The organism is Streptomyces sp. NPDC057939 (genome assembly GCF_042887545.1).
In the GTDB taxonomy this organism is placed as follows: Bacteria; Actinomycetota; Actinomycetes; order Streptomycetales; family Streptomycetaceae; genus Streptomyces.
The window spans coordinates 1-55,831 of record NZ_JBHVPG010000034.1 but is presented as its reverse complement, the minus strand read 5'-3'; the positions used below and the strand labels follow the sequence as shown (position 1 = coordinate 55,831).

Sequence of the window (55,831 nt, the reverse complement as noted above, 5' to 3'; positions counted from 1 at the left end):
CCCAGCACGACCACCGAGTTGGCGGCCCACAGGACCGAGGCGGCGGCGGTCAGGCCGACGTAGCCCAGGATCAGGCGGCGGCGCGGGCCGATCTTCCAGGCGATGGCGCCCATCGCGATGCCGGCGATCATGTTGCCCGCGGCGAAGACGCCGTAGAGCATGCCGTTCGCGCCGGGGTTGCCGATCTCGTTGGAGAAGGCGGCGAGGGAGACCTGCATGCCGCCGAAGACGGCGCCGATGCCGATGAACGCGACGATCAGGACGCGCAGACCCGGGAAGGACAGGGCGGAGGCGTGCTTCTCGCCGTCCGCGAGCCGGGGGGCCGGCTTCGGCTCGGTGGAGCGCTGCGCGGCGAAGAACAGACCGCCGAGCAGGGTCAGCGCCGCCTCGGTGGCCAGACCGGCCGCCGGGTGGACGCCGGTGCACAGCGCGGTGGCGAGCACCGGGCCGACGACGAAGGTGAACTCGTCGGTGACGGACTCGAACGCGGCCGCGGTCGGCAGCAGCGGGGAGCCCTCCAGCTTGGCCGCCCAGCGGGACCGGACCATGGGTCCGACCTGCGGGACGGAGGCGCCGGCCGGGACGGCGGCCAGCGCGAGCACCCACAGCGGGGTGCCGATCAGGGCGAGCGCGGTCAGCGCGCCCACGGCGGCGGCGTGCACGAGCACGGCCGGGACCAGGACGGCGCTCTGGCCGCGACGGTCGGTGAGCTTGCCCATGACCGGGGCGAACAGGGCCATGGAGACGCCGGTGACGGCGGCGACGATGCCGGCGTCGCCGTAGGAGCCGGTGGAGTGCTGGACGAGCAGCAGGATGCTGATGGTCAGCATGCCGAACGGCAGGCGGGCGGCGAAGCCGGGGAGGACGAAGGAGAGGGCTCCGGGCGTGCGCAGGAGCTGCCCGTAGCCGGGGCGGGCGGACTTGTCGGTCGTGACCGCGGATGTCACGGCCTGGCCTTTCCGCTGCCTGGTAGAACTCCCCGTCTGCGGACGATGCGCCGCTTTGTGAGCGGCCGCACCCGTACATGTGGGAGCCCCGAGAGCTGTCCTCTTGCGCAGAACCGAGTGATACCTGGGCGCCCACTGCGGGAGGGTGCCACGGCCGCTTTGCGGTCGCGCCAGCTCTGCGTCAGGCAGAGTTGGTTCGATCTGGTGTGCCTTCATCATACAGGGGAATGCGCTAGCACGCCCTGTGATTGCGCTGACAAGGCATGACTTCACCTGCGATTAACCGGAACTTCGCATTCCTTGACCACCGATATAGGGGCAAGGGTGGTCACACACCACTGAAATTGGCCGAATTAGAACGTCGCTCTAAAGAAAAACGTTCATACGGGCCCCCGATCCGGACACCCTCCGCCACCTAGAGTGACGCCGCGCCACCGGTCCCCAGCCATCCCGCGAGCTTGCCGCCGCGGGCCACCGCGCGCAGCCGCGCCTCCGCCGCGTCCCGCACCGGGTCCGTGGCCACGACCAACAGCTCGTCCCCGCGCCGCAGCACGGTCGACGGGGCCGGTACGAAGCTCTTCGCGTCCCGCACCACCAGCGTGACGGAGGCCCCGGCGGGCAACCGCAGCTCGCTGACCTCGACCCCGTGCATCCGCGAGGCGGGCGGGATGGAGAAGGACAGCAGGTGCCCGCGCAGCTTCTCCAGCGGCGCCGACTCGATGCCGAGGTCCGAGGCGGCCTCGTCGGTGTCGCCGAGCTCCAGCTTCCGCGCCAGCCACGGCAGCGTCGGCCCCTGCACCAGGGTGTAGACCACGACCAGCACGAAGACGATGTTGAAGACCCGCTCGCTGCCCTCGATCCCCGACACCATCGGAATGGTGGCCAGGATGATGGGCACCGCGCCGCGCAGGCCGGCCCACGACATCAGGGCCTGCTCCTGCCAGGGCACCCGGAAGGGCAGCAGGCTCACGAAGACCTCCAGCGGCCGCGCCACCATCGTCAGCACCAGCCCGATGATCACCGCGGGCCAGAAGTCGTGGACCAGCTCGTGCGGGGTGACCAGCAGGCCGAGCAGCACGAACATGCCGATCTGGGCGATCCAGCCGAGCCCGTCCGCGAACCCCCGGGTGGCCGGCCAGTGCGGCAGCTTGGCGTTGCCGAGCACCATCGCGGCCAGGTACACCGCGAGGAAGCCGGAGCCGTGCGCCATCGCGCCGGCGGCGTACGCGGTGATCGCGATGGCCATCACGGCGATGGGGTAGAGGCCCGAGGCGGGCAGGGCCACGTGCCGCAGCCCGTACGAACCGAGGAAGCCGACCGTCAGGCCGATGGCGGCGCCGATCGCCAGCTCCAGCGCGATCTTGCCGAGCAGCAGGTACCAGTCGTCGACCGGTCCGACCGTCGCGAAGGCGACGACCAGGATGACGACGGGGGCGTCGTTGAAGCCCGACTCGGCCTCCAGCACGCCCGTGATCCGGGACGGCAGCGGAACCTTGCGCAGGACCGAGAAGACGGCCGCCGCGTCGGTCGAGGAGACGACCGCGCCGATCAGCAGCGCCTGCCGCCATTCCAGTCCGACCAGGTAGTGCGCCCCGGCCGCCGTCACGCCGACGCTGATCGCGACGCCCACCAGCGACAGCATGATCGCGGCCGGGAGGGCCGGTTTGATCTCTTTCCACTTGGTGCCCAGACCACCCTCGGCGAGGATCACGACGAGCGCGGCGTAGCCGATGACCTGCGTCAGTTCGGCGTTGTCGAAGACGACGTTCCCGATGCCGTCCTGGCCTATCGCGACGCCTATGCCGAGGTAGATGAGCAGGCTGGGAAGTCCGCTGCGCGACGAGACGCGCACCGCCGCCACGGCGACGAGCAGCACGAGCGAGCAGACCAGCAGGAGCTCATTGAGCGTGTGGACAGTCAGTGGGCGGCCCTTCCTGGAGGCGCCGCCCGGCGGATCGTTCCTCCCGAGGGCGCATTCGGCAAGTACTTCGTTACCTTACCTAATCTTTGACGCTTTCTTGACGCGCTCCTCACATTGTGAAACGCCGGATCGGCCTTGTCCTCAGCACCCGCGACCCCTCCCACCCGTCGGGCCGGGCGTCCCCCCGACCCCTGGCGGATCAACGAACCCGGGTCTGCGCCTATGGTTGCTCCCAGACTCAGGACCACCCTGCCCCTCTAAGGACAGCGATGCCCGCCAACGAATCCGGACCTTCCGTCAAGAAGAAGGGACGACGCGCACGCCTGCTCGTGCTCGTCATGGTCCTGGCGCTCTTGGCGGGCCTCGGCTACGGCGCGTACTGGAGCGCGGACACCGTACGCGCCTCGTTCCCGCAGACGACCGGCTCCCTGAAGGTCCCCGGCCTGACCGGGACCGTCGACGTGAAGCGCGACGAGCACGGGATTCCCCAGCTCTACGCCGACAACGACGAGGACCTCTTCCGCGCCCAGGGCTTCGTGCACGCCCAGGACCGGTTCTGGGAGATGGACGTACGCCGCCACATGACCTCCGGCCGTCTCTCCGAGATGTTCGGCTCCGGTCAGGTGGAGACCGACGCCTTCCTGCGCACCCTTGGCTGGCGGCAGGTCGCACAGGCCGAGTACGACACGAAGCTTTCGCCCGAGACCAAGAAGTACCTCCAGGCCTACGCCGACGGGGTCAACGCGTACCTGAACGGGAAGTCCGGCAAGGACCTCTCCGTCGAGCACGCCACCCTCAAGCTGAGCGAGGGCTACGCGCCGGAGAAGTGGTCGCCGGTGGACTCGGTGGCCTGGCTCAAGGCGATGGCCTGGGACCTGCGCGGCAACATGCAGGACGAGATCGACCGCTCGCTGATGGCCAACAAGCTCTCGCAGGCGCAGATCGACGAGCTCTACCCGCCGTACCCCTTCGACCGGAACAAGCCGATCGTCGAGGGCGGCACGGTCACGGGCGGCAAGTACACACCGCAGGGCACGGGTACCGGTACCGGTACGGGTACCGGCACCGGTACGGGAAACAGCACCGGTAACGGCACCGGCACAGGCACAGGCACAGGCACCGGTAACGGCACCGGCACCGGTAACGGCACCGGAACCGGTTCGCAGGCCCTGCCCCAGGGCGGGAGCAACGCCTCCGGCCTCGCCGGCAACGCCACCGCCCAGGGCGCGAGCGTCGGTCTGCGCACGCAGCTGACCTCGCTCGCCAAGACCCTGGACGAGATCCCGGCCATCCTCGGCCCGAACGGCAGCGGCATCGGATCGAACTCCTGGGTCATCTCGGGCAAGTACACGACCACCGGCAAGCCGCTCCTCGCGAACGACCCGCACCTGTCCCCGCAGCTGCCCTCGGTCTGGTACCAGATGGGTCTGCACTGCCGCGCGACCTCGCCCCAGTGCCAGTACGACGTCGCCGGTTACAGCTTCTCCGGCATGCCCGGCGTGGTCATCGGCCACAACGCCGACATCGCCTGGGGCATGACCAACCTCGGCGCCGACGTCACCGACCTCTACCTGGAGCAGGTCCGTCCGGACGGCTACGTCTACGACAACAAGACGCTCCCCTTCACCGTCCGCGACGAGGTCATCAAGGTCGCGGGCGGCCCCAGCAAGAAGATCACCGTCCGCTCCACCAACAACGGACCGCTGATCTCGGACCGCAGCGACGAACTCGGCACGGTCGGCTCCCGAGCCCCCGTCCCCAGCTCCGCGCCCGACCGCGGCGACGGCTACGCCGTGGCCCTGCGCTGGACGGCCCTGGACCCGGGCAAGTCGATGGACGCGGTCTTCAAGCTGAACCGGGCCAAGGACTTCAACAGCTTCCGGGCCGCCGCCGCGGACTTCGAGGTCCCGTCCCAGAACCTGATCTACGCCGACAACAAGGGCGCCACCGGCAACATCGGCTACCAGGCCCCGGGTCGCATCCCGATCCGCACCCAGGGCGACGGCCGGCTCCCGGCCCCCGGCTGGGACCCCAAGTACGCCTGGAAGAGCGGCAACGCGGGCTACATCCCGCAGAACGAGATGCCGTGGGAGCTCAACCCGGCACGCGGCTACGTCGTCACCGCCAACCAGGCGGTCATCGAGAGCGGCACCGGCGCCGGCAAGTACCCGTACCTGCTGACCAACGACTGGGGCTACGGCGCCCGCAGCCAGCGGATCAACGACCTCATCGAGGCGAAGATCAAGGACAGCGGCAAGATCTCCACCGACGACATGCGCACCATGCAGATGGACAACAGCAGCGAGATCGCCGCGCTGCTGACGCCGATGCTGGCCAAGATCCAGGTCTCGGACCCGGACGTGCGCTCGGCGCAGAAGCTCCTGGAGGGCTGGAACTACACCCAGGAGCCCGACTCGGCGGCCGCCGCGTACTTCAACGCGGTCTGGCGCAACATCCTCAAGCTGTCCTTCGGCGACAAGATGCCCAAGGAGCTGCGCGTCGAGGGCAGTTGCTCGAACGTCCGCGACGAGACCAGCGGACCCGCCGACGACCTCGCCGAGCTGGTCCGCGAATGCGGCACCCGCGACGCCGAATCGGCCCAGCCCGACGGCGGTGACCGCTGGTTCGAGGTGGTCCGTCGCCTGGTCAAGGACGAGAAGTCGGCGTGGTGGAAGAGCCCCGCCGTCCGCGCGGAGAAGGCGACCACCACCCGCGACGAGCTGTTCGCGCGGGCCATGCAGGACGCCCGCTGGGAGCTCACCGCCAAGCTCGGCAAGGACCAGTCCACCTGGAGCTGGGGCCGCCTGCACCAGCTGACGCTCAAGAACCAGACCATCGGCACCGAGGGCCCCGGCTTCATGCAGTGGCTCCTCAACCGCGGCCCGTGGAACCTGGGCGGCGGCGAGGCCACCGTCAACGCGACCGGCTGGAACGCCTCCGGCGGGTACGGGGTCACCTGGGTCCCGTCGATGCGCATGGTCGTGAACCTCAACGACCTGGACAAGTCCCGCTGGATCAACCTGACCGGCGCCTCGGGACACGCGTACCACGACAACTACACGGACCAGACGAACCTCTGGGCCAAGGGCGAGCTGCTGGACTGGCCCTTCGGGAAGGCGGCCGTCGACAAGGCGACGGTCCACACCCTCACGCTGAAGCCGGCCGGCTCGAACTAGCCGAAGCGCACCACCCCCGACGGGGTGGCGACCGCCCGGACGGGGTGGTCGTGCGGTTCCTCCGGGACCCGCGCGACCACCTCTTCGTCGTAGAGGAGCACCACCAGCGCCGGATGCGCCCCGGCCCGCTCCAGCCGCGCCAACACCCGGTCGTAGGAACCGCCCCCGCGGCCCAGCCGCATGCCGCGCCCGTCCACCGCAAGTCCGGGCAACAGGACGGCGTCGGCCCCCGTCACCGCGTCCGGGCCGAGCGGCGGACCGGCGGGCTCCAGCAGCCGCATCCTCCCCGGGTGCGCCGCCTCGGCGAGGCCGTCGGGGCCCTCGTACACCGCCCAGTCGAGGTCGTTGTCGGGCAGCAGCAGGGGCAGCAGCACCCGCTTCCCGGCGGCCCGCAGCGCGTCGAGCAGGTCACGGGTGCCCGGCTCGCCGCCGACGGAGACGTACGCGGCGACCGTGCGGGCGTCGGCCAGTTCGGGCAGCGCGAGGGCGGTGCGGGCGAGCGCGCGGGCCGCCGCCCGCCGTGCTTCGTCGGGCAGGGCGCGACGGGCGGCGAGCAGTTCCCGGCGCAGCGACGCCTTCTCGGGCGGTCGGGGTCCGTTTTCGGGCGGATTTTCTACCACAGTTGAGTCTCAATCCCTTGTTCATTCGGGCATATCGGGACTTATTTACCGTAATCTCGCGGGGTGTTCGATCAGAGCCACTATCGTTCTGCCCATGACTCAGTTGCACCCCGTGATCAAAAAGGCCGTCATTCCGGCTGCGGGCCTCGGCACTCGGTTCCTTCCGGCGACCAAGGCGACCCCCAAGGAAATGCTCCCGGTCGTGGACAAACCGGCCATCCAGTACGTCGTGGAGGAAGCCGTCTCGGCCGGCCTGGACGACGTCCTCATGATCACAGGACGTAACAAGCGGGCGCTTGAGGACCACTTCGACCGGAACTACGAGCTGGAGTCGGCCCTCATCGCCAAGGGCGACGACGACCGGCTGAAGAAGGTCCAGGAGTCCAGCGACCTCGCCACCATGCACTACGTCCGCCAGGGCGACCCCCGCGGTCTCGGTCACGCGGTGCTCTGCGCCGAGCCCCACGTCGGCAACGAGCCGTTCGCCGTCCTCCTCGGCGACGACCTCATCGACCCCCGCGACCCGCTGCTGCGCCAGATGGTCGACGTCCACGCGCGCACCGGCGGCACCGTCATCGCGCTCATGGAGGTCGACCCGGCCAACGTGCACCTCTACGGCTGCGCGGCCATCGAGCCGACCGACGAGGCGGACGTCGTCCGCGTGACCGGCCTCGTCGAGAAGCCGGACGCCTCCGAGGCGCCCAGCAACTACGCGGTCATCGGACGCTACGTCCTGAACCCGGCGATCTTCGGCATACTGCGGGAGACCGAGCCGGGCCGCGGTGGGGAGATCCAGCTCACCGACGCCCTGCAGAAGCTGGCCGCCGACGAGACCGTGGGCGGCCCGGTGCACGGCGTGGTCTTCCGCGGCCGCCGCTACGACACCGGGGACCGGGGGGACTACCTGCGGGCCATCGTCCGACTCGCCTGCGAGCGTGAGGACCTGGGACCGGAGTTCCGCACCTGGCTTCACCGTTACGTCACGGAGGAGATGTAGCACCTTGAGCAGTTCCGCACCGCAGGACACCGGCCACCAGCGTCTGTGGTCCGTGGACGAGCACCTCGCGGACATCCTCGCGACCGTCCGGCCGCTGGAGCCCATCGAGCTCCAACTGCTCGACGCCCAGGGCTGCGTCCTGGTCGAGGACGTCACCGTGCCCGTCGCCCTCCCGCCCTTCGACAACAGCTCCATGGACGGTTACGCCGTCCGCACGGCGGACGTCCAGGGTGCGAGCGAGGAGTTCCCCGCGGTGCTCACGGTGATCGGGGACGTGGCGGCGGGCAGCGGTGAGCTGCCCACCGTCGGCCCCGGTCAGGCCGCCCGCATCATGACGGGGGCTCCGCTGCCCCCCGGCGCGGAAGCCGTCGTACCGGTCGAGTGGACCGACGGCGGCACCGGCGGCGGGGCGGCCTCCGGGATGACCCCCGCCGCCACCGCGCCCGAGGGCGCGGCCGGCGAGGTTCGGGTCCACCGGGCCGCCGAGGCGCGGGCGCACGTCCGGGCCCGCGGCAGCGACGTACAGGCCGGGGACCTGGCGCTGGCCGCCGGCACCGTCCTCGGGCCGCCGCAGATCGCCCTGCTGGCCGCCATCGGGCGCGGCACGGTCCGGGTCCGGCCGCGACCCCGGGTCGTCGTCATGTCCACCGGCAGCGAGTTGGTCCAGCCGGGTGAAGCGCTGGCCGCCGGCACGATCTACGACTCGAACAGCTTCGCGCTGGCCGCGGCCGCGCGGGACGCCGGAGCCATCGCCTACCGGGTCGGCGCCGTCGCGGACGACGCCGACACGTTGCGCTCGACCATCGAGGACCAGCTCATCCGGGCCGACCTCCTGGTCACCACGGGCGGGGTGAGCGTCGGCGCGTACGACGTGGTCAAGGAGGCGCTGACCTCGGTCTCCGCCGGCGACGACGCCGCCGAGGCGGGGAACGTCGACTTCCGCAAGCTCGCCATGCAGCCCGGCAAGCCCCAGGGCTTCGGCACCATCGGCCCCGACCACACCCCGCTCCTGGCGCTGCCCGGCAATCCGGTGTCCTCGTACGTCTCCTTCGAGCTGTTCGTGCGCCCCGCGATCCGGGCCCTGATGGGCCTGCCCGCGTCCGTGGTCGGCCGGCCGAGCGTGCGGGCCGTGCTCACCTGCGACAAGCCCCTCGGCTCCCCGGCCGGCCGCCGGCAGTACCTGCGCGGCAAGTACGACGCCGAGGCCGGCACGGTCTCCCCGGTCGGCGGATCGGGCTCCCACCTGATCGCCGCGCTGGCCCACGCCGACTCCCTGATGGTCGTACCGGAGGACGTCACCTCGGTGGAGTCCGGCACCGAGCTGGAAGTGATCCTGCTCGGCTGACCGGCCGTCGGTGCGGGTAGCGTGTGTCGCACCACACAGGCCCCCTCGGGGCCCAGAGCGGAGCGGCACAGCATGAGTACCGAGAGCAGGCTCACCCACATCGACGAGGCCGGCGCTGCCCGGATGGTCGACGTCTCGGCGAAGGACGTCACCACCCGGACGGCCCGCGCCAGCGGACGCGTCCTCGTCTCCCCCCGGGTGATCGAGCTGCTGCGCGGTGAGGGCGTGCCGAAGGGCGACGCCCTCGCCACCGCGCGGATCGCCGGGATCATGGGGGCCAAGAAGACCCCCGACCTGATCCCGTTGTGCCATCCGCTGGCGGTGTCCGGGGTGAAGGTCGACCTGTCGGTCGCCGACGACGCCGTCGAGATCCTCGCCACGGTGCGGACGACCGACCGCACGGGCGTCGAGATGGAGGCCCTCACCGCCGTCGCGGTCGCCGGCCTCACCGTGATCGACATGGTCAAGGCCGTCGACAAGGGCGCGGTCATCACCGACGTCCGGGTGGAGGAGAAGACCGGCGGCAAGTCCGGCGACTGGAGCCGGGGATGAACGACCCCCGCGGCGGTGAGGTCCACGGCCACGTCCCGCCGGTGACCGGCGAGGCGTGGACGGCGCCCGCGCCCGACGCGGCCGCGGCCCCCGCGCCGCGCGCTCTGGTGGTCACCGCCTCCAACCGCGCCTCGCGCGGCGTCTACGCCGACAAGGGCGGCCCCCTGCTCGCCGAGGCGCTGGAGAAGCTCGGCTTCGCGGTGGACGGCCCGCGCGTGGTCCCCGACGGTGACCCCGTCGAGGCGGCGCTGCGCGACGCCGTGGCCGCCGGGTACGACGTCGTGCTCACCACCGGGGGCACCGGCATCTCGCCGACCGACCGGACCCCGGACGCGACCGCCCGGGTACTGGACTACGAGATCCCCGGCATCCCGCAGGCCATCCGCGCCGAGGGCCTCGCCAAGGTGCCGACGGCGGCCCTGTCCCGGGGCCTGGCGGGCGTCGCGGGCCACACCCTCATCGTGAACCTGCCCGGTTCGACGGGCGGGGTGAAGGACGGCCTCGCCGTCCTGGCCCGGATCCTGCCGCACGCCGTCGACCAGATCCGGGGCGGCGACCACCCCAGACCCCCGGCGGACCCCGGGAGCCAGAGCTGAACGGCCCGTCGTGGCCGGTGGCGCTGACGGACGGCGACGTCACGCTCCGGCCGATAAAGGTGCGGGACCAGCGCGCCTGGCGCGAGGTGAACCGCCGCAACCGCGAATGGCTGCGGCCTTGGGAGGCGACGATTCCGCCGCCCGCGCCCTGGGGCCCCGTCATCCAACGGCCGACGTACCGGCAGATGGTCCGCCACCTGCGGGCGGAGGCGAACGCGGGCCGCATGCTGCCCTTCGTCATCGAGTACCAGGGGCGTCTCGTCGGCCAGTTGACGGTCGCCGGGATCACCTGGGGCTCGATGTGCGCGGCCCACGTGGGCTATTGGGTGGACCGGGACGTCGCGGGCCGCGGTGTGATGCCGACGGCCGTCGCGCTCGCCGTGGACCACTGCTTCGGCAAGGTCGGGCTGCACCGCATCGAGGTGTGCATCCGCCCGGAGAACGGTCCCAGCCGCCGCGTCGTGGAGAAGCTCGGCTTCCGCGAGGAGGGGGTCCGTCCGCGGTACCTGCACATCGACGGCGCCTGGCGGGACCACCTCGTCTTCGCGTTGACGGTGGAGGAGGTCCCGGAGGGACTGCTGCGCCGGTGGCACCGGACGAGGCCGCAGGAAAGGCCGCCGACGACGGCCTGAAAGTCGGTTATCGCAAATGCGTTCGAATTCTTGACCGGGTCGCCCATAACCTGATCCGAAGAATCACAAAAAAAGTCCGTGATATCAGCCTGATCGTGCGACACACCGACTCAATTGGCTGATCCCCCCGCCCGCGCCCCTTTACGGTGTGGGGTGTGAGCAGCAGCGGCCTCATCTACGCAGTCATCGTCGGGGCCTGGGCCGCCTACTTGGTGCCCATGTGGCTCCGGAGGCAGGACGAGCTGAACGAAGCGCGTCCGACGGAACGCTTCTCCACCGCCATCAGGCTGCTTTCCGGCCGGGCGGGAATGGAGCGCCGTTACGCCAAGGGGCTGCGTGAGCGCGGTGACGAACAGGCGGAACCCCAGCCCCACGGGGACCCGGACGCCGCGACGGAGACGGTTGATTCCGTCGACGCCGACGCCCGGGCCTTCGACGTGCCCCCGACCAGGGCCGAGCCGAGGTTCGCCGAGGCCGAGCGGGCCCGCCGCCAGCAGCGCCTCCAGGTGCTCGCGCGCCGCCGGCGCACCACCGCCCTGCTCTTCCTGGTCTTCAGCGCCGGAGCGGTCGTCGCCGCGGTCGGCGGGCTCCACTACCTGTGGGCGCCGGCCGTCCCCGCCCTGCTGCTGAGCGCGTACATCGTGCACCTGCGGGTCCACGAGCGGCGGCGCTACGAGTTCACCATGGACCGCCGGCGCGCCGAGGCGGCCGCCCGCAGCCTGCGGGAGAACCGGCCCCGCCGCCGGGCGGCCGAGGACCCCGCCGCCGGTGGTGCCGAACCGGACCCCGCGCCACCGGTCTCCCCCCAGGAGGCCGGGCGCCGCGCGCTCGTCGAGCAGACCGACCACGCCGAGTGGGTGGACCAGCAGCGCGAGCGCGAGCGCGGTCCGGCGCGCGGCGACAGCTGGGAGCCGGTCCCGGTCCCGCTGCCGACGTACGTGACGGCCCCCGTCGCCCCCCGCGCCACCGGCCCGACCGCGCCCGACGCCTGGAGCTCGACCCGCTCCAGCACCGCCGAGCCGACCGAACCCCGACTGCGGGCGCAGCCCGGGGTGCCGAAGCCGACGTCGGAGCCGAGGCCGGAGGTGAGGGCCGCGTCCGGCTCGGAAGCCGGTCCGGCGTCCCGGTCCGAGTCCCGACCGGAGCCGGCGGCCCAGGCCACCACGCCGCGCCCCCGCGGCCGCGAGCGGGGTCGCACCCCGCTCTTCGACCAGTACGAGGGCGAGGACCGGCCGCGCGCCGCGAACGAGTGACCGGCGATCGGTGACCTGCGCGGACGCTCCGGGGAATCGGTTTTGGAGCACCCGCGAGGGGATGCTAATGTTTCACACGTCGCAAGGGCCTGTGGCGCAGTCTGGTAGCGCACCTCGTTCGCATCGAGGGGGTCTGGGGTTCAAATCCCCACAGGTCCACAAACGACAGTTCACGGGTTGCTCCCGAGAACGTCATGAGATCCCGTCCGGTCGAAAGACCGGGCGGGATCTCGGCGTTTACGGGGCGGCGCCCGATCACGACCCGAAAGGCCGGCCGGTCCGGCCCCGGTCTCATGCCGGTTCCGTGCCCTGTGGATGCGTCCAGGTCCCGGGAACGGCCGTGCGGGCCGCGGTGAGGTGGGCCGGCGTCCGTCCCCTGACGTGCAACCAACTGCCGCCGACCGTCCCGTCCTGCCGCAGCAGGAGCCCGGGAGCGGAGAACCAGCGCACCGGGGACCCGTCGGCACCCGTCCACATCGGATGGTCGGGGAGGGCGACGCGCTCGAAGAGGGCGGGCACCGCGTCCACGACGTCCGCCGGCAGTTCGCACGCGTCGTACAGCGGCTCGTCGGCGAGCAGCGCTTCGGACAGGACCAGTTCCACGCACGCCACCGAGAGCCGGTCCATGAACGGCCGCCACCCGTCGGGCGTCAGGACGACCACGGGCGGGTCGGATTTCCCCAGGTCGCGCAGGCGGACGCCCCAGAAGGCGCACCCCTGGTTCTCCGCACGGTGGACGGGGACCGCCGCGGAGTCCGGGTCCTCGTGGACGAAGAGTTCCGCGGGAGGCAGCATCGGGTCCTGGTGGTCGATCATCCCGCGCCGCCCGCCGAAGAGCAGGTACGCCTCCCGCAGCGCGGTGGGGAGCAGGAGTCCGAGGCGGTCCTCCGCCCGCCGGAGCTCCTCCTCGCCGGCTCCGTCGGCATCGGTGAGGGGCGTGTACCAGGCGGCGGCGAAGGCCCGGATGAAGGCCCATGCCTCCGCCCGGTCGGACGGACCGCCCCGCATGGACGCGGCCGCGTCGAATTCGCTCGCCATGCGGTGGACCGTACCCGCCCGGTCGCAACGGCGGGAAAGGGGCGGGGCGGTGGAGTGGGGCCGGGGCCGCGTACCGCCGCCGGGCCCGCCGCCGGGACGGGCCGGACGGGTCAGCGTGTCAGCGACTTCGTCATGCAGCGGCTGGACTCGTGGAAGCGGTAGTAGCCGAACTTCTCGGACAGGGCGTAGCCCGAGGAGAGGTAGAGGGCGATGGCCTCCGGCTGCTGGTCGCCGGTTTCGAGGACCATGCGGCGGCGGCCCGCCGCGAGGGCGTCGGCCTCCAGCTCGGCCAGGATGCGGCGGGCCAGGCCCAGGCCGCGGGCCTCGGGGATCACGTACATGCGCTTCACCTCGGCGTCGCCGTCGGAGTAGCCCTCCTCGTTCCGGTCCTGGCAGCGCCAGGCCCCGCTGGCCACGGGGGCGTCCGAGGCGTCGTAGGCCAGCAGGTACAGGCCGTTCGGCGGGAGGAACATGCGGGGGTCGAGGAAGGTGGCGTCACCCTCGCCCTGGTAGCGCTGCTGGTATTCCAGCTGGACCTGGGCGTCGAGCTTGACGGCGTCGGGGTGGTCGTAGGCGGCGGTGCGCAGGTGTATCCCGTGAGACATCAGGACATCGTACGGAAGGCTCCGGCTATGGTGCTGGGATGCTCACTGTGACCTCCGTGAATGTGAATGGGATCCGCGCCGCCGCCAAGAAGGGCTTCGGGGAGTGGCTCGCGGGATCCGACGCCGACGTCGTGTGCCTCCAGGAGGTACGGGCCGAGGAAGGGCAGATTCCGGACGAGGTGCGGAAGCCCGAGGGATGGCACACGGTGTTCGCGCCCGCCGCCGCCAAGGGTCGGGCCGGCGTCGCGCTGTACACGCGCCGGGAGCCGGAGCGGGTGCGGGTCGGCTTCGGGAGCGACGAGTTCGACGCCGCCGGCCGGTACCTGGAGATCGACCTGCCGGGCGTGACCGTCGCCAGCCTCTACCTGCCCTCCGGTGAGGCGGGGACCGAGAAGCAGGACGAGAAGTACCGGTTCATGGACGAGTTCCTCACCTACCTGACGGCGCTCCGGGCGCGGGCCGCGGCCGACGGCCGGGAGGTCGTGGTGTGCGGTGACTGGAACATCTGCCACCGGGAAGCCGACCTCAAGAACTGGAAGACCAACCGCAAGAACGCCGGCTTCCTGCCGGAGGAGCGGGAGTGGCTGGGGAAGGTGTACGCGGAGGCCGGTTACGTCGACGTCGTGCGCGAGCTGCACCCCGACGCCGAGGGACCGTACTCCTGGTGGTCCTACCGGGGCCGGGCCTTCGACAACGACGCCGGGTGGCGGATCGACCTCCAGGTGGCGACCCCGGGGCTGGCGGCGAAGGCCGTGAAGGCCTGGGTGGAGCGCGCCGAGACGCACCCGGAGCGTTGGTCGGACCACGCCCCGGTGTCGGTGGCCTACGCGCTCGGTTCCTGACCGGGGTCCCGGGCGACTTCCCCACCGGGGTCCCGACCGGGGTCCTGGTCGGGGTCCTGGTTCGCGGCCAGGAGTCGGTCCATCGCCATGGTGAGCTCCGCCTCGACCACGCTCTTCGCGAGGGGCCGTAGCCGGGGCAGGGACTCCTCGGACAGGTGCGTGGAGATCAGCTCGGTGAACAGGGCCGCCATCGCGTCCGCGTGCTCGCGGACCCGGCGGCCGGTCTCCAGGACGGCGGCGAGCGGTACGCCCTCGCGGACCAGTGCCGAGGAGACGTCCAGCAGGCGGCGGCTGACGTGCACGATGACCTCGCCGTCGACGGCGAGGTAGCCGAGGTCGAGGGAGGCCGCGAGGTTCTCCGGGGTGACCTCGCCCTCGAAGTGGTCGGCGAGGGCCTCCGGCGTCAGCCGGACCGGGGTCTCCTCGGACCAGCCCATGCCGAGGAGCTCGCCGAGCTGCCCGACGTCGCGGCCGTTCTCGAACGCGGCGGTCAGTTCGGCGATGCCGCCCAGGGTGTGGCCGCGTTCCAGGAGCGCGGCGATGGTGCGCAGGCGGGCGAGGTGGTGGTCGTCGTACCAGGCGATCCGGCCCTCGCGGCGGGGCGGCGGGAGCAGCTTGCGCTCGCGGTAGAAGCGCAGGGTGCGCACCGGTATGCCGGCCGCGTCGGCCAGTTCCGAGGTCCGGTATTCGCGTGCCATCGCGGGCCCGTCCTCCGTCGTCACTGCTGTCTCTTCGTGCGCCACACGCGCAGCCTAGGCCGTACCCGCAGTAACTTTCCGGGCGTGACCCCTACCCATGGGTACGGGGCTGCTCTACTCTCCCGATTGTGCCAGTGATTGCTGGCAATGTTGCGGTGTGGTGGCTGGGACTGCGGAAGCGGAAGGCGGCGGGCATGGGCGGCATGGCAGAACGTGGGCGCGAGCACGTACGAGTGGCGGTGATCGGATCCGGATTCGGCGGGCTGGGGGCGGCCGTACGGCTGCGGCGCGAGGGGATCACCGACTTCGTCATCCTGGAGCGGGCCGACTCCGTCGGCGGCACCTGGCGCGACAACAGCTACCCCGGATGCGCGTGCGACGTCCCCTCGCACCTGTACTCCTTCTCCTTCGCGCCCAACCCGGACTGGCCGCGGACCTTCTCCGGGCAGCCCGCCATCCGGGAGTACCTGGAGCACGTCGCCGACGTCTTCGGACTGCGCCGCCACATCCGACTGAACCACGAGGTCGAGATGATGCGCTGGGACACCGAGGAACTGCGCTGGGAGATCGAGACCTCCGGGGGAGCCCTCACCGCCGACGTGGTCGTGTCCGCCACCGGGCCGCTCTCGGAACCGAAGCTGCCGGAGATCCCCGGGCTCGCCGGGTTCCCGGGCAAGGTCTTCCACTCCGCCCGCTGGGACCACGACTACGACCTGCGCGGCAAGCGCGTCGCGATGATCGGGACCGGCGCCTCCGCGATCCAGATCGTCCCGGCCATCGCCCCCGAGGTGGAGCGCCTCACGCTCTTCCAGCGGACCCCGCCGTGGGTCATGCCGCGCACCGACCGGGCCATCAGCTCGGCCGAGCGCTGGCTGCACCGTCAGTTGCCCTTCACCCGCGCCGCGCGCCGCGGGCTGCTGTGGGGGATCCGCGAGCTCCAGGTCAGCGCCTTCACCAAGCGGCCGAACCAGCTCGGGCTGGTCGAGTCGCTGGCGAAGGCCAACATGGCGCGTTCGATCAAGGACCCGGAGCTGCGGGCCAAGCTGACGCCCTCGTACCGGATCGGCTGCAAGCGGATCCTGCTGTCCAGCGAGTACTACCCGGCGCTGGCCCGGCCCGACGTGGACGTGGTGGCCTCCGGGCTGACGGAGGTCCGCGGGTCGGTCCTGGTGGCGGCGGACGGGACCGAGACCGAGGTCGACGCGATCATCTTCGGCACCGGCTTCCACGTCACGGACATGCCGATCGCCGACCGGGTCGTGGGCGTGGAGGGGCGGACCCTCGCCGACACCTGGAAGGACGGGATGCAGTCGCTGCGCGGGGCGACCGCGGCCGGCTTCCCCAACTGGATGACGATCATCGGCCCGAACACGGGCCTGGGGAACAGCTCGATGATCCTGATGATCGAGTCGCAGCTGAACTACATGGCCGACTACATGCGCCAGCTCGGCGTCCTGGGCGGGCGCACCGCGCTGGCCGCCCGCCCCTCCGCGGTCAACAAGTGGAACCGGAACGTGCAGGCCCGCATGGAGCGGACCGTGTGGAACACCGGCGGCTGCACCAGCTGGTACCTGGACGCCCAGGGCCGCAACACGACCGTCTGGCCGGGCACGACCGGCGAGTTCCGCAAGGAGACGCGGACGGTGGACCTCTCCGAGTACGAGGTCATCCGCGTCCGGGACCGCGAGCGGGCCCCGGCCGTCGCCGTGGCCGTCGGCGCGCCCGAGCCGGGCCGGGGCGGCAAGGACCCCGCGAAACCCGCCGCGGGCCGCGCGACGGCACCGGCCCCGGCGACGGAACCGGCTCCGGCCGCGGCCGAGGAGGGAGCGGCGTGAACCGGCCCGCGCACGTCACCACCGGGCGCTGGGCGCCCCCCACCCCGGCCCGGGTGCCGGCCGTCACCTCCGCCGACGGGGCCCGCCTGCACACCGAGGTGCACGGCGCCGAGGGCGCCCCGGCCGTGGTCCTGGCCCACGGCTGGACCTGCTCCACCGCCTTCTGGGCGGCGCAGGTGCGGGACCTGGCGAAGGACCACCGCGTCATCGTCTACGACCAGCGCGGCCACGGCCGCAGCCCCGCGTCCCGCGCCTACGCCACCGACCGCCTCGCCGACGACCTCGTCGCGGTGCTGAAGGCCACCCTCGCCCCCGGCGAGCGGGCCGTCGTCGCCGGGCACTCCATGGGCGGCATGACCGTCATGGCCGCCGCCGGTCGGCCCGAGTTCGCGGAGCACGCCGCGGCCGCCCTGCTGTGCAGCACGGGCAGCTCCGGGCTGGTGGCGGGCTCGACCGTACTGCCGCTGCGCCCCGGGCCGATGAGGACCCGCGCGACCCGGGCGGTGCTCGGCGCGCGGGCCCCCCTCGGGCCCGTCACGCCCGTCGCCCGCGCCCTGCTCAAGTACGCGACCATGGGCCCCGGATCGGCGCCGGACCGGGTGGAGGCCTGCGCCCGCATCGTGCACGGCTGCCCCGCCGGGGTCCGGCACGCCTGGTCGCAGGTGCTGGCCGCCCTCGACCTGGACGCCGAACTGGCCCGGCTGACCGTGCCCACCGCCGTGATCGGCGGGACGGCCGACCGGCTCACCCCGATCGGGCACGCCCGGGCGCTGGCCGCGGCCCTGCCGAACTGCGTCGGCCTGACCGAACTCACCGGAGCGGGCCACATGACGCCCGTCGAGGCGCCGGAGGCCGTCTCGGCCGCCCTGCGCGAACTCACCGCCCGCCACCTGCCCGCACGACAGGCCGACCCGGCCGCGGGAGCCGCCCCGGCCGCAGAGGCCGAGAAGGAGAAGACGCCGTGAGCCGCAGCAGTCTGGAAGGACAGGTCGCCGTCGTCACCGGAGCCGCGCGCGGGGTGGGCGAACTGCTCGCCCGCAAGCTGTCCGCGCGCGGCGCGAGGATCGCCCTGGTGGGCCTGGAACCGGAGGCCCTCGCGGAGGTCTCCGAACGCCTGCACACCGACAGCGCCCACTGGCACGCCGACGTCACCGACCACGAGGCGATGGAGCGGGTCGCTCGGGAGGTCAAGGAACGCTTCGGCAAGGTGGACATCGTCGTCGCCAACGCGGGCGTCGCCGCCGGCGGGCCGTTCGTCGACTCCGACCCGGTGGCATGGCGCCGCGTGATCGAGGTCAACCTCATCGGCGGGGCCGTCACCGCCCGCGCCTTCCTGCCCGTCCTCACCGAGAGCCGCGGCTACTTCCTCCAGATCGCCTCGCTCGCCGCGATCACCCCGGCCCCCATGATGACGGCGTACTGCGCCTCCAAGTCCGGCGTCGAGGCCTTCGCGCACTGCCTGCGCGCCGAGGTCGGACACAAGGGCGTCAAGGTCGGCGTCGGCTACCTGTCCTGGACCGACACCGACATGGTGCGCGGGGCCGACCAGGACGAGGTCATGCGCGATCTGCGGCGCGGCCTGCCGTGGCCCGCGAACCGCACCTACCCGCTCGGACCGGCCGTCGACCGGATCGTGGCGGGCATCGAACGACGCTCGGCGCACGTCTACGCGCAGTGGTGGCTGCGCGGCATGCAGGGCACGCGCGGCTACCTGCCGGGGATCATCGCGACGGTCGGGCAGCGGGAGATGCGGCGGTTCGAGCCGCGCCTGTCCGGCGTCTCCACGGGGCTCGTCGGAGCCGGCGGGGCGGCCGACGAGAAGGAACGCACCCACCACGCATAGACCGTAATGCGAGGAACGTCCCTCCGTGCCAGGCTGGTCGGCATCACGCCCCACCCTTTCCAGGAGGGAACAGCATGGGTCTGAGGGACCAGTTCCAGGACAAGGCGAGACGGCTCGCGGAGCAGGCCGAGGCGAGGGCCGCGGCGCAGGGCACCGAGACCGAGGCCACCCGCGCCCCGGCCCCGGCGCAGGAGGTGGGCTCACGGACCGGCCAGGTCCGTGACGCCCTGGACGACGCGCTCGACAAGTAGCGCGTCCCGATGCCGAGGGGCGCGACCCGCACCACGCGGGCCGCGCCCCTTCCGCATGCGGGCTCCCGCGCGCCTACTCGCGCGGCGGCAGCTTCGGACGGCGTCGGTCCGGGACGTCCGTGTAGCCGGGCGGCACGGCCGCCGGGTCCTGCTCCAGCAGCTCCAGTGCCAGGTGCACGGCGTCGTCGAGCTGGGCGTGCCGGCCCTCCGCCCAGTCCAGCGGGGTGCGCAGGATCGCGAGGTCGGGCTCGACGCCGTGGTTCTCCACCGACCAGCCGTACTCCGGGAACCAGGCGGCGTTCATCGGCACCGTGATCACCGTCCCGTCGCCCAGGGTGTGCCGACCGGTCATGCCGACGACCCCGCCCCAGGTGCGCTGGCCCACCACCGGTCCCAGGCCGAGCAGTTTGAACGCGGCGGTGATCATGTCCCCGTCGGAGGAGGTCGCCTCGTCGGCCAGGGCCACGATCGGGCCGCGGGGCGCGTTGGAGGCGTACGAGACCGGTTGGGCGTCCCGGGTCAGGTCCCAGCCGAGGATCGAGCGGGTCAGCTTCTCCACGACCAGCTCGCTGATGTGGCCGCCCGCGTTGCCGCGCACGTCGACGATCAGGGCGGGCCGGGACATCTCCATCCGCAGGTCGCGGTTGAACTGCGCCCAGCCCGAGCCGCCCATGTCGGGGATGTGCAGGTAGCCGCAGCGGCCGCCGCTGACCTCGCGGACCACGGCCCGCCGCTTGGACACCCAGTCCTGGTAGCGCAGCGGCCGGTCGTCGACGAGCGGTACGACCGCCACCCGCCGGGCCCGCCCGGACCCCTCGGCCGGTTCGAAGGTGAGCTCGACGGTGGTGCCGCCGGCGGCCGCGAGCAGCGGGTAGGGGCCGGTCACCGGGTCGACGGTGCGGCCGTCGACGTGGGTGAGGACGGCGCCCTCGCGGATGCCGGTGCCCGCGAGGGGGGAGCGGGCCTTGGAGTCGGAGGACTCGCCGGGCAGGATCCGGGAGAGCATCCAGGCGCCGTCCCGGGGCACGAAGTTGGCGCCGAGCAGCCCGATGGCCCGCTGGTAGTGCGGCGGTCCCTCGTTGCGGCGGGCGGGGGAGACGTAGGCGTGCGAGGTGCCGAGTTCGCCGAGCACCTCGCGCATCAGGTCGGCGAACTCGTCGGGCGAGGCGACCCGTTCGACCAGTGGACGGTACTGGCGCAGCACCGCGTCCCAGTCGATCCCGCACATGCCGGGCTCCCAGAAGTAGGCGCGGATCAGCCGGCCCGCCTCCTCGAAGGCCTGGCGCCACTCGGCCGCAGGGTCCACCTCGTGCAGGATGCGCCGCAGGTCCAGGTAGACCGTCGAGTCCCCGTCGCCCGGTTCCGTCGAGGGCACCGCGCGCAGGTCCCCGTCGTCGTTGACGACGAGCCGGGTGCCGTCCCCGCTGACCGCGAACCAGTCGAGCCCCGTGGCCAGTTCGGCCTTGCGGGCCTTGGTCATGTCGAAGTGCTCCAGCGTCGGCTTGCCGCTGGTGTCGGCCGGGTTCGCGAAGGTCTCGCCGAGCGCGCCGGAGATGGGCCAGCGCAGCCACACCAGCCCGCCGCCGCTCACCGGGTACAGGGCCGAGTACTTCGACGCGGACACCGGGAAGGGGGTGACCCGGCTCTCCAGCCCCTCGACCTCCACGGTCACCGCGCCGTCGCCGGATTCGGAGTCCCCCTCGGCCGGGTCGAGTCCGCCGGCCGCGGGGCGTCCGTCGGGGGAGAACGCGAAGGGGGAGTTCGTCGCGGAGGAGAGCGGCACCAGGTACGGGCGGCAGCCCAGCGGGAAGGACAGGTCGCCGGTGTGCACGTCGTAGACGGGGTCGAAGCCGCGCCAGGACAGGAAGGCGAGGTAGCGGCCGTCGCGGGTGAAGACCGGGTTCTCGTCCTCGAAGCGGCCGTTGGTGACGTCGACGACGGTGTGCGGGCCGGGTCCGGAGATCTTCGCCATCCTGATCTGCCGCAACGAGCGCCCGATGCCGGGATGCGACCAGGTCAGCCAGCAGCCGTCGGGGGAGAAGGCCAGGTCGGTGACGGGCCCGTTGATCGACCGCACCAGCTCGGTGACCTCGCCGTTGGACTCCTCCGTCGCGTCGAGGAGCAGCAGCCGTCCGTCGTTGGAGGCGATGGCGAGGCGCTCCCCGTCGGGATCGGACAGCAGCTCCAGTACGCGGCCCAGCGCGCCCGAGGCCAGCCGCCGGGGCTCGCGTTCCCCCGAGGCGCGGGGGAGGTGGGCGATCTCGATCGCGTCCTCGCCCTCGGCGTCGGTGACGTAGGCGACCTGCCCGCCGCTGCCGAGCATCTCGGGCAGCCGGACGCGGACGCCCGGGGTGTCGGCGATGGTGCGCGCGGGCCCGTCGCGGTGGGTCAGCCAGTAGAGGCTGCCGCGCACGACGACGGCGCTGGCCCGTCCGGTGGTGTCGACGGAGAGCGAGTCGACGTGGCTGGCGGCCGGCACCTGGTAGGTGCGGCGCCCCGCGCGCGGCCCGCCGAGGCGGACGTGGAGCTTGCGCGGGGAGGCGTCGGGGTCGAGGGAGTCGACGAGCCAGATGTCGCCGCCGCACTGGTAGACGACCCGGGAGCCGTCGCTGGAGGCGTGGCGGGCGTAGAACTCGTCGTGGTCGGTGTGCCGGCGCAGGTCGGTGCCGTCGGGCAGGCAGGAGTAGAGGTTGCCGATGCCCTCGTGGTCGGAGAGGAAGGCGATCCGGCCGCCGACGAACACGGGGGAGTCGAGGTGCCCTTCGATGTCCTCCAGCAGCCGCTTGCCGTGCAGCCACAGCCGGCCGGTGGCCCCGCCCCGGTAGCGCTTCCAGGCGGCGGGCTCGTGCGGCGGCTTGCCGGTCAGCAGCAGGCTGCGCCGTTCGCCGTCCGGCCCCTCCTGGACCTGGAGGTCGGAGACCGGGCCCCAGGGGAGGCGGCCGCCGGGGCTGCCGTCGGTGGGCAGGCTGTAGGCCCAGGCGAAGTAGGAGAAGGGCTGGCCGTGCGAGGACACGGCCAGGATGTCGCTGCGCCCGTCCTCGTCGGGCGGGGTCCATCCGCACACGCGGGTGTCGGTGGCGCCCCAGTAGCTGAGTTGGCGGGCCGGGCCGCCGTCCACGGGGACGAGGTGGATCTCGGGGTCGAGGCTGCGCCAGGTGGTGAAGGCGATCTGTCGGCCGTCGGGGGAGAAGCGGGGGTGGCTGACCCGGGTCCGGTCGACGGTGATCCGCCAGGCCCGGCCGGGCCTGGCTCCTTCGGGAACGAGGGGGGCGACCCAGAGGTCGTCCTCGGAGGCGAAGCACAGCAGGTCGTCGTGCAGGTGCGGGAACCGGAGGTACGCGACGTCGTGACTCACCCCCCAATGCTTTCCGCGGCAGGGGGCCCCGGCAACTCGTACAGGTGATCCCCTTCGGGGGATTCGGGGCGCGCGACGACCGGGTGACCGACGCCACTCCCGATAACGAAACGGAACGGTTTCGTTCCCTTCGGGGGCGGGGTATCGTCTTAACGGTACGGAACAGTTTCGCTCGGCAGGGGGTACGGAGATGACCGAAGAGGCGTCGGAGACGTCGGCGCGGCGCAGCCGGATCACCCCCGAGCGGCAGGCCGAACTCCACGAGGCGGTCCTCGACCTCCTCCGCGAGGTCGGCTACGACGCGCTGACCATGGACGCGGTCGCCGCCCGTACGAAGTCCAGCAAGGCCACCCTCTACCGCCAGTGGGGGAGCAAGCCGGAGCTGGTCGCCAAGGCCCTGCGATGTACCCAGCCGGTCTCCCTGGGGGAGATCGACACGGGGACCCTGCGGGGGGACTTCGCGCTGATGGTGGCGCACTCCGATGACGCGCAGATGGCGAAGGACACCGCGCTGATGCGGGGTCTGGCCCATGCGGTCCACGAGAGCCCGGAGCTCCACAAGGCGCTGCGGGACCTGCTGGTCGATCCGGAGATCAACGGCCTGCAGCAACTGCTGCAACGCTCCGTCGACCGGGGCGAGATCCGGCCGGACTGTCCGGCCCTGGATTTCGTCCCGCACATGCTCATCGGAGCGTTCATCGCGCTCCCGCTGATCGAGGACCGGTCCGTCGACCAGGCCTTCCTCGGCGAGTTCATCGATGCCGTGGTCTTCCCCGCCCTCGGCGTCTGATCCCCTCCCCAGAAGTTCCGCACCGTCCCGCTGCTCCTGACACGCCGCTCTCGTCGTCGGGCCGGCTTTCCACGCCCTGATCCGTCCCGGATCCATCCCACGACCTGAACGGGAGAACCACCCACGTGGCCACCTTCCTCTACCGGCTCGGCCGCGGTGCCTTCCGGCGCCGCCGCTTCGTCGCCCTCGTCTGGGTGGCGCTGTTGTTCGCCGCCGGCTTCGGCGCCGCGACGGCCTCCGCGCCCACCTCCGGCTCGTTCTCGATACCCGGCACCGAGGCCCAGAAGGCCTTCGACCTGCTGGACCAGAAGTTCCCGGGCATGGCCGCCGACGGCGCCACCGCCCGCATCGTCATCAAGGCCCCGGCGGGCGCCAAGGTCACCGACCCGAGCGTCAAGGCCGAGGTCGAGAAGGTCATCTCCGGCCTCAGGAGCGGCCCCGGCGCCGCCGAGGTGGCCACCGTCGACGACCCGTACAAGACGCAGGCGGTGAGCCAGGACGGCTCCACCACCTACGTCAGCGTCAAGTACAAGGTCAGCGGCATGGAGCTGAAGGACGCCACCCGCGACGCGCTCAAGGAGTCCGGCAAGGACGCCCAGGCGCAGGGTCTCGGCGTCGAGATCGGCGGCGACGCCCTGATGGTGGCGCCCGAGACGGGCTCCGGCGAGATCATCGGCATCCTGGTCGCCGCGATCGTCCTCGTGATCACCTTCGGCTCGCTCATCGCCGCCGGCCTGCCGCTGCTGACCGCGCTGATCGGCGTGGGCATCGGAGTCTCCTCCATCACGGCGCTCGCCAACGTCCTGGACCTCGGCTCCACCACCTCCACCCTCGCGATGATGATCGGCCTCGCGGTCGGCATCGACTACGCCCTCTTCATCGTCTCCCGCTACCGCGCGGAGCTCGCCGAGGGCCGCGAGCGGGACGAGGCCGCGGGCCGGGCCGCCGGAACCGCCGGCTCCGCCGTGGTCTTCGCCGGTCTGACCGTGGTCATCGCCCTGGTGGGCCTGGCCGTCGTCAACATCCCGATGCTGACCAAGATGGGTGTCGCGGCCGCGGGCACGGTGGTCATCGCCGTCCTCGTCGCCCTGACGCTGGTCCCGGCGATCCTCGGCTTCGCGGGCAAGAAGGTCCTGCCCGCGGGCGAGAAGAGCAAGCTGTTCGGCAAGGGCAAGGCCAAGAGCTCCGGCGCCGACCTCAAGGCCAAGCCCAACGGCGGCACCCGCTGGGCCCGCTTCGTGCTCCGCCGCCCCGTCATGGTGCTGCTCGCCGGAGTCATCGGCCTCGGCGTCATCGCCATCCCGGCGAGCAAGCTGGAGATGGGTCTGCCGGACGACGGCGCCCAGCCGGTGTCCACCACCCAGCGCAAGGCGTACGACCTGATGTCCGAGGGCTTCGGCCCCGGGTTCAACGGCCCGCTGATGGTGGTCGTCGACGGCGACAAGGCGCTCGCCGACAGCACCGCCGAGCGGATCAAGGGTCTGCCCGGGGTCGCGGCGGTGGCCCCGCCGATGCAGAACGAGGCCAAGGACGCGGCGATCGTCAGCGTCATCCCCAAGGACCGGCCCTCCTCCCACGCCACGGAGGAACTGGTCCGCACGATCCGCGACGGCAGCGGGGACGACGTGCTCGTCAGCGGTCAGACCGCGATGAACATCGACTTCTCGCAGAAGATGAACGACGCGCTGCTGCCCTACCTGGCGCTCGTGGTCGGTCTCGCCTTCCTGCTGCTGATGCTCGTCTTCCGCTCGATCCTGGTTCCGCTGAAGGCCGCCCTCGGCTTCCTGCTGTCGGTCGTCGCGGCCCTCGGCGCGGTCGTCGCGGTGTTCCAGTGGGGCTGGCTCGGCTCGGTCTTCGGGGTGGAGCAGACCGGTCCGATCATGTCGATGATGCCGATCTTCATGGTGGGCGTCGTCTTCGGTCTGGCCATGGACTACGAGGTCTTCCTGGTCACCCGCATGCGGGAGGCGTACGTCCACGGCGAGCGCCCGGGCCAGGCGGTCGTCACCGGCTTCCAGTACAGCGCCCGCGTGGTCGTGGCCGCCGCCGTCATCATGATCGCGGTGTTCGCCGGCTTCCTCGGGGCCAGCGACCAGATGGTCAAGATGATCGGCTTCGGCCTGGCCATCGCCGTCCTCTTCGACGCCTTCGTGGTCCGCATGGCCATCGTCCCGGCGGTGCTCGCGCTCCTCGGGCACAAGGCCTGGTGGCTGCCGAAGTGGCTCGACCGGATCCTGCCGAACGTCGACGTCGAGGGCGAGAGCCTGCGCAAGCACCTCGGCGAGGACTCCGGACCCGCGGAGGGTCCGGGCAAGGACCGCGAGCTCGTCAACGCCTGACCGGAGCACGCACACCGGCCCCGGCCCCGCACCCCTTCGGGGGTGCGGGGCCGGGGCCGTTCCGGTGCCCGGCCGCTGCGCCTAACGGGTGGCGGGGGCGGCCGGCGCGTACGTGCGGCGCAGGAATCGGCGCAGCGCGGCGATGTCGAACTGGACGACCGCGACCCCGTCGGGGGAGTGGAACTCGACGACCGCCTGCACGCGGCCGCACGGCCAGACGCGCACGTCCCCGGTGCCCGTCGGCGACGACAGGCCCGCCTCCAACAGGGCGCGGGGGAAGACCCACTCGTTGTCCGTGCCCTCGGGGGACAGCTCGGCGGGGAAGACGATCCGTACGGCCAGCGGTTCGTCGGGGGCGAAGCGCAGGGCGACCGGGATCGTCCGGTAGAGGGGGTCGTCGGTGATCACGCGGGCGCGCACCCGCTCCTCGACGGCGGTCGTGTCTGCGGTCGCTGCTGGATTCTCCGCGGTGGCTGACATCGACAGGGCTCCTCGAAATCGGAACATTTGCGTCCGTTTGTCCGTCCAGACTCGCACATTCCGACGAAAACGCGCGCCACTATTTGTGATGCGACCGCTCTTGCCAACGGTTTGCAACTGGGCACTATTCTTGAACGGTTAAAGATTTTGTGAGGTAAACAGGAAGCGGAGCCACTCCATGCATGTGCCCGACGGATTCATCAACGCACCCGTCTCGGTGGCCGCCGGAGTGGTGGCCGCGGCCGCCGTCGCCGTCAGCCTCCGCGGCGCCCGCCGCGAGCTCGACGAACGCACCGCGCCCCTCGCGGGCCTCGTCGCCGCCTTCATCTTCGCCGTGCAGATGCTGAACTTCCCGGTCGCCGCCGGCACCAGCGGCCACCTCCTCGGCGGCGCGCTCGCCGCCATACTCGTCGGCCCCTACACCGGCGTGCTGTGCGTGTCCGTCGTCCTGCTGATGCAGGGCATCCTCTTCGCCGACGGCGGCCTGACGGCCCTCGGCGTCAACATCACCGTCATGGGCGGCGTCACCGTCGTCGTCGCCTACGCCGTCTTCCGCGGCCTCCTCAAGGTGCTGCCGGCCACCCGCCGATCGGTCACCGTGGCCGCCTTCACCGGGGCCCTGCTCTCCGTACCGGCCGCCGCGGCCGCCTTCACCCTCCTCTACGCCCTCGGCGGGACCACCGACGTCCCGATCGCCAAGGTGTTCACCGCGATGGTCGGCGTGCACGTCCTCATCGGCATCGGCGAGGCCCTCATCACCGCCGCGACCGTCGGCGCCGTCCTCGCCGTCCGGCCCGACCTCGTCCACGCCGCGAGCGGCCTCGGCACCCCGCTGAAGCTGCGCGTCGGCGGCGAGCTCGTCGACGCTCCGGCGCCCGCGCCGGCCGCGCCCGTCGCCGCCCGCTCCACCCGCGGGGTGTGGCTGACCGGCCTCGTCACCGCCCTCGTCCTCGCCGGCGTCGTCTCCTTCTACGCCTCGGCCAACCCCGACGGTCTGGAGAAGGTCGCCGCCGACAAGGGCATCGACGCCAAGGTCGAGGACCACGCCGCCGCGGACTCCCCGCTCGCCGACTACGGCGTCAAGGACGTCGAGAACGCCCGCCTGTCCGGCGGCCTCGCCGGGGTCATCGGCGTCGGAGTCACCGTCCTCGTCGGCACCGGCATCTTCTGGAGCGTGCGCCGCCGCCGTGCCGAGGACCTGACCGCCACCTCCACGGCCGCCCCCTCGGCCCACTGACATGGGGGCCGGGCACGCGCACAAGCTGTACCGGCACGGGCACTCGCCCGTGCACGCGCTGCCACCGCACTGCAAGATCGCCGCGGTCTTCGCCTTCGTGGTGGTCGTCGTCTCGACGCCGCGGGAGGCCATGTGGGCCTTCGGCGCCTACGCGGTCCTGGTCGCCGCCGTCGCGGCGGCGGCCCGGATCCCGGCCGGGTTCCTGCTGCGACGGCTGCTGATCGAGGTGCCGTTCGTGGCCTTCGCCGTCCTCATGCCGTTCGTGGCCGAGGGCGAGCGCGTGCAGGTGCTCGGCATGTCGCTGAGCGTCTCCGGACTCTGGGGCGCCTGGAACGTCCTCGCCAAGGGCACCCTCGGCGTGGCCGCCTCCGTGATCCTCGCCTCGACCACCGAACTGCGGTCGCTGCTGCTGGGGCTCCAGCGGCTGAAGCTGCCGCCGCTGCTCGTCCAGATCGCCTCCTTCATGATCCGGTACGGCGACGTCATCACCGGCGAGCTCCGGCGCATGTCCATCGCCCGCCGCTCCCGAGGCTTCGAGGCCCGAGGCGTCCGGCACTGGGGCGTCCTCGCCAAAACGGCCGGAGCCCTCTTCATCCGTTCCTACGAACGCGGCGAACGGGTCTACCTCGCGATGGTCAGCCGCGGCTACAACGGCTCCATGCCGGTCATCGACGACGTGTCGGCCACCCGCGCCCAATGGGCGTACGCGGCCGTGCTCCCGGCGGCGGCCCTCGCCGTCTGCCTCATGGGATGGACGCTGTGACCCCGTCCGGCGGGACGGGCGCCGCGACCCCGTCCGGTGCGCCGGGCACCCCGACCGGTCTGATGGGATGGACACCGTGACCGCTGCCCCCGCTTCCCCCGCCCCGTCCTCCCCCGCGGCCGTGCCCTCCCTTGAGGTGTCCGGCGTCGCCTACGCCTACCCCGACGGCCACCAGGCCCTCTTCGGGGTCGACCTCACCGTCGGACACGGCGAACGGGTGGCCCTGCTCGGGCCCAACGGCGCGGGCAAGACCACCCTGGTCCTGCACCTCAACGGCATCCTGGGCGGCGGCGTCGGCACCGTCACCGTCGCCGGTCTGCCCGTCGAGAAGCGGCACCTCGCGGAGATCCGCCGCCGCGTCGGGATCGTCTTCCAGGACCCCGACGACCAGCTGTTCATGCCGACCGTCCGCGAGGACGTCGCCTTCGGCCCGGCCGCCGCCGGAATGCGCGGCGCCGAGCTGGAGACCAGGGTCCGCGAGGCCCTCGACCAGGTCGGCATGGCGGCCTTCGCCGACCGGCCGCCGCACCACCTGTCCTTCGGCCAGCGCCGCCGGGTGGCCGTGGCGACCGTCCTGGCGATGCGCCCGGAGATCCTCGTCCTCGACGAGCCCTCCTCCAACCTCGACCCGGCCTCCCGCCGCGAGCTCGCCGACATCCTGCGTTCGCTGGACGTCACCGTCCTGATGGTGACCCACGACCTGCCCTACGCGCTGGAACTGTGCCCCCGCGCGGTGATCCTCAGCGAGGGCGTCATCGCGGCCGACGGCCCCACCCGCGACCTGCTCTGCGACGAGGAACTCATGGGCGCGCACCGCCTGGAACTCCCCTTCGGCTTCGACCCGCGCGCCACCGCCGCCCCCGGCCGCCGGACCCGCTGAACCCCGGCCCCCGAGCCCCGTACGGGACGGGGAAGCAGGACCGGCCGGGCGGCGTTGCATCCTGATGGACGACCCCGCACGGGGGTCGTCGGAGCGGGCGAGCAGCACACGAGGAGTCGGCAGTGGAGGTCCAGGGGACGGTGGCGGAGGGCTTCGAGGCCGTCCGGGAAGCGTTCGTGCGCAACTTCGAGGTCCTCGGGGACCGCGGCGCCGCCGTCGCCGTGTACCGGGACGGCCGCCGGGTCGTCGACCTGTGGGGCGGTTCCAAGGACGCCGACGCCGCGGACGACGCCGCGGGTTCGGGGGAGTGGCTGGCCGGTACCGCACAGGTGGTCCGGTCCGCCACCAAGGGGGTCGCGGCGGCCGTGCCGCTGCTGCTCCACCAGCGCGGCCTCCTGGACCTGGACGCGCCGGTCGGGGCGTACTGGCCGGAGTTCAAGGCGGGCGGCAAGGAACACGCACGCGTCCGCGACCTGCTCTCCCACCGCGTCGGCGTTCCGGCGCTGGACCGGGGCCTGACCCCGGCGGAAGCGATCGACGGGGTGTCCGGGCCGCGCGCCGTCGCCGCGCAGGCCGCCCTGTGGGAGCCGGGCACCGCGCACGGCTACCACGCCCAGACCTACAGCTGGCTGCTGTCGGAGCTGGTGCTGCGGGTCACCGGCGCCTCCCTCGGCAACTGGCTCGCGGAGCAGGTCACCGGTCCGCTGGGGCTGGACTTCTGGATAGGCCTGCCGGAGGGCGCCGCCGACCGGGTGGGGCGCGTCGCCCCAGTCGACCCGCCCGAACGTGCGGGCGCGCTGAAGGTCCGCCCCCGCAGAAACGTTTCCGAGGCCTACGCCGACCCGCACTCCCTCACCCGCCGCGCCTTCGCCGCGATCGACCCCCTGCCCGACGAGAACGCCCCCGCGTACCGGGCCGCGGAACTTCCCGCCTCCGCGGGCATCGGCACCGCCCGCGCCCTCGCCGGGTTCTGCGCGGGGCTGATCGGCGACACCGAGGACGGCGCCCGCCTCTTCACCCCCGAAACCACCGCGCTCGCCGGCACCGAACTCTCCTCGGGGCCGGACCGGGTCCTGGTCGTCAACACCCGCTTCGGCCCCGGCCACATGCTGCACGGCCCGGCGTCACCGCTGCTGTCCCCGGCGTCCTTCGGCCATCCTGGGCGCGGCGGATCGCTGGCCTTCGCGGACCCCGAGGCGGGCATCGGCTTCGGCTACGTCACCAACGGCCTCGCCAAGTCCGTCACCGCCGACCCCCGCGCGCAGGCCCTCGTACGGGCGGTGGGGGCGAGCCTGTAGGTCCGCCGGGTGACGGAGGCCGGTGACGTTGCCGGCGGGCGTCGAGGGGCGCGTCAGTCGCGTTCGCGCACGTCGGCCACTGCGGCCCCCGCGTGCTCGATGAGCTCCTTCGGGGCCATCGGGAACACCGAGTGCGGGGTGCCGGCGGCCGCCCACACCACCTCGTGGGCCAGCAGGCCGGGGTCCGCCAGCACGCGGGTCCGGGTGCGGTGGCCGAAGGGCGGGACGCCGCCGATGGCGTACCCGGTGGTCTCCCGGACCAGCGCCGCGTCCGCCCGCGTCACCTTGCCCGCGCCCAGCTCCCGTCGTACCGCCTCCAGGTCGACCCGCGAGGAGCCGTCCATCAGCACCAGCACCGGGACCCCGTCGGCGGCGAAGATCAGCGACTTCACGATCTGGCCGAGGGCGCAGCCGATCGCGGCGGCGGCATCGGCCGCGGTCCGCGTCCCCTCGGGGAAGGTCCGGACGGGGAGGTCGAGGCCCAGCCGGGCCAGGGCCTCGGCGAAGAGGGGGTGCGTCGTCGTCATGCGGGGACGTTAGCGGCCATGCCGGCCCGGGGGCGAGCGCATTCCGGGGCGAGCGGGTTCCGGGCCGGCGGACGGACGGACGCGGCGGGCCGGAGGTACCTGGCGGACCGGGCGCCCCCGACCCGGCCCGGGGGCCGGGTCGGGGCCGCGAGGGGCCGGGCGTCAGGAGTTGAGGACCCCGGCGACGATCCGGCCCGCCGCGTTGCCGCCGTGGCCCCCGCCCTCGACCATCGCGGCGGCGGCCAGGTCGCCGCTGAAGCCGGTGAACCAGCTGTCCGGGCTGCTCGCCCCGTCGACCTCCGCCGAGCCGGTCTTCGCGCCCTTGTCGGAGCCCCGGACCGACGCCATCGCCTCGGCGGCGGTGCCGCCGGGGGAGGCCGTCTGCTTCATCATCCGCACCAGCTGCGCCGATACGCCCGGCCGGAGCGGCCGCGAGGCCGTCGCCAGGGTGCGCCCGTCCAGGGAGGCCTTGACGACCACCGGCTGGCGGAACACGCCGGTCCGGGCCGTCGCGGTGATCGAGGCGAGGTTCAGCGGGTTCATCTGGATGGCGCCCTGGCCGATGTACTCCGCGGCCGCCGCCGGACCCGAGGTCACCGGGACGGTGCCGTCCTGGGTGACGACGCCCGCCTTCCAGTCCAGGCCGATGCCGAAGACGTCCTTCGCCTCGCGGGGGAGCGCGCCGTCGTCGCCGACCTGGTCGATCAGGCCGATGAAGGCGGTGTTGCAGGACCGGGCGAAGCTCGTGGAGAACGGCTTGCCCTGAAGGCTGAAGCCGTCCAGGTTGCGGAAGGGCTTCCCCTCCCACGACACGGTCGGCGGACACTCCGCCGGCTTGTCCGCCGCCACCAGGCCCTTCTCCAGCAGCATCGCCGCCGTCACGATCTTCATCGTCGAGCCCGGTGCGCGGCGGCCCTGGAGCGCCGCGTCGAAACCGTCCTTGCGGTGGTTGGCCACGGCCAGGACGTCGCCGGTGCTCGGCTGGACCGCGACCACCGAGGCCTCGGCGTACGAGGTGACCGCCTTCTCCGCGGCGGCCTGCACGTCGGCGTCCAGCACGGTCCGGATCTCCCCGGGCTTGCCCTCCACCAGCGTCAGCAGGCTCCGCTTGGGCGCCTCGGCGGTGGTCGGCTCGATCCACAGCTCGACGCCGGGGGTGCCGCCGGTCTTCTCCCCGTACGTCTTGCGGAGCTGGTCCAGCACCGTCCGCAGCGAGGGGTACAGCTCGGGCGTCAGCTCCTTGCCGTTGCGGTCGATCGCCTTGACCGGCGGGCTCGCCGGGGTGCCGGCGCGCAGCGCCTCGCCCTTCTGGAGCTGCGGGTGGACCACCGATTCCTGCCAGTCGACGAGCGGCTTGCCGGTGCTCACCCCGCGCACGACGGTCAGCCGGGAGTCGTAGACGAGGGGCTTGGTCGAGCCCTCGTACGTCACCTCCGCCTCGACCTTGAAGGGCACGGTGGTGCCGTCCGGGGTGCCGGGGGTGATCACCGTCTTCGAGACGTACGCCTTGGTCCGGTAGTCCGCGACGGCCGTCCGCGCCGCCGGCGCGTTGTTCGTCAGCTCGCCCGCCGCCTGGGCGTCGCCCGCCGCCCACGCGGCGAGGAAGGCCTTCGCGGTGGCGGCCGCGTCCTTCTCCGCGACCGGTCCGGTCCCCTTGGACGCGGGGGCCGCCTTGCCGCCCACCTCGGCGGCGCCCGCGCCGCCGCCCTCGTCGGCCACCAGTGTCCAGGCGCCGTATCCCGCCCCGCCGACCATCGCGAGGAACACCCCGCCGATGATGGCGCCCTTTGCCGCCCCGTTCATCCTTCGTCCTCCCCCGTGTCCACAGTTCTCTGAACATGTTCAAAGAACCCCAGGTGCGGACCTTACTCTGTGCGAGCGAGCGGCATGCGCGTTGTTACCCGACCGGAACATCGCCGCGGGGGGTGGGGCGGGCGCCGACCGCCGGTGCCGACAACCACGAGGGGCCCGGCACCGTGCGGTGCCGGGCCCCTCGTTCGTGCTGCTAGATCCAGGTGTCCAGCCACATCCTGTTGCGCCAGGAGTCCATGGGGAGGGTCTGGCCCGTGTAGATGGGCCAGAAGTAGATGGAGTTCCATCCCTCAAGGCGCCCGAGGCCCCGACCAGCCAGTTCTTGACCCGCCGGGGCCGTCGAGGGCCTACTGGGCCGTCTCAGGGCCGTGATCATGGTCCGGACGAGTCCCGAAGAGGCCGTCCACGGCTTTCCGGGTCCGGCCCTCGCTGCTGGGCATCAGGTGCGTGTAGGTGCGCAGGGTGAAGCCAGGATCGGCGTGGCCCAGGTACTGACTCAGCGCCCGGATATTCTCGCCCGCGTCCAACAGGACCGACGCGTAGAAGTGCCTAAGCGCGTGCATCCCGTGCTGAGGCGCGGACGCGTAGCGCTCGCCTTCGTCCGCCGGGGGGATGATCCCGGCGAGGGCAAGAGCGGGCTTCCACATGAAGTCGTTGAAGTAGCTGACCCGGATGAAGCTGCCACCCGAGCCGCTGAAGATGAGCGACTTCGTCACGAGCGGGCCGTCCGGCGTACGCCACGGCAGGGTGACCTTGACCGGCGGGCACAGCTTCGAATGGGCGCGCAGAGCCGCCGCAACAGAGCGGGGGAGCGGCACGGAACGCGTCTTCCCGCCCTTGGGGAGGGCGAACACGTACTTCCCGCGGATCCGCTTCAGTTGGTGCTGCACGCGGACCCACTCCCCCTCGTAGTCCAGCTCCTCCACGTCGATCCCGAACACCTCGCCCTGCCTGAGGCCGCATCCACTTGCGATGTCCACGGCCGTGCGCAGGCGCCCAGGCAGCGCGGCACGTACAGCGAGTACCTGAGTGGGCGTCCACGGCGCCACACGCGGCTGTGCGGGCTTGGGAACCTGAACGGACCGGGCCCGGCAGGGGTTCTTGGTGATCAGCCCGTCGTCAACAGCGGCGGCGAACGCGGCTGAGACCGTACCGAAGATGATCCGGCGGTGCGACGAGGCGGCACCGCTGCTCTCCAGCGATCCCAACCACGTGCGGATGTGCCCCGGCTGGAACGACGGCACCGGTCGCGTCCCAATGTACGGGTAGGCGTGCAGCCTCAGCCTTCGCTCGGCAGCCTCACGGCTGTTGATCTCCGTGGTGTGGGTGGCCACCCACTTCTCGGCGAACTGCTGGAAGGTAATGCGGCCGGCGCGCGGGTCGACGTACTGGCCGCGTGCCATGTCGGCGGCCGTCTCGTTGAGCCACTGCTCGGCGAGCCTCTTCTGCTTGTCGGGGAAAGACTTGGACTTCTCGGTGCCGTCGGGGCCGATGTACCGGGCGCGGTACCGCATGCCGACGCCGTGCCGGTCGCTCTTGACCCGGGCGGGCTTGCCATCGGCGTCGAACTCGGTCTTGTACCAGCGGTCTTGGATGTGGCCTGCCACGTGGTGTGCCTTTCCGGGCGTATGTAGCAAGGGCGGGCCCGATTGGGCCCGCCCTCGGTGGTCTTGGTCGTGGTGTGGGATCAGGCGGCGTTGCTGATGTCTGCCTGCATCTGTTCGGCGATCCAGCGGTGCACGGCGCTGGGGTCGTAGCGGACGTGCTTGCCGACACGGAATCCGGCCGGGCCGGTGCGCTTCTTGCGCCACTGGTAGACGGTCTCCAGCGGAACGTCGAAGAGTTCGGCGATGTCGTCGGGGGTGAGGTAGCGGTCGGGGAGTCCGCCGCGCAGCGTTGCGCGGGGGTCGGGCTGATTGGCCACCGTGCTCTCCTTGGCTTTCCGGAGGATCCGCAACATCCGCCACGCCGCAACAGAGCTGGTCAGCGGCTCGCGTTTGTGGCGGATCGGGATTCTGTGGCGGATAGTGCCGACACGCGCGTGGCGTGGCGACACCTGGGTGCTGGCGGCCGGTTATCCAGCGACGGGGAAGAGCGGTGTGGCGGCTTCCCCGTGCGTGTGGCGGATGGGCGTGGCGGTATCCGCCACAGACTCACCCCCGCTGACCTGCGGTGTGGCGGATGTTGCGGCTGTTGCGGATGTCAGAAGGGGCAGGGGGCAGTAGCGCTCCCAGGCGTCCGTCAGGTCCTCGGCGTAGTAGCCCTTGGGGGTGCCTGATGCGGTACGGATACCGCGCGGTTTGATGGGCTTGTTGCCGGGGGTGACGTACTGGCCGAGGAGTCGGGCCAAGGTCCGGGAGTTGAGAGGCTTGTCGTCGAGGTCGCCCCAAGGGGCTTCGTCCATGCGGAGGAGGCATTCGAGGATGACGGCGGTCGACATCCGGTCGGCCCCGCAGAAGACGTGGTCGCGGAGATCGGTCAGAAGTCGGACCCCGATCGAGGACTCGTCGTTGTCCTTCGCCGCCGCGACGAGTTCGAGGCAAGCCGCGCGGGCGCGGGCGGGCCAGCTGCCGCCGGCGGCATCGGCGACGGCGAGAAGCGGTTCCCATACGTCCGCCGGGCGGTCGGTCACCCCGTCCGGCATGGCGGGCCAGGCCCCGGCTACCTGGTCGCGGACTGTTTCGGCCCACTTCGCTAGGCGGTCCCGCAGTGCGTGGCCTTGCTGCTCGTGGACGCGCTGGCGATAGGGCTCGACCTTTTCGTTCGGGGCTCGCTTACGCATGCGGACAATGACGGAGCGGGTCAGGACCGTGTCCGGCAGGGATCCGAGTCCGGCCATGGCTACGGCGCAGTACGAGGGGAAGACCTGCGCGGTCTGGTTGGACCCGTCCCCCACGCATCGGAGGGCGCCGCCGCTGCGCCGGTACCCCGCGTTGAGGAAGCCGCGGAGAGCTTCGTCCGGTCCGGCTTTGGGGCCGAAGATCGTGTCGACCTCGTCGAAGAGAACGGTGGGAAGTCCCTCCGGGGCGCCGACGAGCCGGTAGAGCCCGTTGGCTGAGGCGGAGACGGTGGTGACCGGGCGCGGGGTGAGGATCTCGACGATCTCCAGTGCCCGCGACTTCCCCGACCCCGGTTCCGGGGACAGGAACGCGATCCTGGGGGTGGTCTCGAAGCAGTCGATGAGGTGGGCGTGGGCGTCCCACAGGACCACGGCCACGTAGGCGGCCTCCCTGGGGAAGATGTTGAACCGGCGGTGGAAGGCTTCCACCTCGTTGAGCAGGGCGGCTCCGTCGATGGGTGCGGCCTGGGGCTTGTGGTCGCTCATCAGGCGGCCTTCCCTTCCTGGTTGGCGGTGGGGTTAATGCAGACGCAGGTGGTGCGGTGCCGTTCGTGGTCGGCGATCACGGCAAGCGCGCGGGCATGCCCCGCGGCGAATAGGTCGCGTCCGCATGCGCACCAGGAGCGGACGGTCGGGGTGGTGCCACGGCCGGGAGCGGTGATGTGGAGCCAGGCGACCGGGCGACGCCCGTCGTCGGCGCGCGGGTCACGGCGAACGGATGAAAGGACGCCTTCGGCGACGACTTTCGGCGCACCACCCTCGGAGCGGGCGGGGGTCGGTTCGGCGGTGTGGGGGCCGGTGGTCACGATGCCCTCACCGCCACGGCGTTGAAGCCGCGTGTGACCGCGCGTTCGGCGTACGCCTCGGGCACCCCGACGGCCACGGCCGCCTCGATGACATGGCGTCCGAGGACCTCCAGATCGCACGGCCCGGGACAAGCGGTGTGCTGCTTGGCGAGAAAGCGGGCGACGCCGTACGCGGTGCTGCCGGCGCCCTGGTCGCGGCAGGCGGCAACCCTGGCGAGACCACGATTCAGCCCGGTCCGGACGAAGGTGTCGTTGTGCCGGCACCCGGTGGCAAGCGACTCGTTCCAGGTGGAGCGGGTCGTCAGAGAAGAGTCCACCTCCCCGCGAACGGGCGGGGTGGATTCTTCCTTCGCGACGAGAGCCAGGACGGCGTCCGGCAGAGCGGTGATGTTGCCTGTGCCGGGGCCGTACCAGCGGGCGTAGACCATGGAGGACTTGATGTCGATGCCGGGCCGGACGCCGTTGGCGGACTGCATGATGCCCCGGTAGATCCAATGCTCCCCGCGGGTTGTCGCCACGACCTTGGTCGGGGCGAGGTGTTCCCGGGCCCAGGCCATGGCGTCCGGGTTGTCGAGGTCCACGACGGTGAGCCGTGCCCCGCCGGGGTGGTAGGCGACCGCTCCGGCCTGGCGCCAGGCCCGCGACCATGCTGAGGATGTGAGAACGGTTTGGTCGGTGGTGGCAGCGCCCCAGGCGTGGCAGGGGGCCGGGCACTGGCAGGGGCCGGCGGCCTTCATGTGGGGCCGGTCGCCACACGCGGAGTTCGTGCAGGCGCGGCAGTTCCCCACGGGCAGCTTGCCCTCCCGCAGGGGCAGGACGGGCAGGCCCATCTCGGCGAGCCAGAGCGCGGTCCGCAGGTGCCCCTTGGCGTGGAGCGGGATCATCGGTGTCCTGCCTTCCAGCAGGACGGGCAGAGGTCGCGTCCGCTGGGTCGGGTGCGCCATCCGTCCGCGCGGCGGATCCTCCGTACCGCGGTGACGGTGTGGGCGAGGGGATGGTGCGTAGCGTTGTGGCATTCGGGCCCGTCGCAGTTGACGGCGGGGAAGTTGTCGGCGCTCATGCTGCTACCGCCCCGGTCCGGATGTGGGTGAGGAGGGTGCGGCCGATCCATCGGGTGTAGGCGGGCGGGATCGCCTCGGTGAGTTCCTCGCGGACGTCGGTCCAGGTGATGCCCATCGCGGCCTGCATCTCGGGGACGGTGGCCTTGCCCCCGCCGGCTCCGTAGGCGGCGACGTAGGGGCCGTCACGGTAGATGCCGTGGCGCCAGCCCCGGACGTAGCCGCGGTGGCGCAGGTGTGGTGGCTGGTCGGTGGTCCAACCGCCGAGTTCGAAGACGCGGTGGCGGAGGACCCCCAGGCTGAACTGCTCCCCACACAGGCGCAGGTCGGGGCGGACGGGGGCTTTGCCGTTGGGCTGCTCGATCACGTACGGCAGGCCGGACGCGTCGAGGAGGGTGCGGAGTTCGGGGATGAGCTGCACATGCTCACGCCCCCAGCCCATCGCACGGTTGGTGCCGACGGTGAGCGCACATCCGTCCTGGCAAGGCGGGGACGCGTGGATCGTCGAGTAGGCGGCGATCCCACCAGAGGTGATCAGGTCGGCGAGGACGGTGAGGGCGTCACCCTGCTGGAAGGGGAACGGGTACCGGGGGCGGGGGCGGATGTCGACGCCGGTCACGTTGAATCCGGCGCGGTGGTAGCCGACAGCGGCGCCGCCGGAGCAGCAGAACAAGTCCAGCAGTAAGGGCCGATCACGGCCGTCTACTCGCCGGATGTGGGCGGTGTGGGTCATACTGGTCTCTCCAGTTCTTGAGTGTTCTGGACGAGAGCGGCCCCGGTTCATTGGCGTGAGAGGGGGCCGCTCTTGGCATGTCGGGTGAGGGTCAGAAGCCGTTGTGGGCGGCGGGGCCGGGGCACTCGTAGCCGGGGCAGTCACACCCGTGGCATTCCTGGCACTCCTCGGTGTCGCAGTCGTCGCACCAGTGGTGGCCGGGGCAGTGGTCCTGGCAGCACTCGTCGCAGTAGGTGTCGTCCACGGGGTGGCCTTTCAGCGCTGGTTGATGGTTCCGACGGCGCGGCCGAAGAGGCCGGTGGCGGTGATGTTCTGGGTGACGTGCTGGACCGGCGCCCGTCCCCGGCCCGCTCCGCGGGTGGCCCGGAGGATGAGCGGGGCGAGGGTGCCGGCGGCGATGAGGGCGATGGCGGCCCAGAGGGCTTCGGTCATGGCGATCAGTCCCGGGGCGGCGTAGGAGATCCCGAACCCGGCGGCGGCGATCCCGCCGCCGAGGGTCGGGGCGAGGAGCGCGGTCGTCTTCGCCCACGCCGGTACTGGCTGGACGACCGGCGCGGGGGCCGGGGCGGTGGGCTGGGGGTGGGTGTAGGCGAGGGTGCGGTAGCCGCCTGGGAGGGTGACCATCTCGACCCCCGGCGGGAGTTCCGCGGGCAGCATGACGGGGTGCTGGACGGCGGTCGGGTAGAGGACGGGGTCGCCGTAGCGGGCGGGCGGGGTGGTGCTCGCGGTCGTGGGTTCATAGGGCACGGCGGTCTCCATCGGGGTGGTTGGTCAGAGGCCGGATATGGAGCCGGTGAGGGTGGCCACGAAGGTGTGGATGGCGTCGGAGGCGCCGGTGTCGGCGAGGAAGAATCCGAACCCGGCCGCGACGGTGGCGGCGCCGGCGCCGAGGTGGCGGGTGCGGAGCAGGACGGCCAGGACGACGCCGAAGAGGACGACGAGGGAGAGCGTGACGGCCACGGGGGTCCCCGTTTCAGGGCGGGCCGGCGGCGCCGGGAGTGGTGCCGCCGGCGGGCGGGTGGTGGCTGTACGTGTTCGGGGTTACTGCCTACCGCCTACCGCCTACTGCCTAGTGGCTACTGCCTACTGCCCAACCTGCTGATGAAAGCGGCTCTGTGGGCAGTAGGCGGGCGGTAGGAGCGGCTTCTACTGCCCACCGGGGGTTGGGCGGTAGGCGGTAGGCGGTAGCTGTGGGTGAGGGGATTCAGGCGTGGTCGGGGTGGACGTAGACGGAGTGCGGGCCCCGGTCGCGGTAGACGAGTTCGCCGCGTTCGGCGGCTGCCTTGAGGGCCTTGCGGACGGACTCGCGGCCCCGGCTGACCGCGTCCGCGATGGTGGCGGGCTTCATGCCATCGGGGCCGGCCTCGTGGAGGGCTGTCATCGCGGCGGGCAGCCACTCGGGCCCGCTCCCGTCGTCTGTGCGGTGCGCGGAGAGGTTCAGCCCCTCCCGTGCGGGCTTGTCCTCCGGTGCCTCGGTGCCGGGTTCGGGGGTGGTGGCGAACTTGGCGTCGATCTGGCGCCGGAACTGCTCGGCGAGCGCGTCCTCGTCCGGCGCGGGGGCGGTGGTTGTGCCCCGGTGGGCGGAGAGGTTCAGGCCCCCGCCCGCCGGAGCACCCGCGGTGGATGCCGGTGCGGGCCCGGTGTCGGGTTGGGTGCGCTGGTGGTCGGTGATCCACGCGATACGGGTGGAGTCCCAGCGGCGGGCGTAGTCGGGGCCGGCGGCCTTGGCGGAGGTCTCGTCGAGGTAGGGGTGGCGGTCGCTGGTGGCGTGGACGATGTCGCGGATCTGGTGGGGCTTGATCCGCCAGGCCTTGAACAGGGCGGGCGGTGATTCGGGGCTGCCGAGGAATCCGGCTCCCTTGTAGGGGGCCTGGTCGACGCGCAGTCCGCGGGTGCCGGGGAAGAGTTTGGTCAGGTCCATGCCTTCCTTCTCGCCGCCGGTCAGGGCGACGCGGACCTTCGCCTCACGGCGGATCATCAGGTTTCCGAGCACGGATCCGGTGGCGCCCAGCGCGGTGAGGACGGTGCGCAGGCCCATCGCACGGGAGATCCGGATGACCTCCAGGATCTTGGCGGCGAGTGCCTTCATGGCCTTGTCGTTGCTGGCGAGGATCTCGGCGCCCTCGTCCACGACGAGCATGATCTGCGGAATCTCGGCGCTGATCGGCAGGAGGTCGGTGTTCGCGTCGGCCATGAGCTGCTGGTAGGCGACCTTGCGGCGGTGGGCCAGCGCGATCGCGGCGTCCAGCATGCGGTGCGCTTCCTCCGGGGTGGAGGCGAGCCAGTCGATCCCGGGCCGCACCACCTCGCCCTTGCCACCTTCCAGAGCGGGGCGGACCCAGGGCAGGCCCGCGGATCCGGCGTTGAGGTCGATGACCCAGGACAGGACGTCGGTGGCGAGGGCGAACACGGCCAGGACGGTGTGGACCCAGTTCGTCTTGCCCGATCCGGTCGGGCCGGCGGCGAGTGCGCACTGTTCGCGCAGGTAGACGTTCACGGGGGTGCCGTCGGTCCGGACGCCCCAGGGCAGGCCGGTGTGGATGGACAGGGGGCTGTAGTCGGTGGGGAAGGTGATGTCCTCGGACAGGACGTTGACGGTGGTCACGTCGATGAGGACGCGGCCCTGGTCGATGCCCGGGGACGCGGCGGCCGTGCAGCCGTGCGGGAGGCGGGCGTCCGCGGACAGGCGGGCGTTGTCCTTCGCGATCCGCTCGTAGGTCGTCCCACCGGGCGGGAGTTCGGCGTCGATCGTGAACCCGGTGCCGGTGGGCCACGTCTCGACCGCGAGGACGCGGACGGTGATCCCGCAGACCCGCTGGATCCGATCCACCCATTCCGCGGCGATTGCCCGCCGGCCGGCGGAAAGCTCCCGGGCGACGTGCCGTTCGGCGGCGGCGATGGCCTCCAGCTCGCGGGCTTCCTCGTACAGGCCGACGGAGCGTGCGGCGGCCCCCATCCCCACCCCGATCACCGCGAGGGAGCCGAGGGCGGGCCAGTTGAGGGGGCCGGTGGCCAGGGCCCAGGTGGTCCAGCCGGACCCGAGCAGCCATGACGCGGCCCGGGAGCCGATGGTGCGGGCCGCCAGACGCTGGCGGAGACCGGACGCGGTGTGCCCGATCGCGCCGACGGTGCCGATGGCGAGTGCCCAGGTGGGGGGCATGTGGGCGAGGGTGCCGACGGTGGCGACCGCGTACATCCCGGTGGTCGCGGAGAGGGCGCCGGTGACGGGTCCGTGGCCGGCGGCCCAGTCCAGGGCGAGCCCGTTGTGGGTGACGGTCTGGTTCTTGGTGGTGGTCATCAGACGTTCCAGCCCTTCTCGGCCTCGTGGCCGTTGCGGGGGTCCTCGTGGCGGGCGATGTCCGCCTCGTGGGCCTGCCGGAACGTCGGGCCCAGCTCCTCGGAGAAGTCGACGGAGTTCGCGAACACCCCGTAGAGGTCGGAGAGCATGTCGGCGACGACCTTCTCCAGCGGGAACTCGTTGTCGGAGCGTTCGGCGAGGATGCGCAGGATGTTCGCGATGGCCTGCAGGGCCTCGGGGAGGCCTTCGAGCATGGCGAGGATCTCCATGCAGTTCTCCGGCTCGTAGGACTGCGCGGCCTGCTCCATCTCGGCGGCCAGCTCCTCGAACCGGAACCCGGAAACGTTGCTCACAGCTACTCCCTGACTGGTGGGCGGTACGGGAACGTGCGTGGTGGGACGGGAAGCGGTGTCGCCGACCTCGTCGACGCCCTCCTCCTCCGCGAGGACCTCGGCCTCAGCGGCCTCCTCGTCGGCTTCGAGCTGGGCTGCGATGGCCTCGTCTCGGGCCTCGCGGCGGGCCCGGGCCCGCTCGACCAGACGCCGGTAGAGGCGCTGGCCGGGGTTGATCAGCCAGCCCCAACCGAGCTTCCGGCCCAGGGGGGTGGTGATGAGTCCGACCAGCCCGAGCGCGCCGCCGAGCACAGCGGCCATGGCCCGGCGGGCGTGGAAGCGGACGGCGGACCGCAGGAGGGCCTTGCGGGCGGCCTTCTGGGCAGGGGCCCTGGCGGCGGCCAACCGGGCCCGGTGCGCGGCCTGCTGAACCTGATCGCGGTTCCTGCCGACCGTGCGGCCGGTGGCGCGGTCCCTCGCGGTGCGGGCGGCACCGACCGCCTTCTCGCGGACGGCCGCAGCCTTACCGAGGCCCTTGGCGAGGGTCCGGGCCGCGACACCCCGCGGCTTTGCGACCCCACCACCAGCGCCGCCGTGGCCGGCGCGTTCGGCGGCCCTGGCCGCCCGCCGGTTGTCCGCGACCTGCCGGCGAGCGTTGGCGGTCGCGGTACGGGCTGCGGCCCGGGTCGGGGACTCGGTACGGGCCTGGGAACGCAGGGCATGCACTTGGCCCGCCCGGCCGCCGGCGAGACCGGCAGCTGCCCGCCCGGCTCGCTGCCGGGTCGACGGCGAACCCGTCCTTCCTGCGGCCGATCCGGATCGGCGACCGGCGTGGCCAATGGCCCCGTGCCGGGCCTGCCCGCCGGCCGACTTCCGGGAACCAGCCCCGGCCCCGGACCCTGCTCCCTTGCTCGGGGTTCCACCGGTGCTCTTGCCGGTGCGGGACTGCGACGGGATCCGCCCCAAGAGACCACGGCCCCCCGCACCACCTGCGGTTCGAGCGGAAGCCGGGGCTGCGGCGGACTTGGTCGCGGAGGTCTTCTTGATGTTCTTGGCGTTCTTGGAGCGGCGGTGTGCGGCGGCGGCGCCCAGGACCGCGGCCCCGGTCATCGCCAGAGCTGCGGCGATCGGCCCGCCGGTCAGCGCGGCGCTGGCCAGGAGACCTGCGGTCGCGTTCGTCCCCGACAGGGACAGCGGGACCACCGGAAAGCCCCCGGCGGTGTGGTCAACAGCCTTGCCCGCCGCGGGCATGCCCGGATCCGACGCGGGCGGGGTGGTCGGGCTGGGGGTGGATTCTTCGGGTGGAGCCTGCGGTTCGGTGACGGTGTCAGTCATGCTGAACGTGCTCCCTCGGGAGAAGAGGGCCCGGCCGCGAGCCTCCTACAGCAACGGCCGGGCCCTGCCTGTACGTGCAGGTCAGAACTGGTTCGCTTCCAGAGCGAAGAACATCGTGGTCGCGCGCTCCATCTCCGGGTGATCGGCGGTGACGTACTGCCGGATCGCCTGGAAGGCGTCGTAGCGGGTCGTCCCGGTGGGCGGGGTGTACGTGCCGTTCTGCGTCATCGCCGCCCGCCCGGGCAGCTCCAGGGTCAGCACCCAGAAGTGCGAACCCTGGGAAGCCGGGACGGGTGCGGTGGTCTGTGCGTGTGGCGTGGTCACGTGTATCTCCTGATCGGGTCGGGGGTTCAGGCGGCGACGGGCTGTTCGGGGAAGTCGTGGCAGGCCACGCACATGCCGAGCGAGGTCGGGATGACGTAGGGGAGGTGGTCCCGGCAGACGGGGCACCGGCGGCGGGCCGCGTTCGCCTTCTCCAGGGCCGCCCAGCGATCCGGGGTCATCGGTCGGACCGGCTTCGCCAGGTCGATTCGGTAGAGGTAGGCGACGAGCGGGCCCCGCCGCCGGCGAGGGCGTTCGAGTTGGGCGGCGACGTCCTGACCACCCGGGCGGAGCCCCAGGGCGCGGAGTTGGCGGCGGGTGGCCAGTCCGTCCGGGGCGAGGTGCCAGCGGTGGACGGGCAGGGTGCCCATCAGCCGGTGCCGGCGGGAACGGCGGTCAGGTGCGGGCGGTCGGAGTCGTCGCGGGCGGCGAGGATCTGCTTGCGGCCCCAGGACTCGCTCATGCCGTACGCCTCACCGAGTGCCCGTGCGGACAGGGGCCGTGCGGCCTGTGCGGATTCGGCGTACGTACGGCGTGCGTCCTGCCGCAGCCGCTCCAACTCCGCCTCCTCGAACACCTCCTCCCGCGACATCCCCTCATCAAGGTGTGCGGGTTGTACGGGCACGGCGTGCGGGGTGTGCGGATCATCCGTCCGCACACCGTCCGCATAGGCGCTGAGCTGCGGCAACGCCTCCCGCACCAGCACGTGCGGCACTTCCTCGACCGGGGCCGGGTCCCGGTCGATGTCGACGGTGTCCGGGGTGTGCGGGGGGTGTGCGGGTTCTTCCGCACGTTCCCCGCACGGCTCGACCACTGGGGTGTGGGGGCGGTGGTGGAGGACCTTGGCGACGAGGTCGGAACCGAAGTAGATCGACCCGACCGGCAGGGACGTGGCCAGAAGTACGAGGGCCCAGTGTGCGGGGTCCCACTCGGCCAGCCGCATCCACTTCACGGACTCGGAGTGCAGGGCCGGCACCAGACCGTGGACGTAGTTCAGGACCAGGGACGCGGCCGTGTACGCGGCCAGCACCCGCAGCGCGAAGCGGCGGGCCTCGCCGGTCAGTACGAGGGCCGCGACCAGCGCGAGTGCCATCAGTCCGTCCACGACGAACGGGTACAGCGTCGCGGCCATCCCGTCCGCGCCGGTCGCCCGGGCGATGTCCCGCAAAGCGTTCCAGGACACCCGGAACGCCATCGCGACCACACCCACCAGAGCCAGCACGAGAAACGCCTTGCCCCACCGGTTCACGAGACGGCTCCGATCGCAACGACGTCGATCGAGCCGAGGAAGCGGGCCGGGTCACCGTCCTCGGTGTCCAGCTCGTGCCACTCCCACTTCGCGCCGTCCGCGACCCGGTAGCCGAGGGCGGCCAAGGCCGCGGTGCGCTCGGTGCGGGTGGGGACCGGAGAGGTGCGGGCGAAGCCGAGGTCCGGCCAGTCCTTCGGGGAGGGACTTTCGGTGACCACGTAGATCTCCCAGTCACCGTCGTAGCCGTTCGCGACACGGGCGCTGTGCGTCATGCGGCACCGCCCGACAGGCTCACCGCGGCGATGCTCCGGTTGATCAGGTTCCGGCGGGCGGCCAGCATCCGGCGGCGGGCCCGGCGGATCCGCTGGGCGTCCAGGTCGGACGGGGTACGGTCCAGGACTGCGATCTCCGCGTCGAGGAGGTCGACGTCCGCCAGGATCAGCGGCATCTCAACCTCGATCGCGTCCAGCTCCGCGTCCGACGGCTCCAGGCCGTCGGACCACGGCGTAACGAGGTCCTGAAGTGCGGCGATGGACTTCATGAGTCGTGTTCTCCCTAGCAGGTGGACGGCTCGAAGCGGCCCCGGTGTTAGCGCACCGGGGCCGCACTTCGTTGAGGGGAAGGTCAGGCGGGGCGCGGGTAGTGCAGTGCGCTCGGGTTGATGTGGGCCGGGTCGCTCTCGCAGTCCTCGGCCCAGCTCTCGTGGGTCCAGCAGGTCTTGCGGTCGTCGGCGTGCATGCCGGCGTCTTCCAGCTCGTTGTCACGCTGGATCGCCGCGGCGAGCTTCTTGTTCATGCGAACCCCTTCCGGGGCCGGAACGTCCGGCTCCCTGCGACCCCGGCCGTATGACGCCGAAGCGGCGGACGGCCGGAGGAGGCAGCCGGCGCGGCTAGTGCCGCGCGGGTGTCCCGATTCCGCGCATCACCGGCATGTCCGGTGCGCTTGCGCGGCGGATCGGGGAGACGCGAAGGGCGGCATCGGTCTGCGGGTCCAGCAGAGCGACGGCCAAGGGTCTTAACCGGATCACGAAGACTCCTGAATGGCAGGTCAACGCTGGTGAGGGGCTTCGCCGGCAGCCGTTGCCACGGTCTGCCGGTCCCGAGCCCGGGATCGGTGCGTCATCGTCACTGCTCTGACGCCAGCAGGGCGGCACGTACCGGGTGGCACCCCCTGCAAAGCGGGGCGTTCTCCAGAGCCGGCACGTGAAGCAAGGTGTTGCCGCCGAACGACAACCCGTCGTTCAGGGGACGGGATCACGCCCGTCTCGTTTCACTTGGCACGCTGTTGAGTTCTCAAGCGACGAACGCTGCCTTCGTACTCACCCCCTCGGGCTTTCCTCCGGGCTGTAACGCGGTACTTCTGGGCGGTGCGGTTCAGGGCGCACAGGCATTCATGCAGGTCAGAACGGAGTAGCCGCCCTCACTGCATGAGGTACATGCTTGAACATGTATCTCACATTGGCGGTTCTGGTTGGGGCTGTCAAGCTCTGCGCCTCAGCCGGTCCGTCTTGTGGTGTGGCATCAGAGTGCCGTCGAAGGGTGGGACGAAGTCACCACGTCCCTGGACGACTTGGGACGTCCTCGATAGCGTTCTGGGGGGCGATTGTGTCCCTGGACGTCCCTGGGGGTGGGATGGCGAACGAGCGGTTAAGGTCCGCGATGCTGACGCGAGGCGTCGCCGCAGATGCCCTGGCGGAGCACCTTGGGGTCGACCCCAAGACGGTGGAGCGCTGGATCACCAAAGGGCGGGCGCCTTACCGGCGGCACCGTCTTGCCATCTCGGCCTTCCTTCGGGAGGACGAGGGCTATTTGTGGCCGGATGGCCTGCCGGACGGGCAGCGTAAGGACGCTGCGGATGCCGAGGTCTTGAAGGTCTATCCGCACCGTTCCTACGTGCCGGCCGACCTATGGCTCCAGCTGTTCGGGCGGGCGGAACGGGAGATTGGCGTGCTGGTGCACGCGGGCGTTTTCCTCGCCGAGAATCCGCGTTGGCCGCAGCTGCTCAGGCTGAAGGCGGCTGGCGGAGTTCGGGCCCGCATCTTGCTCGGGGACCCGGAAAGCCCAGAGATTCGGCGCCGAGGGGACGAAGAAGAAATCGCCGAGGGCGTGGCCTACAAGGTTCGCGAAGTGATGAAGCTCTACCGCCCCTTGTACTCGGTTCCGGGGATCGAGTTCCGGCTCCATCGGTCGACGCTGCACAACTCGCTCTACCGGTCGGATGACGAGTGGTTGGTGAACACGCAGGTGTATGGGGTGAGCGCACCACTGGCGCCAGTTCTTCATCTGCGCAAGGTCGCTGGTGCTGAGCTGGTCTCCACATACCAACAGAGCTTTGAAAAGGTCTGGTCCGAAGCAGTCCCCATTGAAGGATGAGCATGAGCCGCCGTACTGACTATTTTGACGACCCCAACGCGCCGAAGGCCAACAGCATCGTGCCCGCAGTCACGGCGTTCGTCGTCAACGATGCTGGGGATGTGCTGCTGGAGCGGCGAGCGGACAACGGCCGTTGGGGCATGCCAGGGGGTGTCCAGGAGATCGGCGAGAGCATCGCAGGAACGGTGGTTCGCGAGGTCCTGGAGGAAACCGGGATCGTCGTCGATGTCGTAGGTCTTGTGGGCGTTTTCACCGACCCCGGGCATGTCATCGCATTCTCGGACGGCGAGGTACGGCAGGAATTCTCGCTCTGCTTTCGGGCCCGACCGGTCAGCGGCGAGATTAAGGTGAGTTCGGAATCCTTGGAGGTGCGCTGGATTCCCCGGGGGGAGATCGAGTCCCTCGACGTATCGCCTACCACCCGCCTGCGGCTCACGGAAGGCTTCCGTGACTCGCCAGTTCCCCGAATCAACTGAGCTTGGACTGCTCTGTCTCGAAGCGGCGCTGACGTACTCGGGCGACCCGGGCCAGAAGCTCCGGGCGAGCCGCGGATACGGCCCGGAACACGACGTGATCCGGGCCGTACCGGTCGAGCACCTCAGTCAACCGCTCAGCCGGGTCAACGAGCGCGCCCACGGGGCTGCTGGTCAGGTCGCAGTAGGTGATGGCATCCACCAACGCGGGTTCCGCGGGGCCGAACTCCGACAGCATCTCGCTCAGCCCCAACTCGGAGGCCTCCCAAGGAGATGATGTGTGGAAGGCTACGACACTGCACAGCCGGGGGTCGGCGCCCACCACGTCACGCAGATAGCGCGCTCCGTCGATCATGTGCTGACCCGTGTCCACGGCTGTCTGCGCGTATCCGACGTCGTGCGCGATGGCCGCTGCGGCCAGCAGTTCCGCGTCCTCGCCGAGTGCCGGGGCAAGCGTCAGGGCCTGCGAGTAGACGCGTTGAGAATGAGCCCACCGGGCCGGCAGGCTTTCGGCAAGCAGGGACTCCGCGAGATCGTGAGCCCACTTGGCCAACTGCATGTGAGTGCCTCCAAGCTGTCGAGGATCAGGACGCCGGACCCACGAACCGCCCGACTCCGTGCTGAGCGTGAACGTGTCCTGCGCCTTCAAGTTCGTGCACGGCACGACGGACGGTGCCCCGTGCGACCCCGTAGGACTCGGAGAGCTCTGCCTCACTCGGGAGTCGAGCACCGGCGGGCAGCTCGCCCGTCCGAATGCGGTCCAGCAGGTCCGCCATGATCCGTTTGTATGGTGCTGCCCGTGACCCGCCGCTGATCTGGCGCCCGACCCCGGCGACGGTGGTCACGTCACCAGCTTCCTCCAGAGCTCGAAGGGCGCGGCGGACGGTGGTACGGGCCACGCCGAACTCCCGCCCGATCTCCGCCTCGGACGGAAGTCCCTCGGGGTATGCACCCTCGGTGATCCTGTCCCGCAGAACTTCCGAGATCGTCAGGTACGTTCCGCGAGGGCTGGGGTTCGGCACGCGTTCCTCCAGGTCCACGTCGTGCGGTCGGCACCAGGTGGCGCCAGCGTCCCATTTTCGCATGCTCTGCTGCTTCATAGATGGTCCATCAAACCCATCCGCCTAATTGCCCTCTGAACTTCAGGGATGGCGGATCTTTCCAGAGTGCTAATCCATCCGGCTTTCTGAATCTCGCGGCAGAGGAGTTCGAGCATTTCCATCCCTTGGCCCATTTCCATGGCCAGCGCGTCTGCAACCGTCACGCCTACGGGAATGACCGGGGATGTGGGCGTGTAGTAATCAACGAACCTGTTGGTTACATCCGAAGTCACTGTAAGGAAGTATGCAAGGTCGGCTACATTTAGCTGTTTGAGGGATTTGCCGAAATTGAGGCCGCTGTATGCCGCTTGGCCTATTGTTTGGGATCTCAGCTCCTTCCATCCCGCGCGCAGGGCTGGCATTATGCCAATAAGCCAAGATTCATGTCTGCCTGCAGCTCTGCATAGAGAGCTGGAGCACTCCTTGATGGGGGCGAAGTGAACCCTGCTCGCTACGGCCCTAACATCCCGCACCACTCGATCAATCCCGTATGGAGGTTGTGCGGAAATTGCTGCGGATAGCAGAAAGTCGGCCAATCCGCTTTCCTGGAACCGCGTTCCATTATATTGCCAAGCCTCGCAGGTGGACGCCAGCGTTTCAGGGGTTAGGCGAGGGACGAGGGATGCCATGAACTGGCGAATCTCTGGAGATGAGTTGTTTCCTATGTGCTCGCCGAAGGTGATTACTTCACTCAATGGCCGAAATCGTGCCACGTCGCTGCTAAATTTAGCTTGCGTGGTCGGATCTGTTTGTTCCTGGCACCAGTTGTAAACCTCGATTACATCACTGAAGGGGCGCCCCCAAGCTGCGTCCGCGAGCTCTCGGCTCATATTTTCGAATTTGCTAATTTCGATGAACCCGTGAAGTTCACTCAAGAGAGTTTCCACTGAAACTTCCTGTGTGCGATTCGCTTCTGCGGCCGTCGCTAGTTCTTCTTCGAGATTACGTACGCGCTCCTTTAGGGCGGCATTGCGCCCTTCGGCTGCCTCGTACTCTTTGCGTGCGGCTGCCAAGTCCTCGCGGAGCTCTTTGATTTCCTCCATGAGGGTCAATGTTGCGTCTGTGTGGGGACTCCTAGATTTCTGAGCAAGCGCACTTGCTGTGCTGTCCCCCGCCCGCTCCTTGCTCCAGTCACTTATCAGCTCCGCCATCTCTGCCTTCGCTGCCCGCACCTCGTCCTCTTTGGTGTCAAGCAATGTATGCAAGGCGTCGATTTCGCGCCGGGCGCGCTTGACTGCCCTATTGGAGCGAGATAGTTCTTCCCGTAGTGATTCCAGTTCGAATCTTCCCGGGTTTACTGCTTTAAGGGCCGATAGATACTGGGCCCTGATTGCTATTCGGGCATCCTCGGTAACTGGACTTCCGCGATGATTTGCCACCTCGTTGACTAGGCGGTCGATGAAATCCTGAGGGGCTAGGCGTCTTCCGCTCAAGTAGCGGGACACTGCCGACTTGTCCAGGTGGACTCGATACGCATAAGCAGACTGCGAGACGCCGAGAGTGTTGAACAGGCTCAGCAACACGTTGCCAAGGGCGACAACCTCAGCTACATCTCCGGTCTCAACCGGCCCTGAAGCGCCTGGTCGGCGGGCGATTTCTTCCATGCGGCCCCCTTGGTTCGCGGTGCCATCCAGCCGGCAACAGTTGCCAACTGTCGCAACGTACCCGATGGCCTGCAGGGTCAAGGCGAGATCCGAACACCGAAGGGAGTCAACAGGTATGACGACAAGTTGGGCGGTGCTGGCCGGCGGGCTGCGCTGGATGCAGAGGACGGCGATCGTCTTGATCACTGCGTTGCCTGTGATGGTTGTGACGCTGGCATTCGTGCCAGCACTCCTAGTCCTGCCGTTCTTTCCATCCAGGGCCGCAGGGTCCCTCGATATGGTGCGACACCTCGGTGCTTGGACAAAGGCTGTGGTGTTGGCGAGTCGTGACCGGTGAACATGCGCTGAGATAAGCTGCGGCGGTAGCTGACCAGATGGCCTCAACTGGCCGAGTGGTCTCTGAGTGACCCGACCTACGGCCTCTTGGGCGCTGGTCTCGGCGTCGCTGCCTTGGCGCGCGGATGGCTGGAGCAAGGGCGGGCTCCAGGGCGTGAGCCATGGTGCTAGGGGTCGCATCACCGCAATGGGCTGACCTCATGGTGGAGACCGGGCCGTCTGTGGGCCGTCGAGGGGTAGCCCGCGACGACCGGAGACCCCCAACGACAACCACGAGGGGCCCGGCACCGTGCGGTGCCGGGCCCCTCGTTCGTGCTGCTAGATCCAGGTGTCCAGCCACATCCTGTTGCGCCAGGAGTCCATCGGGAGGGTCTGGCCCGTGTAGATGGGCCAGAAGTAGATGAAGTTCCAGACGATCAGCAGGACCAGGACGCCCGCGCCGATCGCGCCCAGGGTGCGCCGGCGTTCCGACGAGCCCGCCGGGCCCAGGAGGGCCCCGATCATCATGGCCACCGCCAGGCACAGGTACGGGACGAAGACGACCGCGTAGAAGTAGAAGATCGTCCGCTCCTGGTAGTTGAACCAGGGCAGCAGACCGGCGGCCAGCGCGCAGGCGATGGCGCCCGCCCGCCAGTCGCGGCGGAAGAACCAGCGCCACAGCACGTACAGCAGCGCGAAGCAGCCGGCCCACCACAGCAGCGGCGTGCCGAGCGCCAGCACCTCGCGGGCGCACTTGCCCGCCTCGGTCGTCGGGCAGCCGTCGGTGCCGGGGTCGGGCGACTCGTAGAAGAAGGAGACGGGACGGCCCAGGACCAGCCAGCTCCACGGGTTGGACTCGTAGGTGTGGCCGGAGGTCAGGCCGACGTGGAACTTGTAGACCTCCGTCTCGTAGTGCCACAGGCTGCGCAGCCACTCCGGGAGGAACGACAGCGAGCTGCCCTGGTCGTTCTTGGCGGCCCAGTCCCGGAAGTAGCCGCCCTTGCCGTTGTCGGGGCTCAGGATCCAGCCCAGCCAGGAGGTCAGGTAGACCCCGATGGCCACCGGGACCGTCGACACGAAGGCGGGCAGCGCGTCGCGGCGCAGCATCGCCGCGTACGGGGAACCCGCGCCGGCGGTGCGGCGCGCGGCGGCGTCCCACACGACGGTGAGGATCCCGAAGAACGCCAGCACCACGAGGCCGTTCCACTTGGTGCCGAACGCCAGGCCGAGGCAGACGCCGGCCAGGATCCGGTACGGGCGCAGGCCCAGCCGGAGGGTCTCGGCGATCTTGAGGTCGGGTCGGGTGCGGCCCTCCTCGTCGACCGGTAGGGCCGCCGCCAGCCGGGCCCGCGCCCGGTCCCGGTCGATGAGCAGCGCCCCGAAGGCCGCCAGCACGAAGAACATCAGGACCAGGTCGAGGAGCGCGGTGCGGCTCATCACCAGGTGCAGGCCGTCCACGGCGAGCAGGGCGCCCGCCAGGCAGCCGAGGAACGTCGAGCGGAACAGCCGGCGGCCGATCCGGCACAGCATCAGCACCGACAGCGTGCCGAGGACCGCCGTCATGAACCGCCAGCCGAACGGGTCGAAGCCGAACATCCACTCGCCGAGGCCGATCACCCATTTGCCGACCGGCGGGTGCACGACGTAGCCCGGATCCGCGGGCAGCGGGACGCCGTCGGGGTTGGCGAGGATCGACTTGTCGATCTCCTTGGGCCAGCTCGCCTCGTAGCCCTGTCGGATCGTGGCCCAGGCGTCCTTGGCGTAGTACGTCTCGTCGAATATCACCGCCTTGGGGCTGCCGAGGTGCGTGAACCGCAGCACCCCCGCCACCAGCGTCACCAGCAGCGGTCCGGCCCAGGCCATGACCCGCTGCCAGGTCTCCCTCGCCGAAGGCTGGACGCCGAGCGCCGTCCACAGCTGCTCGGACGGCCGGGCGTAGGGGGGCACGAGCCGCGTACGGACGTCCGCGCGCGCCCCGCCCGGGGCGCTGCGCGGCGCGTATCCGAAGCCGCGCAGGCGGCGCAGCCAGACGGGCTGCCCCTCTTCGGGGTCGCGGTCGCCCGTCGGCTCGGGCGGGGCCCCCGCGGGGCTGGGCGGCGGCGTCGCGGTACTGGTCACCGGGTCATCGTAGGGAACGCCCCTGTGCGCGCCCCAGCCCCCACATGCGCGGCCCCGCCCGAACCCACCCGAAACTCCCGTCCCGCCCGCACCGTTCACGACTCCGCGCGCGGTCGCGGCCGCCGTCCGTGCCCCGGGGGAGGAGGGACCCAATGAGAGGATGGTGCGGTGACTGATCAGCCCCGTTCTGCCGATGCCCCCTCCTCCGCAGGCGTTCTCGTCCTCGCCGGTACGCCCATCGGGGACCTCGCCGATGCCCCGCCACGGCTGGGCGCCGAGCTGGAGCGGGCCGATGTGATCGCCGCCGAGGACACCCGGCGGCTGCGCCGCCTGACGCAGGGGCTCGGCGTGCACACCACCGGGCGGGTGCTGTCGTACTTCGAGGGCAACGAGTCCGCCCGCACCCCGGAACTGGTCGAGGCCCTGGAGGCCGGCAAGCGGGTGCTGCTGGTCACGGACGCCGGGATGCCGTCGGTGTCCGACCCCGGCTACCGGCTGGTGGCCGCCGCCGTGGAGAAGGACATCAAGGTGACGGCCGTGCCCGGGCCGTCCGCCGTGCTCACCGCGCTGGCCCTGTCGGGGCTGCCGGTGGACCGGTTCTGCTTCGAGGGCTTCCTGCCGCGCAAGGCCGGTGAGCGGCTGGGCAAGCTCCGCGAGGTGGAGGGCGAGCGACGCACGCTCGTCTACTTCGAGGCACCGCACCGGCTGGACGACACCCTGGCGGCCATGGCCGAGGTGTTCGGCGCGGACCGGCGGGCGGCCGTCTGCCGCGAGCTGACGAAGACCTACGAGGAGGTCAAGCGCGGCGGGCTCGGCGCGCTGGCGCTCTGGGCGGCCGAAGGCGTGCGCGGGGAGATCACGATCGTGGTCGAGGGCGCCCCGGCGGCCGCCCCCGGGGACGTGGACGCCGAGGAGCTCGTACGCCGCGTGCGGGTGCGCGAAGAGGCCGGTGAGCGCCGCAAGGAGGCCATCGCGGCGGTCGCGGCGGAGGTCGGCGTACCCAAGCGCGAGGTGTTCGACGCGGTGGTGGCGGCAAAGAATGCGGCACAAAAGGTGCCGTAAGTCGGTAAAGAGCTAACCTGAAAGGCAAAGCTCAGACCGCGCACCGGGCGCTTTGGGCATGAGTCGCCCAAGGACCGTCCAACACTCGACAGGGCCTGATGCGCTCCCGCCCGAAGAGGCGTCCACTGGCAGTGGCACCAGTGGAACAAGAGGAGCTGGCATGAGTGAGATCGCAGACACCCCGGCATCCGCCCCCGTGCACGTCCCGGCCGCACCGACCGTGCCGACCGTGCACGAGGCGTACTCCTTCGCCTGCATGAAATGCGGGTACGGCTGGGAGCAGGGCTACGAGATAGAACACCACGTCGACGGCAGGGGCGAGGCGTTCATCGTCTACCGGGCGGACGGCGAGCGGGTCCCCTCGCCGCTGTCGAACCCGACCTGCTTGAACTGCGGCGGTCACATCGTGCGCATCATGCGGGAGGGCCAGGTCTCCTCGGTGACCGGGATGCTCGACAAGCTCTACCACCACCCCGTGGCCCCCGGCATCGCCGGACCGGTTCCGGCGGGCGCCTCCGTGCCGCGCACGCCCCGGCCGCGCAAGGCGAGGCAGCCGAGCCGGTCGAAGGCGCTCCCCGCGCCGACGCACGACGCACCCGGGCCCGTCGCCGTCGATCCGGCCGAGGAACGGCGCGGACCGTTCGCCCGGCTGATGGGGTTGTTCCGCCGGTCATAGGATCGGACGCATGAGCCCGAGCCCTTCCTCCGCCTCCTCCGCCGCCGCCAAGGACACCCCGCCCCCGCTGCCCGAACCGCTCCGGGTGGCGGTGGCGGATTCGCACACCCACCTCGACATGCAGTCCGGCACCGTCGAGGAGGGCCTCGCGAAGGCCGCCTCGGTCGGCGTGACCACGGTCGTCCAGGTGGGGTGCGACGTGAAGGGCTCCCGCTGGGCCGCGGAGACCGCGGCCCAGTACGCGAACGTCCACGCCGCGGTGGCCCTGCACCCGAACGAAGCCCCCCGGATCGTCCACGGAGACCCGGACGGCTGGTCCCGGCAGGGAGCCCGCCCCGGTGGCGGAGACGCGGCCCTGGACGACGCCCTCGCCGAGATCGAGGAACTGGCCGCGCTGGACCACGTGAAGGCCGTCGGCGAGACCGGCCTCGACTTCTTCCGCACCGGCCCCGAGGGCATGGCCGCGCAGGAGCGTTCCTTCCGCGCGCACATCGAGATCGCGAAGCGGACGGGCAAGGCCCTGGTCATCCACGACCGCGACGCCCACGCCGACGTGCTGCGCGTGCTGCGGGAGGAGGGCGCGCCCGAGCGGACGGTCTTCCACTGCTACTCCGGGGACGCCGACATGGCCCGCGAGTGCGCGGCCGCCGGCTACTGGATGTCCTTCGCCGGCACCGTCACCTTCAAGAACGCCGCGCCGCTGCGCGAGGCGCTCGCGGTGGCCCCGCTGGAGCTCGTGCTGGTGGAGACGGACGCCCCGTTCCTCACCCCGGCGCCGTACCGCGGCCGGCCCAACGCGCCGTACCTCATTCCGCTGACGGTGCGGGCCATGGCCGCCGTCCGCGGCCTGGACGAGGACGCCATGGCGACGGCCCTGGCCGCGAACACGGCCCGCGCCTTCGGGTACTGAGTCGACCCGACGCGCTCCACGACCGCCTTCGCACCGACCTCGCACGCCCGTTCGTTCGACACGCTGAGTGGTCGAACGACTTTGAAGCGTGACGCCCGCTCCGGCTAGGGTGCCCTGCCCCGACCAGCAGGGGCCGGACCAGTGGAGCGAGCGACGTGAGCGAAACACAGGGCAGTCACCGCCGTGTCTCCTGGCCGGGGACCGAACCGGACGCCGGTACGGCCCCGGCCACCGACCTGGCCCTCGACCCCGAGCTCGACTTCGCCCCGGACCCCCTCCCGGACGCCGCCCCGGCATTCGACCCCGCCGGGTACCCCGCCGCCGGCCCCGAGTTCGACCACCACCACGACCTCGACTCCGACCTCGACTCGGACCTCGACCTCGCCTCCGCGCTCGGCCTCGTTTCCGAGCCCGGCCCCGACGCCGGGGTCCCGGCCCCCCGGGGCGAAGGCCGCCGGGGATCCCGCCGGCGGGCGGCGCCGGCCGGCCCGGCCCCGGGGACCACCGCGCGCCCCACCGGCCGCCGCCGCGCGGCGGACCCGGTCCACAGCCGGCGGGTCCGGCCGTCGAGGGTCAGTTCCAGGGGGCGGCCGTAGCG

The 55,831-nt window shown here is 71.3% G+C and carries 55 protein-coding genes and 1 tRNA gene (1 of these 56 cut by a window edge); 25 read left to right on the top strand and 31 right to left on the bottom strand.

The annotated features are described in order from the left end of the window. Together ACFVS6_RS29405 and ACFVS6_RS29400 are read right to left on the bottom strand one after the other, a co-directional pair. On the bottom strand, positions 1-947 hold the 5' portion of the coding sequence (locus ACFVS6_RS29405; RefSeq protein WP_389708514.1) for an MFS transporter. The gene continues 397 nt to the left of window position 1, outside the view; the window shows 947 of its 1,344 coding nt (coding positions 1-947); its start codon is at positions 945-947; its stop codon lies off the left edge, out of view. Between the two features lie 415 nt (positions 948-1,362). Continuing rightward, entirely contained in the window at positions 1,363-2,841 is a 1,479-nt protein-coding gene (locus ACFVS6_RS29400) for a potassium/proton antiporter (protein ID WP_389708568.1), read from the bottom strand. 296 nt (positions 2,842-3,137) lie between these two features. Here ACFVS6_RS29400 and ACFVS6_RS29395 point away from each other — a divergent pair, with 296 nt between their 5' ends. Next, positions 3,138-6,044: a penicillin acylase family protein gene (locus tag ACFVS6_RS29395; protein ID WP_389708512.1), complete on the top strand. Its 2,907-nt coding sequence runs from the start codon at positions 3,138-3,140 to the stop codon at positions 6,042-6,044. Here the strand turns inward: ACFVS6_RS29395 and ACFVS6_RS29390 are convergent. Next, positions 6,041-6,664, bottom strand: a complete 624-nt coding sequence (locus tag ACFVS6_RS29390; protein WP_389708510.1) for a 5-formyltetrahydrofolate cyclo-ligase — start codon at positions 6,662-6,664, stop codon at positions 6,041-6,043. The two genes, ACFVS6_RS29395 and ACFVS6_RS29390, sit on opposite strands and share 4 nt — an antisense overlap. A gap of 94 nt (positions 6,665-6,758) precedes the next feature. Here ACFVS6_RS29390 and galU point away from each other — a divergent pair, with 94 nt between their 5' ends. The 7 genes from galU to ACFVS6_RS29355 all read left to right on the top strand — a co-directional run bounded on the left by galU (position 6,759) and on the right by ACFVS6_RS29355 (position 12,198). Beyond that, complete coding sequence (gene galU / locus ACFVS6_RS29385; RefSeq protein ID WP_389708508.1) at positions 6,759-7,661, top strand: UTP--glucose-1-phosphate uridylyltransferase GalU; 903 nt, start codon at positions 6,759-6,761, stop codon at positions 7,659-7,661. A gap of 4 nt (positions 7,662-7,665) precedes the next feature. Next, positions 7,666-9,006, top strand: a complete 1,341-nt coding sequence (glp, locus tag ACFVS6_RS29380; protein WP_389708506.1) for a gephyrin-like molybdotransferase Glp — start codon at positions 7,666-7,668, stop codon at positions 9,004-9,006. A gap of 72 nt (positions 9,007-9,078) precedes the next feature. Continuing rightward, on the top strand, positions 9,079-9,558 hold the full coding sequence (gene moaC, locus ACFVS6_RS29375) for a cyclic pyranopterin monophosphate synthase MoaC (RefSeq protein ID WP_389708504.1): 480 nt from the start codon (positions 9,079-9,081) through the stop codon (positions 9,556-9,558). Beyond that, positions 9,555-10,154 carry a molybdenum cofactor biosynthesis protein B gene (locus tag ACFVS6_RS29370; RefSeq protein ID WP_389708502.1) on the top strand — a complete coding sequence of 200 codons (600 nt, stop codon included), beginning with the start codon at positions 9,555-9,557 and terminating at the stop codon, positions 10,152-10,154. The genes moaC and ACFVS6_RS29370 overlap by 4 nt, the downstream gene beginning before the upstream one ends. A gap of 17 nt (positions 10,155-10,171) precedes the next feature. Then, positions 10,172-10,786, top strand: a complete 615-nt coding sequence (locus ACFVS6_RS29365; RefSeq protein WP_389708500.1) for a GNAT family N-acetyltransferase — start codon at positions 10,172-10,174, stop codon at positions 10,784-10,786. A gap of 155 nt (positions 10,787-10,941) precedes the next feature. After that, positions 10,942-12,039, top strand: coding sequence for a hypothetical protein (locus ACFVS6_RS29360; protein ID WP_389708498.1), 1,098 nt, complete (start codon positions 10,942-10,944; stop codon positions 12,037-12,039). 85 nt (positions 12,040-12,124) lie between these two features. Then, positions 12,125-12,198: transfer RNA gene (locus ACFVS6_RS29355), tRNA-Ala, on the top strand. Between the two features lie 132 nt (positions 12,199-12,330). Here the strand turns inward: ACFVS6_RS29355 and ACFVS6_RS29350 are convergent. Both ACFVS6_RS29350 and ACFVS6_RS29345 read right to left on the bottom strand, forming a co-directional pair. Further along, positions 12,331-13,077, bottom strand: coding sequence for an SMI1/KNR4 family protein (locus ACFVS6_RS29350; protein WP_389708496.1), 747 nt, complete (start codon positions 13,075-13,077; stop codon positions 12,331-12,333). A 110-nt stretch (positions 13,078-13,187) separates the two neighbouring features. Then, the gene (locus ACFVS6_RS29345; protein WP_389708495.1) at positions 13,188-13,682 is read right to left on the bottom strand and encodes a GNAT family N-acetyltransferase; all 495 of its coding nucleotides are present in this window, start codon (positions 13,680-13,682) and stop codon (positions 13,188-13,190) included. Positions 13,683-13,720: 38 nt separating this feature from the next. Here ACFVS6_RS29345 and ACFVS6_RS29340 point away from each other — a divergent pair, with 38 nt between their 5' ends. Continuing rightward, positions 13,721-14,524, top strand: a complete 804-nt coding sequence (locus ACFVS6_RS29340; RefSeq protein ID WP_389708493.1) for an exodeoxyribonuclease III — start codon at positions 13,721-13,723, stop codon at positions 14,522-14,524. Here ACFVS6_RS29340 and ACFVS6_RS29335 read toward each other — a convergent pair. Then, a complete protein-coding gene (locus ACFVS6_RS29335; RefSeq protein WP_389708567.1) occupies positions 14,506-15,222 on the bottom strand; it encodes a MerR family transcriptional regulator in 717 nt (238 codons plus the stop codon). The genes ACFVS6_RS29340 and ACFVS6_RS29335 overlap by 19 nt on opposite strands. Before the next feature lie 203 nt (positions 15,223-15,425). On the opposite strand from ACFVS6_RS29335, the gene ACFVS6_RS29330 reads away from it, so the two are divergent. The 4 genes from ACFVS6_RS29330 (at position 15,426) to ACFVS6_RS29315 (ending at position 19,151) form a co-directional block, all read left to right on the top strand. After that, positions 15,426-17,057 (top strand): flavin-containing monooxygenase, encoded by a 1,632-nt coding sequence (locus ACFVS6_RS29330; protein ID WP_389708491.1) that lies wholly within the window; start codon positions 15,426-15,428, stop codon positions 17,055-17,057. Then, positions 17,054-18,022 carry an alpha/beta fold hydrolase gene (locus tag ACFVS6_RS29325; RefSeq protein WP_389708489.1) on the top strand — a complete coding sequence of 323 codons (969 nt, stop codon included), beginning with the start codon at positions 17,054-17,056 and terminating at the stop codon, positions 18,020-18,022. The genes ACFVS6_RS29330 and ACFVS6_RS29325 overlap by 4 nt, the downstream gene beginning before the upstream one ends. Then, complete coding sequence (locus ACFVS6_RS29320) at positions 18,019-18,900, top strand: SDR family oxidoreductase (protein WP_389708487.1); 882 nt, start codon at positions 18,019-18,021, stop codon at positions 18,898-18,900. Before ACFVS6_RS29325 ends, ACFVS6_RS29320 begins: the two co-directional genes overlap by 4 nt. A gap of 74 nt (positions 18,901-18,974) precedes the next feature. After that, entirely contained in the window at positions 18,975-19,151 is a 177-nt protein-coding gene (locus tag ACFVS6_RS29315) for a hypothetical protein (RefSeq protein WP_389708485.1), read from the top strand. A gap of 73 nt (positions 19,152-19,224) precedes the next feature. Here the strand turns inward: ACFVS6_RS29315 and ACFVS6_RS29310 are convergent, their stop codons facing one another. Next, positions 19,225-22,506 carry a S41 family peptidase gene (locus tag ACFVS6_RS29310; RefSeq protein ID WP_389708483.1) on the bottom strand — a complete coding sequence of 1,094 codons (3,282 nt, stop codon included), beginning with the start codon at positions 22,504-22,506 and terminating at the stop codon, positions 19,225-19,227. Between the two features lie 190 nt (positions 22,507-22,696). On the opposite strand from ACFVS6_RS29310, the gene ACFVS6_RS29305 reads away from it, so the two are divergent. Together ACFVS6_RS29305 and ACFVS6_RS29300 are read left to right on the top strand one after the other, a co-directional pair. After that, positions 22,697-23,296, top strand: coding sequence for a TetR/AcrR family transcriptional regulator (locus tag ACFVS6_RS29305; protein WP_389708481.1), 600 nt, complete (start codon positions 22,697-22,699; stop codon positions 23,294-23,296). 125 nt (positions 23,297-23,421) lie between these two features. Next, the gene (locus ACFVS6_RS29300) at positions 23,422-25,635 is read left to right on the top strand and encodes an MMPL family transporter (RefSeq protein ID WP_389708479.1); all 2,214 of its coding nucleotides are present in this window, start codon (positions 23,422-23,424) and stop codon (positions 25,633-25,635) included. An 81-nt stretch (positions 25,636-25,716) separates the two neighbouring features. Here ACFVS6_RS29300 and ACFVS6_RS29295 read toward each other — a convergent pair whose 3' ends face one another. Further along, complete coding sequence (locus tag ACFVS6_RS29295; RefSeq protein WP_362877686.1) at positions 25,717-26,115, bottom strand: SsgA family sporulation/cell division regulator; 399 nt, start codon at positions 26,113-26,115, stop codon at positions 25,717-25,719. 178 nt (positions 26,116-26,293) lie between these two features. Here ACFVS6_RS29295 and ACFVS6_RS29290 point away from each other — a divergent pair, with 178 nt between their 5' ends. The 4 genes from ACFVS6_RS29290 (at position 26,294) to ACFVS6_RS29275 (ending at position 30,293) form a co-directional block, all read left to right on the top strand. Further along, entirely contained in the window at positions 26,294-27,352 is a 1,059-nt protein-coding gene (locus tag ACFVS6_RS29290; RefSeq protein WP_389708477.1) for an energy-coupling factor ABC transporter permease, read from the top strand. Position 27,353: 1 nt separating this feature from the next. Next, positions 27,354-28,115, top strand: a complete 762-nt coding sequence (gene cbiQ / locus ACFVS6_RS29285) for a cobalt ECF transporter T component CbiQ (protein WP_389708475.1) — start codon at positions 27,354-27,356, stop codon at positions 28,113-28,115. Between the two features lie 67 nt (positions 28,116-28,182). Then, positions 28,183-28,995, top strand: coding sequence for an energy-coupling factor ABC transporter ATP-binding protein (locus ACFVS6_RS29280; RefSeq protein ID WP_389708473.1), 813 nt, complete (start codon positions 28,183-28,185; stop codon positions 28,993-28,995). A 122-nt stretch (positions 28,996-29,117) separates the two neighbouring features. Further along, positions 29,118-30,293 (top strand): serine hydrolase domain-containing protein, encoded by a 1,176-nt coding sequence (locus ACFVS6_RS29275; protein ID WP_389708471.1) that lies wholly within the window; start codon positions 29,118-29,120, stop codon positions 30,291-30,293. 53 nt (positions 30,294-30,346) lie between these two features. Here the strand turns inward: ACFVS6_RS29275 and ACFVS6_RS29270 are convergent, their stop codons facing one another. From ACFVS6_RS29270 to ACFVS6_RS29180, 19 genes are all read right to left on the bottom strand, one after another. Further along, on the bottom strand, positions 30,347-30,820 hold the full coding sequence (locus ACFVS6_RS29270) for a YbaK/EbsC family protein (RefSeq protein WP_389708470.1): 474 nt from the start codon (positions 30,818-30,820) through the stop codon (positions 30,347-30,349). A 162-nt stretch (positions 30,821-30,982) separates the two neighbouring features. Next, positions 30,983-32,623 (bottom strand): penicillin-binding transpeptidase domain-containing protein, encoded by a 1,641-nt coding sequence (locus ACFVS6_RS29265; RefSeq protein ID WP_389708468.1) that lies wholly within the window; start codon positions 32,621-32,623, stop codon positions 30,983-30,985. Between the two features lie 356 nt (positions 32,624-32,979). Beyond that, complete coding sequence (locus ACFVS6_RS29260; protein WP_389708467.1) at positions 32,980-34,239, bottom strand: tyrosine-type recombinase/integrase; 1,260 nt, start codon at positions 34,237-34,239, stop codon at positions 32,980-32,982. A gap of 80 nt (positions 34,240-34,319) precedes the next feature. After that, the gene (locus ACFVS6_RS29255) at positions 34,320-34,592 is read right to left on the bottom strand and encodes a helix-turn-helix transcriptional regulator (RefSeq protein WP_389708466.1); all 273 of its coding nucleotides are present in this window, start codon (positions 34,590-34,592) and stop codon (positions 34,320-34,322) included. 114 nt (positions 34,593-34,706) lie between these two features. Next, positions 34,707-35,957, bottom strand: coding sequence for a DUF3631 domain-containing protein (locus ACFVS6_RS29250; RefSeq protein WP_389708464.1), 1,251 nt, complete (start codon positions 35,955-35,957; stop codon positions 34,707-34,709). Further along, complete coding sequence (locus tag ACFVS6_RS29245; RefSeq protein ID WP_389708462.1) at positions 35,957-36,277, bottom strand: hypothetical protein; 321 nt, start codon at positions 36,275-36,277, stop codon at positions 35,957-35,959. Before ACFVS6_RS29245 ends, ACFVS6_RS29250 begins: the two co-directional genes overlap by 1 nt. Then, positions 36,274-37,161, bottom strand: coding sequence for a bifunctional DNA primase/polymerase (locus tag ACFVS6_RS29240; RefSeq protein WP_389708460.1), 888 nt, complete (start codon positions 37,159-37,161; stop codon positions 36,274-36,276). The genes ACFVS6_RS29245 and ACFVS6_RS29240 overlap by 4 nt, the downstream gene beginning before the upstream one ends. A 172-nt stretch (positions 37,162-37,333) precedes the next feature. After that, positions 37,334-38,068, bottom strand: coding sequence for a DNA methylase (locus ACFVS6_RS29235; RefSeq protein WP_389708458.1), 735 nt, complete (start codon positions 38,066-38,068; stop codon positions 37,334-37,336). Positions 38,069-38,159: 91 nt separating this feature from the next. Next, the gene (locus ACFVS6_RS29230) at positions 38,160-38,312 is read right to left on the bottom strand and encodes a hypothetical protein (protein WP_389708457.1); all 153 of its coding nucleotides are present in this window, start codon (positions 38,310-38,312) and stop codon (positions 38,160-38,162) included. 11 nt (positions 38,313-38,323) lie between these two features. Continuing rightward, positions 38,324-38,827 carry a hypothetical protein gene (locus ACFVS6_RS29225; RefSeq protein ID WP_389708456.1) on the bottom strand — a complete coding sequence of 168 codons (504 nt, stop codon included), beginning with the start codon at positions 38,825-38,827 and terminating at the stop codon, positions 38,324-38,326. Between the two features lie 12 nt (positions 38,828-38,839). Next, positions 38,840-39,028, bottom strand: a complete 189-nt coding sequence (locus tag ACFVS6_RS29220) for a hypothetical protein (RefSeq protein WP_389708454.1) — start codon at positions 39,026-39,028, stop codon at positions 38,840-38,842. 244 nt (positions 39,029-39,272) lie between these two features. Continuing rightward, a complete protein-coding gene (locus tag ACFVS6_RS29215) occupies positions 39,273-41,366 on the bottom strand; it encodes a hypothetical protein (RefSeq protein WP_389708452.1) in 2,094 nt (697 codons plus the stop codon). Then, positions 41,366-43,033, bottom strand: coding sequence for a hypothetical protein (locus ACFVS6_RS29210; protein ID WP_389708450.1), 1,668 nt, complete (start codon positions 43,031-43,033; stop codon positions 41,366-41,368). The genes ACFVS6_RS29215 and ACFVS6_RS29210 overlap by 1 nt, the downstream gene beginning before the upstream one ends. 81 nt (positions 43,034-43,114) lie before the next feature. Continuing rightward, positions 43,115-43,357: a hypothetical protein gene (locus tag ACFVS6_RS29205; protein WP_389708449.1), complete on the bottom strand. Its 243-nt coding sequence runs from the start codon at positions 43,355-43,357 to the stop codon at positions 43,115-43,117. A 26-nt stretch (positions 43,358-43,383) separates the two neighbouring features. Continuing rightward, positions 43,384-43,725, bottom strand: a complete 342-nt coding sequence (locus tag ACFVS6_RS29200) for an RRQRL motif-containing zinc-binding protein (RefSeq protein WP_389708447.1) — start codon at positions 43,723-43,725, stop codon at positions 43,384-43,386. Then, on the bottom strand, positions 43,725-44,603 hold the full coding sequence (locus tag ACFVS6_RS29195) for a DUF2637 domain-containing protein (RefSeq protein WP_389708445.1): 879 nt from the start codon (positions 44,601-44,603) through the stop codon (positions 43,725-43,727). The genes ACFVS6_RS29200 and ACFVS6_RS29195 overlap by 1 nt, the downstream gene beginning before the upstream one ends. Next, a complete protein-coding gene (locus tag ACFVS6_RS29190; RefSeq protein ID WP_389708443.1) occupies positions 44,600-44,875 on the bottom strand; it encodes a DUF6303 family protein in 276 nt (91 codons plus the stop codon). Before ACFVS6_RS29190 ends, ACFVS6_RS29195 begins: the two co-directional genes overlap by 4 nt. Continuing rightward, positions 44,872-45,144 (bottom strand): DUF6284 family protein, encoded by a 273-nt coding sequence (locus ACFVS6_RS29185; protein WP_389708442.1) that lies wholly within the window; start codon positions 45,142-45,144, stop codon positions 44,872-44,874. The genes ACFVS6_RS29190 and ACFVS6_RS29185 overlap by 4 nt, the downstream gene beginning before the upstream one ends. Positions 45,145-45,227: 83 nt before the next feature. Next, positions 45,228-45,398, bottom strand: a complete 171-nt coding sequence (locus tag ACFVS6_RS29180; protein WP_389708440.1) for a hypothetical protein — start codon at positions 45,396-45,398, stop codon at positions 45,228-45,230. Positions 45,399-46,234: 836 nt separating this feature from the next. On the opposite strand from ACFVS6_RS29180, the gene ACFVS6_RS29175 reads away from it, so the two are divergent. Both ACFVS6_RS29175 and ACFVS6_RS29170 read left to right on the top strand, forming a co-directional pair. Continuing rightward, positions 46,235-46,975, top strand: a complete 741-nt coding sequence (locus tag ACFVS6_RS29175) for a helix-turn-helix domain-containing protein (RefSeq protein ID WP_389708438.1) — start codon at positions 46,235-46,237, stop codon at positions 46,973-46,975. 2 nt (positions 46,976-46,977) lie between these two features. Next, entirely contained in the window at positions 46,978-47,451 is a 474-nt protein-coding gene (locus ACFVS6_RS29170; RefSeq protein WP_389708436.1) for an NUDIX domain-containing protein, read from the top strand. On the opposite strand, the gene ACFVS6_RS29165 is transcribed toward ACFVS6_RS29170, so the two are convergent. The 4 genes from ACFVS6_RS29165 to ACFVS6_RS29150 form a co-directional block, all read right to left on the bottom strand. Next, positions 47,444-48,007: an HD domain-containing protein gene (locus tag ACFVS6_RS29165; protein WP_389708435.1), complete on the bottom strand. Its 564-nt coding sequence runs from the start codon at positions 48,005-48,007 to the stop codon at positions 47,444-47,446. The two genes, ACFVS6_RS29170 and ACFVS6_RS29165, sit on opposite strands and share 8 nt — an antisense overlap. Before the next feature lie 25 nt (positions 48,008-48,032). Further along, positions 48,033-48,548: a GntR family transcriptional regulator gene (locus ACFVS6_RS29160; RefSeq protein WP_389708433.1), complete on the bottom strand. Its 516-nt coding sequence runs from the start codon at positions 48,546-48,548 to the stop codon at positions 48,033-48,035. Further along, positions 48,545-50,152 (bottom strand): coiled-coil domain-containing protein, encoded by a 1,608-nt coding sequence (locus tag ACFVS6_RS29155; RefSeq protein ID WP_389708431.1) that lies wholly within the window; start codon positions 50,150-50,152, stop codon positions 48,545-48,547. The genes ACFVS6_RS29160 and ACFVS6_RS29155 overlap by 4 nt, the downstream gene beginning before the upstream one ends. A 654-nt stretch (positions 50,153-50,806) precedes the next feature. Continuing rightward, complete coding sequence (locus ACFVS6_RS29150) at positions 50,807-52,585, bottom strand: dolichyl-phosphate-mannose--protein mannosyltransferase (RefSeq protein ID WP_389708430.1); 1,779 nt, start codon at positions 52,583-52,585, stop codon at positions 50,807-50,809. A gap of 168 nt (positions 52,586-52,753) precedes the next feature. Here ACFVS6_RS29150 and rsmI point away from each other — a divergent pair, with 168 nt between their 5' ends. The 4 genes from rsmI (at position 52,754) to ACFVS6_RS29130 (ending at position 55,829) form a co-directional block, all read left to right on the top strand. After that, positions 52,754-53,647: a 16S rRNA (cytidine(1402)-2'-O)-methyltransferase gene (gene rsmI / locus ACFVS6_RS29145; protein WP_389708429.1), complete on the top strand. Its 894-nt coding sequence runs from the start codon at positions 52,754-52,756 to the stop codon at positions 53,645-53,647. A 160-nt stretch (positions 53,648-53,807) separates the two neighbouring features. Next, positions 53,808-54,323: a hypothetical protein gene (locus ACFVS6_RS29140; RefSeq protein WP_389708428.1), complete on the top strand. Its 516-nt coding sequence runs from the start codon at positions 53,808-53,810 to the stop codon at positions 54,321-54,323. 10 nt (positions 54,324-54,333) lie between these two features. Beyond that, on the top strand, positions 54,334-55,233 hold the full coding sequence (locus ACFVS6_RS29135) for a TatD family hydrolase (protein ID WP_389708426.1): 900 nt from the start codon (positions 54,334-54,336) through the stop codon (positions 55,231-55,233). A gap of 155 nt (positions 55,234-55,388) precedes the next feature. Beyond that, positions 55,389-55,829 (top strand): hypothetical protein, encoded by a 441-nt coding sequence (locus tag ACFVS6_RS29130; protein WP_389708424.1) that lies wholly within the window; start codon positions 55,389-55,391, stop codon positions 55,827-55,829. Positions 55,830-55,831: the final 2 nt, after the last annotated feature.

Bases quoted from the DNA above. Each gene is read 5' to 3' on its own strand.
- ACFVS6_RS29395 (WP_389708512.1), top strand. From the start codon at position 3,138: ATGCCCGCCAACGAATCCGGACCTTCCGTCAAGAAGAAGGGACGACGC.
- galU (WP_389708508.1), top strand. From the start codon at position 6,759: ATGACTCAGTTGCACCCCGTGATCAAAAAGGCCGTCATTCCGGCTGCG.
- moaC (WP_389708504.1), top strand. From the start codon at position 9,079: ATGAGTACCGAGAGCAGGCTCACCCACATCGACGAGGCCGGCGCTGCC.
- ACFVS6_RS29370 (WP_389708502.1), top strand. From the start codon at position 9,555: ATGAACGACCCCCGCGGCGGTGAGGTCCACGGCCACGTCCCGCCGGTG.
- ACFVS6_RS29350 (WP_389708496.1), bottom strand. From the start codon at position 13,077: ATGGCGAGCGAATTCGACGCGGCCGCGTCCATGCGGGGCGGTCCGTCC.
- ACFVS6_RS29345 (WP_389708495.1), bottom strand. From the start codon at position 13,682: ATGTCTCACGGGATACACCTGCGCACCGCCGCCTACGACCACCCCGAC.
- ACFVS6_RS29340 (WP_389708493.1), top strand. From the start codon at position 13,721: ATGCTCACTGTGACCTCCGTGAATGTGAATGGGATCCGCGCCGCCGCC.
- ACFVS6_RS29335 (WP_389708567.1), bottom strand. From the start codon at position 15,222: ATGGCACGCGAATACCGGACCTCGGAACTGGCCGACGCGGCCGGCATA.
- ACFVS6_RS29330 (WP_389708491.1), top strand. From the start codon at position 15,426: ATGGCAGAACGTGGGCGCGAGCACGTACGAGTGGCGGTGATCGGATCC.
- ACFVS6_RS29315 (WP_389708485.1), top strand. From the start codon at position 18,975: ATGGGTCTGAGGGACCAGTTCCAGGACAAGGCGAGACGGCTCGCGGAG.
- ACFVS6_RS29305 (WP_389708481.1), top strand. From the start codon at position 22,697: ATGACCGAAGAGGCGTCGGAGACGTCGGCGCGGCGCAGCCGGATCACC.
- ACFVS6_RS29295 (WP_362877686.1), bottom strand. From the start codon at position 26,115: ATGTCAGCCACCGCGGAGAATCCAGCAGCGACCGCAGACACGACCGCC.
- ACFVS6_RS29290 (WP_389708477.1), top strand. From the start codon at position 26,294: ATGCATGTGCCCGACGGATTCATCAACGCACCCGTCTCGGTGGCCGCC.
- cbiQ (WP_389708475.1), top strand. From the start codon at position 27,354: ATGGGGGCCGGGCACGCGCACAAGCTGTACCGGCACGGGCACTCGCCC.
- ACFVS6_RS29280 (WP_389708473.1), top strand. From the start codon at position 28,183: ATGGACACCGTGACCGCTGCCCCCGCTTCCCCCGCCCCGTCCTCCCCC.
- ACFVS6_RS29270 (WP_389708470.1), bottom strand. From the start codon at position 30,820: ATGACGACGACGCACCCCCTCTTCGCCGAGGCCCTGGCCCGGCTGGGC.
- ACFVS6_RS29265 (WP_389708468.1), bottom strand. From the start codon at position 32,623: ATGAACGGGGCGGCAAAGGGCGCCATCATCGGCGGGGTGTTCCTCGCG.
- ACFVS6_RS29255 (WP_389708466.1), bottom strand. From the start codon at position 34,592: ATGTTGCGGATCCTCCGGAAAGCCAAGGAGAGCACGGTGGCCAATCAG.
- ACFVS6_RS29250 (WP_389708464.1), bottom strand. From the start codon at position 35,957: ATGAGCGACCACAAGCCCCAGGCCGCACCCATCGACGGAGCCGCCCTG.
- ACFVS6_RS29240 (WP_389708460.1), bottom strand. From the start codon at position 37,161: ATGATCCCGCTCCACGCCAAGGGGCACCTGCGGACCGCGCTCTGGCTC.
- ACFVS6_RS29235 (WP_389708458.1), bottom strand. From the start codon at position 38,068: ATGACCCACACCGCCCACATCCGGCGAGTAGACGGCCGTGATCGGCCC.
- ACFVS6_RS29225 (WP_389708456.1), bottom strand. From the start codon at position 38,827: ATGGAGACCGCCGTGCCCTATGAACCCACGACCGCGAGCACCACCCCG.
- ACFVS6_RS29215 (WP_389708452.1), bottom strand. From the start codon at position 41,366: ATGACCACCACCAAGAACCAGACCGTCACCCACAACGGGCTCGCCCTG.
- ACFVS6_RS29210 (WP_389708450.1), bottom strand. From the start codon at position 43,033: ATGACTGACACCGTCACCGAACCGCAGGCTCCACCCGAAGAATCCACC.
- ACFVS6_RS29200 (WP_389708447.1), bottom strand. From the start codon at position 43,725: ATGGGCACCCTGCCCGTCCACCGCTGGCACCTCGCCCCGGACGGACTG.
- ACFVS6_RS29190 (WP_389708443.1), bottom strand. From the start codon at position 44,875: ATGACGCACAGCGCCCGTGTCGCGAACGGCTACGACGGTGACTGGGAG.
- ACFVS6_RS29185 (WP_389708442.1), bottom strand. From the start codon at position 45,144: ATGAAGTCCATCGCCGCACTTCAGGACCTCGTTACGCCGTGGTCCGAC.
- ACFVS6_RS29180 (WP_389708440.1), bottom strand. From the start codon at position 45,398: ATGAACAAGAAGCTCGCCGCGGCGATCCAGCGTGACAACGAGCTGGAA.
- ACFVS6_RS29175 (WP_389708438.1), top strand. From the start codon at position 46,235: ATGGCGAACGAGCGGTTAAGGTCCGCGATGCTGACGCGAGGCGTCGCC.
- ACFVS6_RS29170 (WP_389708436.1), top strand. From the start codon at position 46,978: ATGAGCCGCCGTACTGACTATTTTGACGACCCCAACGCGCCGAAGGCC.
- ACFVS6_RS29165 (WP_389708435.1), bottom strand. From the start codon at position 48,007: ATGCAGTTGGCCAAGTGGGCTCACGATCTCGCGGAGTCCCTGCTTGCC.
- ACFVS6_RS29160 (WP_389708433.1), bottom strand. From the start codon at position 48,548: ATGAAGCAGCAGAGCATGCGAAAATGGGACGCTGGCGCCACCTGGTGC.
- ACFVS6_RS29155 (WP_389708431.1), bottom strand. From the start codon at position 50,152: ATGGAAGAAATCGCCCGCCGACCAGGCGCTTCAGGGCCGGTTGAGACC.
- ACFVS6_RS29140 (WP_389708428.1), top strand. From the start codon at position 53,808: ATGAGTGAGATCGCAGACACCCCGGCATCCGCCCCCGTGCACGTCCCG.
- ACFVS6_RS29135 (WP_389708426.1), top strand. From the start codon at position 54,334: ATGAGCCCGAGCCCTTCCTCCGCCTCCTCCGCCGCCGCCAAGGACACC.